52 protein-coding genes (2 of these 52 only partly in view) are annotated in these 57,671 nt (G+C 69.0%); 15 read left to right on the plus strand and 37 right to left on the minus strand.

The window, feature by feature from the left end:
• Positions 1–1,198: the 3' portion of an O-antigen ligase family protein gene (locus tag HD599_RS12760; protein ID WP_184238149.1), read on the plus strand. It extends 113 nt beyond the left edge of the window; 1,198 of the gene's 1,311 nt are visible here — the last part of the coding sequence; its start codon lies off the left edge, out of view; its stop codon occupies positions 1,196–1,198.
• A 24-nt stretch (positions 1,199–1,222) separates the two neighbouring features.
• On the opposite strand, the gene HD599_RS12765 is transcribed toward HD599_RS12760, so the two are convergent.
• The 5 genes from HD599_RS12765 to HD599_RS12785 all read right to left on the minus strand — a co-directional run bounded on the left by HD599_RS12765 (position 1,223) and on the right by HD599_RS12785 (position 7,029).
• Positions 1,223–2,407 (minus strand): DegT/DnrJ/EryC1/StrS family aminotransferase, encoded by a 1,185-nt coding sequence (locus tag HD599_RS12765; RefSeq protein WP_184238151.1) that lies wholly within the window; start codon positions 2,405–2,407, stop codon positions 1,223–1,225.
• Entirely contained in the window at positions 2,404–3,348 is a 945-nt protein-coding gene (locus tag HD599_RS12770) for an NAD-dependent epimerase/dehydratase family protein (RefSeq protein ID WP_184238153.1), read from the minus strand. Before HD599_RS12770 ends, HD599_RS12765 begins: the two co-directional genes overlap by 4 nt.
• A gap of 1 nt (position 3,349) precedes the next feature.
• On the minus strand, positions 3,350–4,390 hold the full coding sequence (gmd, locus tag HD599_RS12775) for a GDP-mannose 4,6-dehydratase (RefSeq protein ID WP_221420504.1): 1,041 nt from the start codon (positions 4,388–4,390) through the stop codon (positions 3,350–3,352).
• A 75-nt stretch (positions 4,391–4,465) separates the two neighbouring features.
• Positions 4,466–5,749, minus strand: coding sequence for a hypothetical protein (locus tag HD599_RS12780; protein WP_184238155.1), 1,284 nt, complete (start codon positions 5,747–5,749; stop codon positions 4,466–4,468).
• A gap of 5 nt (positions 5,750–5,754) precedes the next feature.
• The gene (locus HD599_RS12785; RefSeq protein WP_184238157.1) at positions 5,755–7,029 is read right to left on the minus strand and encodes an acyltransferase family protein; all 1,275 of its coding nucleotides are present in this window, start codon (positions 7,027–7,029) and stop codon (positions 5,755–5,757) included.
• Positions 7,030–7,198: 169 nt separating this feature from the next.
• On the opposite strand from HD599_RS12785, the gene HD599_RS12790 reads away from it, so the two are divergent.
• Both HD599_RS12790 and HD599_RS12795 read left to right on the plus strand, forming a co-directional pair.
• Positions 7,199–8,362, plus strand: a complete 1,164-nt coding sequence (locus tag HD599_RS12790; RefSeq protein WP_343062057.1) for a glycosyltransferase family 2 protein — start codon at positions 7,199–7,201, stop codon at positions 8,360–8,362.
• Positions 8,363–8,369: 7 nt separating this feature from the next.
• A complete protein-coding gene (locus HD599_RS12795; RefSeq protein WP_184238159.1) occupies positions 8,370–9,503 on the plus strand; it encodes a glycosyltransferase family 4 protein in 1,134 nt (377 codons plus the stop codon).
• A gap of 41 nt (positions 9,504–9,544) precedes the next feature.
• On the opposite strand, the gene HD599_RS12800 is transcribed toward HD599_RS12795, so the two are convergent.
• The 14 genes from HD599_RS12800 to HD599_RS12865 form a co-directional block, all read right to left on the minus strand.
• Positions 9,545–10,438, minus strand: a complete 894-nt coding sequence (locus HD599_RS12800; protein ID WP_184238161.1) for a glycosyltransferase — start codon at positions 10,436–10,438, stop codon at positions 9,545–9,547.
• A 26-nt stretch (positions 10,439–10,464) separates the two neighbouring features.
• A complete protein-coding gene (locus HD599_RS12805; RefSeq protein WP_184238163.1) occupies positions 10,465–12,534 on the minus strand; it encodes a DUF7657 domain-containing protein in 2,070 nt (689 codons plus the stop codon).
• Positions 12,535–12,621: 87 nt separating this feature from the next.
• Positions 12,622–14,748 carry a hypothetical protein gene (locus HD599_RS12810; RefSeq protein ID WP_184238165.1) on the minus strand — a complete coding sequence of 709 codons (2,127 nt, stop codon included), beginning with the start codon at positions 14,746–14,748 and terminating at the stop codon, positions 12,622–12,624.
• Positions 14,749–14,879: 131 nt separating this feature from the next.
• Positions 14,880–15,860, minus strand: a complete 981-nt coding sequence (locus HD599_RS12815) for a glycosyltransferase family 2 protein (RefSeq protein ID WP_184238167.1) — start codon at positions 15,858–15,860, stop codon at positions 14,880–14,882.
• 8 nt (positions 15,861–15,868) lie between these two features.
• Complete coding sequence (locus tag HD599_RS12820) at positions 15,869–18,352, minus strand: glycosyltransferase (protein WP_184238169.1); 2,484 nt, start codon at positions 18,350–18,352, stop codon at positions 15,869–15,871.
• A gap of 34 nt (positions 18,353–18,386) precedes the next feature.
• On the minus strand, positions 18,387–19,376 hold the full coding sequence (locus HD599_RS12825; RefSeq protein ID WP_184238171.1) for a class I SAM-dependent methyltransferase: 990 nt from the start codon (positions 19,374–19,376) through the stop codon (positions 18,387–18,389).
• A gap of 70 nt (positions 19,377–19,446) precedes the next feature.
• The gene (locus HD599_RS12830) at positions 19,447–20,976 is read right to left on the minus strand and encodes a glycosyltransferase (RefSeq protein WP_184238173.1); all 1,530 of its coding nucleotides are present in this window, start codon (positions 20,974–20,976) and stop codon (positions 19,447–19,449) included.
• A complete protein-coding gene (locus HD599_RS12835; RefSeq protein ID WP_184238175.1) occupies positions 20,973–21,296 on the minus strand; it encodes a hypothetical protein in 324 nt (107 codons plus the stop codon). The genes HD599_RS12830 and HD599_RS12835 overlap by 4 nt, the downstream gene beginning before the upstream one ends.
• 188 nt (positions 21,297–21,484) lie before the next feature.
• Positions 21,485–22,348 (minus strand): glucose-1-phosphate thymidylyltransferase RfbA, encoded by an 864-nt coding sequence (gene rfbA, locus HD599_RS12840; RefSeq protein WP_184238177.1) that lies wholly within the window; start codon positions 22,346–22,348, stop codon positions 21,485–21,487.
• 1 nt (position 22,349) lies between these two features.
• On the minus strand, positions 22,350–22,958 hold the full coding sequence (locus tag HD599_RS12845; RefSeq protein WP_184238179.1) for a dTDP-4-dehydrorhamnose 3,5-epimerase family protein: 609 nt from the start codon (positions 22,956–22,958) through the stop codon (positions 22,350–22,352).
• 9 nt (positions 22,959–22,967) lie between these two features.
• Positions 22,968–24,512 (minus strand): glycosyltransferase, encoded by a 1,545-nt coding sequence (locus HD599_RS12850; RefSeq protein ID WP_184238181.1) that lies wholly within the window; start codon positions 24,510–24,512, stop codon positions 22,968–22,970.
• Entirely contained in the window at positions 24,512–24,760 is a 249-nt protein-coding gene (locus tag HD599_RS12855; RefSeq protein ID WP_184238183.1) for a hypothetical protein, read from the minus strand. Before HD599_RS12855 ends, HD599_RS12850 begins: the two co-directional genes overlap by 1 nt.
• Before the next feature lie 112 nt (positions 24,761–24,872).
• Entirely contained in the window at positions 24,873–25,604 is a 732-nt protein-coding gene (locus HD599_RS12860) for an ABC transporter ATP-binding protein (protein ID WP_343062058.1), read from the minus strand.
• Complete coding sequence (locus HD599_RS12865; RefSeq protein ID WP_184238187.1) at positions 25,601–26,440, minus strand: ABC transporter permease; 840 nt, start codon at positions 26,438–26,440, stop codon at positions 25,601–25,603. Before HD599_RS12865 ends, HD599_RS12860 begins: the two co-directional genes overlap by 4 nt.
• 130 nt (positions 26,441–26,570) lie before the next feature.
• Here HD599_RS12865 and HD599_RS12870 point away from each other — a divergent pair, with 130 nt between their 5' ends.
• From HD599_RS12870 to HD599_RS12885, 4 genes are all read left to right on the plus strand, one after another.
• Complete coding sequence (locus HD599_RS12870; protein WP_184238189.1) at positions 26,571–27,452, plus strand: glycosyltransferase family 2 protein; 882 nt, start codon at positions 26,571–26,573, stop codon at positions 27,450–27,452.
• An 88-nt stretch (positions 27,453–27,540) separates the two neighbouring features.
• Positions 27,541–28,527, plus strand: coding sequence for a dTDP-glucose 4,6-dehydratase (gene rfbB, locus HD599_RS12875; protein WP_184238191.1), 987 nt, complete (start codon positions 27,541–27,543; stop codon positions 28,525–28,527).
• 3 nt (positions 28,528–28,530) lie between these two features.
• Complete coding sequence (rfbD, locus tag HD599_RS12880; RefSeq protein WP_184238193.1) at positions 28,531–29,385, plus strand: dTDP-4-dehydrorhamnose reductase; 855 nt, start codon at positions 28,531–28,533, stop codon at positions 29,383–29,385.
• Entirely contained in the window at positions 29,382–30,521 is a 1,140-nt protein-coding gene (locus HD599_RS12885) for a glycosyltransferase (protein WP_184238195.1), read from the plus strand. The genes rfbD and HD599_RS12885 overlap by 4 nt, the downstream gene beginning before the upstream one ends.
• Before the next feature lie 80 nt (positions 30,522–30,601).
• Here HD599_RS12885 and HD599_RS12890 read toward each other — a convergent pair whose 3' ends face one another.
• From HD599_RS12890 to HD599_RS12900, 3 genes are read right to left on the minus strand one after another with little or no spacing between them, the layout of a single operon-like run.
• Complete coding sequence (locus HD599_RS12890; RefSeq protein WP_221420505.1) at positions 30,602–31,876, minus strand: LCP family protein; 1,275 nt, start codon at positions 31,874–31,876, stop codon at positions 30,602–30,604.
• Positions 31,877–31,923: 47 nt separating this feature from the next.
• On the minus strand, positions 31,924–32,391 hold the full coding sequence (purE, locus tag HD599_RS12895) for a 5-(carboxyamino)imidazole ribonucleotide mutase (RefSeq protein WP_184240611.1): 468 nt from the start codon (positions 32,389–32,391) through the stop codon (positions 31,924–31,926).
• 44 nt (positions 32,392–32,435) lie between these two features.
• The gene (locus HD599_RS12900) at positions 32,436–33,560 is read right to left on the minus strand and encodes a 5-(carboxyamino)imidazole ribonucleotide synthase (protein WP_184238199.1); all 1,125 of its coding nucleotides are present in this window, start codon (positions 33,558–33,560) and stop codon (positions 32,436–32,438) included.
• Positions 33,561–33,709: 149 nt separating this feature from the next.
• Between HD599_RS12900 and HD599_RS12905 the strand changes: the two genes are divergently transcribed.
• Entirely contained in the window at positions 33,710–34,210 is a 501-nt protein-coding gene (locus HD599_RS12905) for a GtrA family protein (protein ID WP_184238200.1), read from the plus strand.
• On the opposite strand, the gene HD599_RS12910 is transcribed toward HD599_RS12905, so the two are convergent.
• From HD599_RS12910 to HD599_RS12930, 5 genes are read right to left on the minus strand one after another with little or no spacing between them, the layout of a single operon-like run.
• Positions 34,207–34,746 carry a PH domain-containing protein gene (locus tag HD599_RS12910; protein ID WP_184238202.1) on the minus strand — a complete coding sequence of 180 codons (540 nt, stop codon included), beginning with the start codon at positions 34,744–34,746 and terminating at the stop codon, positions 34,207–34,209. The genes HD599_RS12905 and HD599_RS12910 overlap by 4 nt on opposite strands.
• A 3-nt stretch (positions 34,747–34,749) precedes the next feature.
• The gene (locus HD599_RS12915) at positions 34,750–35,553 is read right to left on the minus strand and encodes a biotin--[acetyl-CoA-carboxylase] ligase (protein ID WP_184238204.1); all 804 of its coding nucleotides are present in this window, start codon (positions 35,551–35,553) and stop codon (positions 34,750–34,752) included.
• The gene (locus HD599_RS12920) at positions 35,550–36,797 is read right to left on the minus strand and encodes a DUF6716 putative glycosyltransferase (protein ID WP_184238206.1); all 1,248 of its coding nucleotides are present in this window, start codon (positions 36,795–36,797) and stop codon (positions 35,550–35,552) included. The genes HD599_RS12915 and HD599_RS12920 overlap by 4 nt, the downstream gene beginning before the upstream one ends.
• Positions 36,797–37,669 carry an N-acetylneuraminate synthase family protein gene (locus HD599_RS12925; RefSeq protein WP_184238208.1) on the minus strand — a complete coding sequence of 291 codons (873 nt, stop codon included), beginning with the start codon at positions 37,667–37,669 and terminating at the stop codon, positions 36,797–36,799. The genes HD599_RS12920 and HD599_RS12925 overlap by 1 nt, the downstream gene beginning before the upstream one ends.
• Positions 37,666–38,847: a cytidylyltransferase domain-containing protein gene (locus HD599_RS12930; RefSeq protein WP_184238210.1), complete on the minus strand. Its 1,182-nt coding sequence runs from the start codon at positions 38,845–38,847 to the stop codon at positions 37,666–37,668. The genes HD599_RS12925 and HD599_RS12930 overlap by 4 nt, the downstream gene beginning before the upstream one ends.
• Before the next feature lie 188 nt (positions 38,848–39,035).
• On the opposite strand from HD599_RS12930, the gene HD599_RS12935 reads away from it, so the two are divergent.
• Both HD599_RS12935 and HD599_RS12940 read left to right on the plus strand, forming a co-directional pair.
• Complete coding sequence (locus HD599_RS12935) at positions 39,036–40,634, plus strand: carboxyl transferase domain-containing protein (protein ID WP_184238212.1); 1,599 nt, start codon at positions 39,036–39,038, stop codon at positions 40,632–40,634.
• A complete protein-coding gene (locus HD599_RS12940) occupies positions 40,631–40,846 on the plus strand; it encodes an acyl-CoA carboxylase epsilon subunit (RefSeq protein WP_184238214.1) in 216 nt (71 codons plus the stop codon). Before HD599_RS12935 ends, HD599_RS12940 begins: the two co-directional genes overlap by 4 nt.
• Positions 40,847–41,371: 525 nt before the next feature.
• Here the strand turns inward: HD599_RS12940 and HD599_RS12945 are convergent.
• From HD599_RS12945 to HD599_RS12960, 4 genes are all read right to left on the minus strand, one after another.
• Positions 41,372–42,412 carry a hypothetical protein gene (locus HD599_RS12945; RefSeq protein WP_184238216.1) on the minus strand — a complete coding sequence of 347 codons (1,041 nt, stop codon included), beginning with the start codon at positions 42,410–42,412 and terminating at the stop codon, positions 41,372–41,374.
• Positions 42,409–43,692: a sensor histidine kinase gene (locus HD599_RS12950; protein ID WP_184238218.1), complete on the minus strand. Its 1,284-nt coding sequence runs from the start codon at positions 43,690–43,692 to the stop codon at positions 42,409–42,411. The genes HD599_RS12945 and HD599_RS12950 overlap by 4 nt, the downstream gene beginning before the upstream one ends.
• Complete coding sequence (locus HD599_RS12955; protein ID WP_184238220.1) at positions 43,682–44,386, minus strand: response regulator transcription factor; 705 nt, start codon at positions 44,384–44,386, stop codon at positions 43,682–43,684. The genes HD599_RS12950 and HD599_RS12955 overlap by 11 nt, the downstream gene beginning before the upstream one ends.
• A gap of 105 nt (positions 44,387–44,491) precedes the next feature.
• Positions 44,492–45,730, minus strand: a complete 1,239-nt coding sequence (locus HD599_RS12960) for a class I SAM-dependent RNA methyltransferase (RefSeq protein WP_184238222.1) — start codon at positions 45,728–45,730, stop codon at positions 44,492–44,494.
• A 15-nt stretch (positions 45,731–45,745) separates the two neighbouring features.
• Here HD599_RS12960 and HD599_RS12965 point away from each other — a divergent pair, with 15 nt between their 5' ends.
• Positions 45,746–46,402: a Maf family protein gene (locus HD599_RS12965; protein WP_343062060.1), complete on the plus strand. Its 657-nt coding sequence runs from the start codon at positions 45,746–45,748 to the stop codon at positions 46,400–46,402.
• An 80-nt stretch (positions 46,403–46,482) separates the two neighbouring features.
• On the plus strand, positions 46,483–48,231 hold the full coding sequence (locus HD599_RS12970) for an acetyl/propionyl/methylcrotonyl-CoA carboxylase subunit alpha (protein ID WP_184238224.1): 1,749 nt from the start codon (positions 46,483–46,485) through the stop codon (positions 48,229–48,231).
• 146 nt (positions 48,232–48,377) lie between these two features.
• Here the strand turns inward: HD599_RS12970 and HD599_RS12975 are convergent, their stop codons facing one another.
• Entirely contained in the window at positions 48,378–49,343 is a 966-nt protein-coding gene (locus HD599_RS12975) for a hypothetical protein (RefSeq protein WP_184238226.1), read from the minus strand.
• Between the two features lie 272 nt (positions 49,344–49,615).
• On the minus strand, positions 49,616–51,052 hold the full coding sequence (locus tag HD599_RS12980) for an NAD(P)H-quinone dehydrogenase (protein WP_184238228.1): 1,437 nt from the start codon (positions 51,050–51,052) through the stop codon (positions 49,616–49,618).
• Positions 51,053–51,157: 105 nt separating this feature from the next.
• Between HD599_RS12980 and HD599_RS12985 the strand changes: the two genes are divergently transcribed.
• Genes HD599_RS12985 through HD599_RS12995 form a run of 3 tightly spaced genes read left to right on the plus strand, consistent with a single transcriptional unit; the run spans position 51,158 to position 54,851 of the window.
• A complete protein-coding gene (locus HD599_RS12985) occupies positions 51,158–51,982 on the plus strand; it encodes a purine-nucleoside phosphorylase (RefSeq protein WP_184238230.1) in 825 nt (274 codons plus the stop codon).
• The gene (locus HD599_RS12990; RefSeq protein ID WP_184238232.1) at positions 51,979–53,685 is read left to right on the plus strand and encodes a phosphohexomutase domain-containing protein; all 1,707 of its coding nucleotides are present in this window, start codon (positions 51,979–51,981) and stop codon (positions 53,683–53,685) included. The genes HD599_RS12985 and HD599_RS12990 overlap by 4 nt, the downstream gene beginning before the upstream one ends.
• Positions 53,686–53,690: 5 nt before the next feature.
• Positions 53,691–54,851, plus strand: coding sequence for a hypothetical protein (locus HD599_RS12995; RefSeq protein ID WP_184238234.1), 1,161 nt, complete (start codon positions 53,691–53,693; stop codon positions 54,849–54,851).
• Here HD599_RS12995 and HD599_RS18065 read toward each other — a convergent pair.
• From HD599_RS18065 to HD599_RS13015, 4 genes are all read right to left on the minus strand, one after another.
• Positions 54,817–55,089 carry a PTS sugar transporter subunit IIB gene (locus HD599_RS18065; RefSeq protein WP_184238236.1) on the minus strand — a complete coding sequence of 91 codons (273 nt, stop codon included), beginning with the start codon at positions 55,087–55,089 and terminating at the stop codon, positions 54,817–54,819. The genes HD599_RS12995 and HD599_RS18065 overlap by 35 nt on opposite strands.
• The gene (locus HD599_RS18070) at positions 55,086–55,532 is read right to left on the minus strand and encodes a PTS sugar transporter subunit IIA (protein WP_184238239.1); all 447 of its coding nucleotides are present in this window, start codon (positions 55,530–55,532) and stop codon (positions 55,086–55,088) included. The genes HD599_RS18065 and HD599_RS18070 overlap by 4 nt, the downstream gene beginning before the upstream one ends.
• Positions 55,533–55,534: 2 nt before the next feature.
• Positions 55,535–56,647 carry an adenosine deaminase gene (locus HD599_RS13010; protein WP_184238240.1) on the minus strand — a complete coding sequence of 371 codons (1,113 nt, stop codon included), beginning with the start codon at positions 56,645–56,647 and terminating at the stop codon, positions 55,535–55,537.
• A gap of 65 nt (positions 56,648–56,712) precedes the next feature.
• Positions 56,713–57,671: the 3' portion of a thymidine phosphorylase gene (locus HD599_RS13015; RefSeq protein ID WP_184238241.1), read on the minus strand. 337 nt of this gene lie beyond the right edge of the window; the window shows 959 of its 1,296 coding nt (coding positions 338–1,296); its start codon lies beyond the right edge, outside the window — the gene reads right to left on this strand; it ends in the stop codon at positions 56,713–56,715.

Below are 57,671 nucleotides of genomic sequence, written 5' to 3' on the forward strand. Positions count from 1 at the left end.
CACCGCCATCCGGTCGGTGATCGGCTGGCCCGGGCTCCTCGGCATCGTCGCGGCCCTCGTGGTGCTCGCCGCGCTGTCGCTCGTCGCGCGCCGCGAGGCGATCGAGTGGCAGGGTTTGCTGCCGATCTCGCTGCTGGTGTTCCTCGGCTGGGCCGGCATCACCGTGTTCTGGAGCCAGTACCAGTGGGTGACGGTGGGAGGCCTCGCCTACCTCGCCGCGTTCACGGCGCTCGGGCTGTACATCGCACTGATGCGCGACACCATCCAGATCGTGCGGGCGTTCGGCGACGTGCTCCGCTTCGTGCTGGTCGTGTCGCTCGCGTTCGAGGTGTTCTCGGGGCTGCTGATCGACGCGCCCATCCGGTTCCTCGGCATCCAGGGGCATCTCGCCGACGGCGGACCGATCCAGGGACTGATGGGTACGCGCAACCAGCTCGGCGTGATCTCGCTCATCGCCGCGACGACCTTCGGCACCGAGCTGCGTACGAAATCCATCAGCACCCCGCTCGGCGTCTTCTCGCTCGGCCTCGCCGCGGTCACCGCGTTCTTCTCCCGCTCGCCGCTCATCGGCGGCGTGGTGCTCGTGCTCGCCGTGGCGATCGTGGCCCTCTACGCGCTGCGCCGGGTGAAGCCCGCGCGCCGCACGATCGCGCAGCTCGCCCTCCTCGCCGGCGTCGCGATCGTCGTCGGGGTCGCCTGGCTGTTCCGCGACCGCATCGTCGGGCTGACCAACGCCGGCGGCGAGCTCGACTTCCGCCTCACGCTCTGGAAACAGATGATCAACCTCATCGGCTTCAACCCGCTCGAGGGCTGGGGCTGGGTGGGCTACTGGCGCCCCGAGATCTCGCCGTTCCCCGCGTTCGCGATCAGCGAGCGCGTTCCCGGCTCGGGGCTCAACGCCTACCTCGACGTGTGGTTCCAGCTCGGGTTCGTCGGCGCGCTCATCTTCGTCGGGCTCGCGACGCTCACCTTCGTGCGCTCGTGGCTGCTCGCCGGCCAGCGCCGCAGCGTCGTGTTCGCGTGGCCCGCGCTGGTACTCGTGGTGCTGCTCACCAGCGCGCTCTTCGAGAGCTCGCTGCTGGTCGAGTACGGCTGGCTCACCTTCGTGGTGTGCTGCGTGAAGGCCGCGCTCGAACTGAGCTGGCGGCGCGCCTTCACGGTGCCGCCGCTGCCCGAGCTCGAGCCCGACCGCGGCTAGCCGTTCTCCCGCGAACCCGCCGGGCTAGATCAGGCCGGTGATCGTCTCGTGCAGCAGGTCGATGCTCTCGTGCACGGCGAAGTGGTGGTTGCCCACGAACAGGCCGTCCTCGTGGATCTTGTCGGCGGCCGGCAGGCTCTCCGGCACGACGGCGTCGAGGTAGCGCATCACGGGGTTGCGGGTGAAGTTGCCCGCGACGATCGGCCGCGACTCGATCTTCGCGGCGGTGAGCGCCGCGACGACCTCGGAACGACGGCCCGCGAGAGCCCCCTCGAGCACGAGCGAGAACCCGAACCAGCTGCTCTCGCCCGTCTCCTTCTGGATACGGATGTCCGCGACATCCCGCATCTTCTCGACGAAGTAGGCGGCGTTCTCGCGACGTCCGGCGATGAGGGCGGGGATCTTCTTGGTCTGTTCGATGCCGAGCGCGCCGGACATCTCGAGCGGGCGCACGTTGTATCCGGGCAGCACGAAGCGGAACAGGTCGTCGAACACGTCGCCGGTCTTCGGGAAGACGAAGTTGTCGGCGGGCAGCTCGCGGGTCCAGCCGTGCGCGCGCAGCGAGACCAGGATCTGGCGCAGCTGCTCGTCGTCGGTGAGGATGAGACCGCCCTCCATCGTGGCGATGTGGTGCGAGAAGAAGGTGCTGAACGTGCCCATCTGGCCGAAGGTGCCGGCCGCCTTGCCCTCGAAAGTGGCGCCGAGCGACTCGCAGTTGTCCTCGAAGACGAGGAGGCCGTGCTGGTCGGCGATGGCCTGCAGGCGGCCGAAGTCGTTCGGGTTGCCGAGGAGGTTGACCGCGAAGATCGCCTTGGTCTTCGGGCCGATCGCGGCCTCGAGCTGGTCGAGGTCGAGGTTGAGGGTGTCGACGTCGATGTCGACGAACTTGAGCGTGAGGCCGTACTGCTGCAACGGGTAGTAGGTCGTGGCCCAGGAGACAGCGGGCACGATGACCTCGTCGCCGGCGTTGAGGTCGCTTCTCGGGTCGAGCACGGCGGCAGCGATCAGCAGCAGGTTGGCGCTGCTGCCGGAGTTGACCATCACGCCGAAGGCGGATCCGAACTGGGCGGCGAAGTCCTTCTCGAACTGGGCGACGAGCGGGCCCATGGTGAAACGGCCGCTGGCGATCACCGACTGCAGGGCGGCGTACTCGTTGTCGTCCCACGACGAGGTCGCGAGGGGGAAGCCGGCCGGGAGGGATTCGGTCATGACTGTGATGCCTTTCGTGACACTGCGGTGTCGTCGAACTGACGGTAGGCCTCTGCCATGCCGTCGAGGATGCTCGTCTGCGGGTTCCAGCCGAGGGCGCGGGCGGCGGAGGAATCGAGGATCCGCTCGTGCATGCCGGCCGGCTTGGAGGTGTCGTAGTCGAAGGTGCCGGCGAATCCGACGGTGGCGGCGGCTGCCTCGTAGTACTCGGTGATCGAGTGGTCGCGGCCCTGGCCGAGGTTGAGCAGCGCCGGCCACTCGGCGAGGTTGCCCGCCTGGGCGACGATCCACTCGGCGAGGTCGACGACGTAGGTGAACTCGCGGCGCGCGGTGCCGTCGCCCCAGATGTCGACGCTGTCTGCGCCGGACTGCTGGGCGGCGTGCACCTTGGCGAGCGCGGCGGCGATGAGGTGCCCGTGGCTGAGCGAGTAGTCGTCGTTGGGACCGTAGAGGTTCGACGGCACGGCGACGCGGTAGTTGTAGCCGTACTCGCGCGAGATGTACTCGCAGAGCTTGAGGCCGGCGATCTTGGCGAGCGCGTAGCCCTCGTTGGCGGGCTCGAGCGGCGCGGCGAGCACGTCCTGCTCGAGGAAGGGCTGGCGGTAGTGCTCGGGGTACACGGCGGCGCTCGCGATGTAGAGCACGTCGCGGATACCGAGCTCGCGCGCCGTGGAGAGCACGCTCGCGTCGAGCAGCAGGTTGTCGAGCAGGTAGGTGGTCGGGTGCTCGAGCTTCGCCACGATGCCGCCCACCTTGGCGGCCGCGTGGATGACCACATCGGGGCGCGCCTCCGCGAACACCGCGCGCGTGGCCTCGGGGTCGCGCAGGTCGGCCTCGGCCCGCGTGACGACCACGAGTTCGTCGTCGGGGCGGGCGAGGCGCCACTGCTCGGCGATGCTCCTGCCGAGCATCCCGTTGCCGCCGGTGAGTAGCGCTCTCACGTCAGGCGCTGTGCGTGGGGTCGACGCCGTCGACCGTGTCGACGAGGAAGGCGCCCTCGGTCTCGATGGCCTTCACGTCGTGGTCCACCATGATCGCCGCGAGCTGCGGGGTGAGCACCTTCGGCTCCCAGCCCAGCACGTCCTTGGCCTTCGACGGGTCGCCGATGAGCGAGTCGACCTCGGTCGGGCGCAGGTAGCGCTCGTCGAACTTCACGTACTTCTCCCACTCGAGACCGACGCGCTCGAACGAGAACTGCAGGAAGTCTTTGACCGTGTATGCGGCACCCGTGGCGAGCACGAAGTCCTGGGGCTCGTCGGCCTGCAGCATGCGCCACATTCCCTCGACGTACTCGGGGGCGTAGCCCCAGTCGCGCACGGAGTCGAGGTTGCCCATGAACAGCTCGCTCTGCTGGCCGGCGGCGATGCGGGCGACGGCGCGCGTGATCTTGCGGGTGACGAAGGTCGCGCCGCGACGGGGCGACTCGTGGTTGAACAGAATGCCGTTGGTGGCGAACATACCGTAGGCCTCGCGGTAGTTGCGCGTGATCCAGTACGAGTACACCTTGGCGACGCCGTAGGGCGAGCGCGGGTAGAACGGGGTCTCCTCGTTCTGCGGCGGCGGGGTGGCACCGAACATCTCGGAGCTCGACGCCTGGTAGAACTTGCAGTGCAGTCCGACCGAGCGGATCGCCTCGAGCAGGCGGATGGTGCCGAGGCCGGTGGTGTCGGCGGTGTACTCCGGCTCGTCGAAGCTGACGCGCACGTGCGACTGGGCGGCGAGGTTGTAGACCTCGTCGGGCTGGATCTGGCTGAGCAGGGTCACGAGGCGCGAACCGTCGGACAGGTCGGCGAAGTGCAGGAAGAGGCGCTGCTTCTCGTCGTGCGGGTCCTGGTAGATGTGGTCGATGCGGTCGGTGTTGAACGTCGACGAGCGGCGGATGAAGCCGTGGACCTCGTAGCCCTTCGACAGCAGGAGTTCCGCGAGGTAGCTGCCGTCCTGGCCAGTGATGCCGGTGATGACGGCGCGCTTGATCTCGGTCATGAAAAGGCTTCCTTACGTCTTACTGCGATTGGCCCCGTCGCCGCGGGATCAGGTTCAAGTTAGGCGGTAGACAGCTTACCCGAGCCGGTCCGGGTCGGTTTCGCGCGGCTTCGAGGCCCGCACGAGGGCCACGGTGTGCACCGCGAGACCGAGCACCGGTCCGACGAGGAGCGCCGACGCGACGCGCGTCTCGAGGTCGAACGGCAGGAACAGCGCGACGACCGTACCGACGGCGGCGACGACCCAGCCGGCGAGATAGGGCAGGTGTCGGGATGCCGCGATCAGCGCCGGTCCGCTCACACACAGTCCCGCGACGAGGGCCGACGACGCCACGATGATGGCGAGCATCCCGCGTTCGATGTCGTAGCTCGTCCAGATCAGCGCGATGACCTGCGGACCGAAGAAGTAGGCGAGCAGCGTCGCGGCCAGGGCGACCAGACCGACGCCCGCCTCGAGCAGCGCGAACCGGCGCAGGGTCGAGCTGGCGTTCGCCCGGAAGTGCACGATCAGGTAGCTCTGCAGCGCGAGCAGCGGGATCACGATCGGCGCACGGGTGAGCGTGAGGGCGAGCAGCAGCGGTGCGAGGGTCGCCGCGCTCGTGCCCGGCGAGCTGAAGCCGAGCAGCACGGGGAAGCCGCTGATGATCGACGCGGTAGCCGCGGAACCGACGACGGTGCGCGCGACGTTCCAGCCGAGCCGGCCGGCGCCCACGTCGACGACGATGTCGCGGCGCAGCCGCTTCGCTACCCACGGCGCCACGATCGCTATCGCCGCCGGGAAGGGCAGCACGACCGCCCAGGCGAGCAGGTCGAGCCCGCCGCCGAGCAGCAGGACCGCGCCGACGGCGACGAGACGGATGACGCCGTCGATCGCGATCATCACCGCGAGCGCCTTCCACGCGACGATGCCGTAGAGCGCGCCGCACAGGCTCGCGACGAGGATGTAGGCGGCGGCGCCGAGCGCGAGGGGGACGATCAGCCCGAAGCCGGCGTCGCCGAAGAGCCGGGTCGCCCAGAACGGGCCGGTCGCGGCGAGCACGACGAAGAGTCCGGCGGCGACGGCGAGCGCGAAGGCCAGGAGTCTCGCGGGTTTGCCGGCGCGTGCGGCATCCTCGGCACTGCTGCCCGGCGACGTCGCCCGGGTGATCTCCTGCTGCACGCCGCCGCTCGCCCCGATGACGAGGTAGAGGGCCGACCAGAAGTAGCTGAAGTTGGTGTAGTTGAAGGCCGCACCGGGCTGCTCGGCGAAGGCCGCGGCGAGGCCGAGCACGAGGTAGCCGCTGCCGCCCGAGATCGCCGTCGCGGCGAGAATGAGCACGACGGGCGACACGCGCGGACGGGCCGACGCGGTGCCGGTCACGGCGTTCAGGCCTGGTCCCCCGGCGCCACCCGCGGCACCACGGGGGCGGGCGGCGTCGGTGCCACCGTCGACGGCACGACCGGGGTCGGGGTCGACACCGGCGGCAGGGTCGGGGTCGGGTCGGCCACGACGGCGGCGGGACGCTCGCGCCGGCCGAAGCGCGACCGGGTCGCGTCGAACCAGAAACGGATGCCGCGGCCGGGGCCCCGGTCCTTGAGCTTCATCGCCTGCTTCTCGACGATGTGCCAGCTGAGCCAGGCGCAGCCGAAGGCGACGATCAGCGACAGGGCGACGTACGGGAAGTAGCCCCAGCGGTGCACGCCCAGGAACGCGAGCCCTTGCTCGGCGATCCAGCCGTAGAGGTAGACGCCGTAGGAGTAGTCGTTCTTCGCGCCGATCCACTGCACGCGCTTCGGCAGACGGGCGGCCAGGTAGAGCATGAAGTAGGCGAACGCGATGTAGCCGAGGGTGTTGAACCCGCCGAACGCGAGGGTGGCCGCGGAGAACACGCCGGCGAAGATTCCGAGGTAGTTGTCGAACGGGATCTTGTCGGAGTAGAGGCCGATGCAGGCGCCGACGAAGAAGATCAGGCCGAAGTTGACGCGCCACGGGTCGGCGAAGAACGGGATGAGGGTCGCGGTGGCGCCGGGTACGGCAAGGGTCAGCACCTGCATCACGAGGAAGAACGCCGTGATGAGCGGCACGACAAGCTTGGCGCGCTTGAGGATGCCGAAGGCGATCAACACGGCGAGCATGAGGTAGCAGGTCCACTCGTAGATGAGGGTCCAGATCGACCCGTTCATCGGGCCGCCGTTGCCGTCGAGGCCGTACGGGTTGGTGGTGAAGATGTCCCAGATGGCGAACTGCCCGATGGCGAGCGTGAAGTTGTTGTAGAGGTAGGCGAACGGCCCGCCCATGCCGAGGCCGAAGTAACCGGCGAGCGGACGGTCGAGGGACAGCCAGATGACGGGCCCGACGAGGAACCCGCCGACGACGAGTGCCAGCCAGAATCCCGGGAAGATGCGCAGGAAGCGGCGCCAGACGAACTGCACGACGTCGGTGGAGAGGCCGCTCTTAGTGACGAGGTAGCCGCTGATGGCGAAGAAGCCGAGCACCGCGAGACCGCCGAGGGATTGCTGGCCGCGGGTATAGGCGAGGAACGGCGCCGTGCCCCAGCCGCCGAGCGGGAACGCGTGGTCGAAGATGACGGCTGCCGCGAGTACCAGGCGGATGATCCCGAGAGAGTTTCGGTGACCGTTGAGGGCATCGCGCAGTGACAAAAGACAACCTTCTTATTGAGCGGACTCGTAAGTTCCGTCGTGGTGGAGTTTACTGCGCAGATTCGCAGAACTCGGGGCGGGCACGCGTCTAAAATGGTGCGCCGATAGGATAGCAATCCCGGCTCACCAGCGTACTCGCGCGCCCCGCGCATTTTTTAGGAGTGTTTCCGTGCCCACATCGACTATCGAGCTCTCGATCGTCATGCCGTGCCTGAACGAAGCGGAGACCCTCGCGGTCTGCATCCGTAAGGCACGGAAGTACTTCGAAGTCTCCGGCGTCCAGGGCGAGGTCGTCATCGCCGATAACGGAAGCACCGACGGCTCGCAGGCGATCGCCGTGGCCGAGGGCGCCCGCGTCGTCGCCATCGCGAACAAGGGGTACGGCAACGCGCTCATGGGCGGCATCGAGGCCGCCTACGGCACGTACGTCATCATGGGCGACGCCGACGACTCCTACGACTTCGAACACCTCGACAACTTCGTCGAGCGCCTGCGCGCCGGCGACCAGCTCGTCATGGGCAACCGGTTCTCCGGCGGCATCGAGCCCGGCGCCATGCCCCCGCTGCACAAGTACCTCGGCAACCCCGTGCTCTCCTGGATCGGACGCGTGCTCTTCCCCTCGCAGATCCGCGACTTCCACTGCGGTCTGCGCGGATTCTCGCGCGAGGCCATCCTCGGCCTCGGCCTGCGCACCACCGGCATGGAGTTCGCCAGCGAGCTCGTGGTCAAGTCGACCCTCGCCGGTCTCACCATGAGCGAGGTGCCGACGACGCTGAAGAAGGACGGCCGCAGCCGCCCGCCGCACCTGCGCAGCTGGCACGACGGCTGGCGCCACCTGCGATTCCTCCTGCTGTTCAGCCCCACCTGGCTGTTCCTCTACCCGGGCATCGTGGGCTTCGGCGTAGGCATCCTCGGGTCGATCGCACTGCTCTTCGGCCCGATCGAGATCGGCGACGTCGGGTTCGACATCTCCAGCCAGCTCTACCTGGCCGCGCTGACCCTCGTCGGCTACCAGGCGATACTGTTCTGGCTGCTCACCAAGCTCTACGGCCAACGCGAGGGCTTCTTCCTGCCCCGCGGCAGGATGTTCAGCTCCCTGGCCGAACGAGCGACGCTCGAGAACGCCGCCCTCGCCGGCCTCGCCTCCTTCGTCGTCGGTCTCGCGATCGCCGTCTGGCAGGTCGTCATCTGGGCCGGCAACGACTTCGGCAGCCTCGACCCCGTCGAGACGATGCGCTTCGCCGTCCCGTCCGCCCTGCTGATGATCCTCGGCGCGCAGACGATCATGTCCGGCCTCTTCGTCGGTATCCTGACGATCGACATCAAGAAGTAGTCGCCCCATGGCAAAGATCGTCGTCAACCTGCTCTCCTACACCGGCACCAAGGGTGGCATGGAGACGTACACCCGCGAGCTGTACCGCGAGTTCGGCCGCCTCGGCACCCCGCACGAGTACGTGGGCTACGCGAGCAAAGAGTTCATGACCCGCGACCACTCCTGGTTCCCGGGCGAGGTCGTCAACTCCGGCATCAGCGGCGAGAACCGCTTCGCCTGGGCGTTCGGCGAGCTGTTTATGGTGTCTCGCTTTGCCAAGAAGGTCGGCGCCGACCTCATCCACAACCCGGCGACGCTCGGCCCGTGGCGCTCGGCGATGCCCGCCGTGTACACGATGCACGACATGCTCTACTACCGGGCGCCCGAATACATGGCGACCCCGCTCTACACCGAGCCCTTCAAGTGGATGCAGCGCCGCATCTCCAACCACGCCTCGCGCATCCTCACCGACAGCGTCGCCTCGGCCGAGGACATCGAGAAGTATCTGGACTTCCCGGCCGACCGCATCGAGGTCGTGCAGCTCGCCGGTACTCCCCCGGTCACCCCGTCGACCGAGAAGGTCGAGCGTCAGCGCGACCTCATGCTCATGGTCGGGAACCGCCTGCCGCACAAGAACTTCATCGGTCTCGTGCGTGCCATGGACCGGATCCCCGCGGCGGAGCGACCGCGCCTCGTCATCACCGGCAGCCGCGGCGACGACCCGCTGCGCCCCATCGTCGACGAGCTGGACCTCGGCGACTCGGTGGAGCTCAAGGGCTGGGTCTCCGACGAGGAACTGCAGTGGCTCTACACCAACGCCAGCGCGCTCATGGTGCCGAACTTCTGCGACGGCTTCTGCCTGCCCGCGCTCGAGGCGATGCACGTCGGCCTTCCGGTGCTGATGAGCGACATCCCGGTCTACCACGAGGTCGGCGGCGACGCCGTCGGCTACTTCGAGCCCACCGACCTCGACTCCATCGCCGCCGCCATGGTCAAGGCGAAGGACAACCCCGAGTGGCTGGCCGGCCTGAGCGAGCGCGGGTACGACCGCACCGCGCTGTTCACCTGGAACCGCACCGCCCTCGAGACGCTCGCCGCGTTCGACCGCACGCTGGCCGACCCGAGCGGGGCCAAGAAGGCGCGGAAGCAGAAGCGCAATTAGGAAGGGGGTTGAGCTTGCGCGGTGGAGCAAGCTCGACCCGTCTACTGGATGTGCCCGCCGGCCGCGTGCGTCAGCAGTGCCTTGACGCCCTTGCCGTTGCCCTGGCGTACCGCGAGCGGGATGCGCGTCAACGCGTTGAGGCGCGAGAGCGTGTGCCAGCGTGCGGCCCGTGCCGCCCTGCGCCATCCGATCGCCTCGAATCTCTTCACCTCGGCGTCGAAGAGCTCGCGCTCCTGCTTGAACCTCGAGCCGTCGGTCGCCGTCGCGGACGACACGCTCTGCTGGTGCCGGCGGTAGCGGAAGACCACCTCGTCGTCGAGCACGAACTCGCCGCCGCCCTCGATGATGTCGAGCAGCATGATGAGGTCCTGTACGACGTCGAGCTTCTGGTTGAAGCCGTAGGTACGCAGCAGCTCCACCTTCCAGACCAGAGCCGGGAAGTAGGTCCAGTTGCCGCGCAGCAGGCTGTGCGCGAGCACCTCGCCGCTGTAGACGCGGGCTCCGGCGCCGGAGAGGCGCGACCGGTTCTTGACCCGGTCGACGAGGGGCTCGCTGACCACCCCGTCGCCGTCGATGACCTCGACCCCGGGCTGGATGACAGCGGCACCCGGATGACGCGTCAGCAGCTCTTTCACCCGTGCCAGGTAGCCGGGCAGCATCACGTCGTCGCAGCCGAACAGCATCGAGTACTCGCCCTGCATCAGCCCGACGCATTTCACGTAGTTGCGGCTGACGCCGAGGTTCACCTCGTTGCGGATGTACTCGATGCGCGGGTCGCCGAGCGCCTGGAGCCACTCGCCGGGCGCGAGGTCGGGATAGACGTCGTCGACCACGGTGAGCTTCCAGTCGGGGTCGGTCTGCGCGAGCACGCTCTCGACGGCCTCGCGGAAGTGCTCGAAGCTGCCCCAGAACGGCAGCATGATGTGAAACGTCACGGGATTCCTTTGATTGACGGACGCGCCTAGGGCGCGACGACCTCGTAGATCTGCATGTCGGTGTTGCCCTGCTCGACGTCGGCGAGCTCGACCAGGCAACGGTAGCGGTAGGGCTTTTCGTCGGCGATGATGTAGTCGACGTTCTCCTGGGCGAAGTCAGAGCAGGCGTCGAAGGTCGACTCGATCACGTCGTTCTGCGGGTTGGTGACGACGGGTTCGCCGTTGCCGAAGTCCCAGCGCACGTGGCCGAGGCGGTTCCACTTTTCCTCGTACTCGCCGTCGGGGTCGATCTCCGCCCACGTCTCGGCCGGCGGGTAGGCCTGCACGCCCGCGTACGCCCGGACGCCCGACTCCACGAGCACGGCCATGGTCTCGTACTGCCCGACACCGACCCAGGTACCCGGGTCAGCCTCGTCGATCTCGAGCACCTTCTGGCCGACCGCCGTGTCGTTGAGGTCGTAGGCGCCGCGGTAGAGCGGGTTGACGGCCGCGCCGATCACGAGGCTCGCGAGCAGCAGCAGGGCCGCCGACGTCGCGATTGTGCGCTTGAAGAACAGCAGCGCCATGGCGGCGATGATCGCGACGGCGGCGACGGGCCAGAGCGGAACGATGGTGAACGTCGTGGCATTGAGCGTCTGGAGCCGGTACAGCACGTACCCGGTGAGCGCGGCGGCGGAACCGGCGGCGATGACCGCGAGCGGCCAGTTGCGGCGGGGCGCTGTTCCCGCGGCGACCGCCCGGTCGGTCTCCCGGTCGACCTCGCGGGCGACCAGGGCGAAGAACACCGGCAGCATGACCGCGAAGCCCATGCGGAAGCGGCCGAGTGGCACCTTGTCGAGCAGCAGCAGGCGGGCGACGGCGTCCCAGCCGGGCACGAAATAGTAGGCGAGCACGACGCCCAGGCCGACGAGCGAGGCGATGGCGATCCAGTTGACGCGACGCTCGCGCTGCCAGGCACGGAGGACCAGCCAGATCAAACCGGGGGCGACGAATACCGCGAGCAGGATCGCGGTGGCCGACTCGGAGGGGTTCGGGCCGAGGAGGGTCCACTCGGGAGTCGATCGGAACGACTGGCCGAACGGCGCGCCTGCCCAGCCGGCGAGGAAGGGATCGGCGGCGAAGGCCTGGCCGGTGGGGTCCGACCGCGCTCCCGGGTACACGGTGCCGGTGATCGCCGCGATGGTCTCGGCGCGGGTTCGCACGTAGAGCAGCACCACGGCGCCGGCGGCGACTCCCGCGATGAGCAGGGGCGAGAGCTTTCGCAGCAGCGTGCGCCATCCACGGTTCTTCCAGGGCTGTTCCTGCAGCACGGAACCGACGAAGAAGAACAGGAACACCAGGATCGAGGGCACGATGAACGGCACGTAGACGCCGATCGCCATGGTGACCGCGAGCCAGCCGAGCACGACGGCCCAGACGATGCGCAGCCACAGCCGGCCGTCGCGCAGCATCCAGACGGTGCCGGCCATCGCGAGCAACGACCACGCAGCGGGCCACAGGGCGTTCGGGCCGTACCACCACTGGAAGATCGGCGAGAAGAAGACGACGCAGGCGATGACGGCGGCGGTGATCGCGCGGCGCGGGAGGAGGGTCACGACGAGCAGGTAGCTGGCGGTGACGAGTCCGAAAGCGGGGATCCACCACTGCCAGGCGGTGCCGGCGTCGAGGCCGAAGAGCAGGTAGCCCCACATGTGCGGGCGGAAGATCGTCGACCAGTCGGTGTTCGGCAGCTCGTTGAGCACCGTGGTGTCCATGCCGCCGGGGAGCGTCTCGTTGAAGACCGGGAAGCCCTGCTGGATCTGGGAGACGATCCAGCCCTGCTGCACGAGCCATTCGTCCGAGCGGATGGCGCGGGGATTGCCGATGAGCGAACGTGGATCTTCGCCCGTGCCGAAGTTCAGGAAGTGCGCGCCCGACGACGTGCCGCTGATGTTGAAGGCGATGAGCAGGATGGCCCCGATGGCGACGATCGCCGGGAACCACCAGACGACCCGCCAGTTGGGCAGGCCCGTCGCCAGGGGTTCGGTGAACCGTGCGTACGACTCAGCGATGCGTTCGCGGCGCGTTCTACCCGCGGCGCTCCAGGATGTGGCCACACTCGTTCCCTTGAATCTCGTCCTGCCCGGATGCGGGACCATCTACCGTAACAAAAGCCGGCTGTGAGAGCCCGGGCGTCTACCGCGTCACGCGGTGCGGCAGTAGAGCAGGGTGTGACCGCCCGCTCCCTGATTGATCGCATAGACGCACACCTTGTGGGTGCCCGCCGATGCCGGGATCGTCGCGCTGAAGCCGTGCGGCGAACCGTAGGTCGGGTACGCCTTGCCGACGTCGGGGCGGTCGGTCTGGGCCGGGATGGCGGTGCCGACGGAATCGACGTAGACGTGCACCGCGATCGGCGACGTCGTGTCGGGATCGATGGCCCAGCCGGCGACCTGGTAGCCGCCCGTCGTGCGCTTGATCACGTCGACGTTGCCGAACGGCACGCGCCCCTTGTCGGCGATCGGGGTCGGGGACGGGGTCACCGTGGCGCCCACCGTCACCGTACGGCAGCCGAGGGTGAGGTGGCCGCCAGTACCGGTATTGATGCCGTACGCGCAGATGTTGTGGGTGCCCTTGCTCGCCGGGAGCGTGGCGCTGAAGCCGTGCGCACCGCCGTTGGCCGGGTAGAGCGCCGCGATGTCGGAGCGCTGCTGGTCGGCGTTGATCGACGAGCCGACCTTGTCGATGTAGAAGTGCACCTGGATCGGGGCCGACGTGTCGGGGTCGAGGGTCCAGCCGCCGACCTGGATGCCGTTGGCCTGGCCCTTGACGATGTCGAGCGAGCCGACCGGCACGCGTCCCCCGTCGGCGACCGCCGCACGCACGGTCGTCGTCTTACAGCCGAGGAGTTTGTTGGAGCCCGCGCCGACGTTGATGGCGTAGGCGCACACGTTGTGCGTTCCAGCGGGGGCCTTCACCGTCGTGGCGAACCCATGCGCCGCGCCGTAGCCCGGGTACAGGGCCGCGACGTCGCTGCGGGCCGTGTTCGCGGGGAACGAGTAGCCGAGGGTCTTGCCGACGTAGAGGTCGATGCGCGTCGCGGCGGTGGTGTCGGGGTCGAGCGCCCAGCCGCCCACGGAAACCGTTCCGACGCCGCCGGTGGAGGTGTCGAACGAGCCGATGGGCGCGCCGGAACGCGTGGTGACGTTGACGCAGCCGATCTGCACGTTCGCGCCCGGACCGATATTGGTGGCGTAGACGCAGAGCGGTCCGGTGACCGCGCCCGTGATCGGGATGAAGGTGTCGAACCCGTGCAGGTTGCCGCGGTTGTACAGCGCGCCCACGTCGGGACGGTTGCCCTTCGCGACGATCGACGCGCGCTTCACTCCGGCGTAATGCACCGCGACGGTGATCGGGAAGGTCGAGACGGCGCTGCCGGTCATGTCGGGGTCGAGTGCCCAGCCGCCCACGCGGATGCCGCCCGGCACCGCGACGGCGACGTCGAGGCTGCCGATGGGGCTGATCTGGCCGGTGGTCGTACCGAACCAGTCGGTGAAGTAGCGCCAGAAGTTGCGGTTGCCGTACGAGGAGCACGAGTCGCCGACGCCGCCGAGGTTCGCGAGCGAGGCGCGGTTCGGCTGGTACGGCGTGTAGTTGTAGAGGTTCGCGGTGGCCTGGTTACGGATGTTCACCGTCGGGGCGCCACACGCGGCGTTCGGGTGGTACTGCACCGCGACCTGCCCGATCTTGTAGCGCCAGGTCTTGGGGCTGTAGGTGTACTGACGGAACTGCCACGCCGCCTTGTAGACCTGGTTGTAGAAGCCGTAGTACTGCGCGTCGCACGGGGCCGTGTCGGGGCAGCCGTACCCCATGGCGACGCGGTACTGGCGCTCGGTCGGCGACGTGGCCGTGATGAGGCCCTGCTCTTTCTGCAGCGTCGCGAGGAGCACCTGGGGGTTGATGTTGCAGGCCTTGGCGACCTTGAGGATGATGTGGGCCGCGGACTCGACGCCCTCGCTCTGGTAGGCGTAGCAGTGGCCGGGGGCGACCGACGCCCGCGAGAAGGTGGCGGCCGTGTAGTTCTTGAGACACGGGATGCCGTTGCCGGCGACACAGGTCGGGACCTGCGCGTTGAGGAAGGCCTGGATCTGGCCCTCGGTCATCGCCCCGGAGTCGAAGAACCGCGCGTCGGAGATGATGTACCCCGGATCGAAGGCGGCCGCGTTCGCTGCCTGCGCGGGCGCGGCGATGCCGAGAACCAGGCCGGTGGCGAACAGAACTCCGGTGACGGTCGATGCGACCGCTCGGCGGATAGATTTCCCCGTAATCATTGTGCAACTGCCTTCCGTATCGCCCTACCGCGAAACCGGTGACACATCTCTTCGCGAGTAGCCCGTCGCCGTCGCCAGAAGAAGTCGCGGTCAGTCTACCTCAGGGCATACTCACAGCCGAGGGACGTCGGTCAGGCGGGTTGCACCAGATCGCGGGCAATATCCGCGGTGCCGCGACCGTAGACCGAATAGCGGCCGCTGGCGAGTTCGGCGGCGACCGTGCGCAGGCGCCCCAGGCGATGCGGCGACAGGGACGCCCGCCGGGTCTCGTGCAGCAGTTTTCCCCGGGCCGAGTGAAGGATGTCGGCGGGCACGCCCTGCATATTCCCGAGCCGGTCCGCGAGCTCGAGAGCGCGTTGCGCGAGCTGGGTGTTGCGGTCGCCGCGGGGTTCGACGAGCTTGCCCCACTTCTGCGCGACGCTGAGCCGGCTGACGCCGATGACGTTGCCGCCGTGCTGGCGGTAGTCGACGAGCTGCCTCTCGAGAGAGTCGAGGCCGCCGGTCGCGGCGGAGACGGCGGCGAGCCACTCGTCGTGGATCCACGCCGGCGGGACGGGCAGCGCCACGTCGAGGAGCGAGCGACGCAGGGCGACAGTCGCCCCGGTCACGATGTTGCGGGTGAGCAGGACGGCGAAGCCGTTGCCCTCGTGCTCGGACGCGAGATCGTCGGCGGTCACGCCGAGCACCTCGAACAGGCCGCGCCCGGTGGGGGTGCCGTCGGCGTCGACGAGGGTCGCATCGCTGTGCAGCAGGGTCAACCGCGGACGCGCGGCGAACTCGGCGACGGTCAGCGACACCCGGGTGGGGTGCCACGAGTCGTCCTGGTCGCTGAGCAGCACGAGCTCGCCCGTGCAGGCGCGCAACGTGGCCTCGAAGTTCGCCGCGACGCCCAGTGCCACCTCGTTACGGATGACCACGAGGGTGGGAGCCTTCGCGCCGAGTCCGGCGACCGCCTTCTCGACGACCGACACCGTGGCATCCGTCGACGCATCGTCGCCCAGCACGATCTCGGTCACCGGCGTGGTCTGCGCCAAAATGCTGCGGATCTGTTCGGCGACGAACCGCTCGCCGTTGTGCGTGCACAGGGCGACCGAGATGGTGGGCGTGGTCATTGCGGCGGTCAACGTCCCAGGCGGCGGGCGACCTTGCGGATGACGACCATCGGGCCGCCGTTGCGCAGGTAGAACAGCGCGCGCGTCACGTTGTGGCGCGTGCCGGTCTTGCGGCTCGGCAGACGCTGCGGCTGCACCTGGCGGTTCGACTTGCCGCGCACAGTGGTGCGCACGAGGTCGGGCGCGTGGCGGGCGTCGGCGACGAACGAGACGAGCGGCTCGAGCACACGGTCCCAGTAGAAGTCCTCGCGCACACGCGCGATGTTCGCCTTCGCCTCGGCGATGAATTCCGCGTCGTAGAGGATGCGCTCGAGAGCGTCGGCGAGGGCATCGACGTCGTTCGCCGGGACGACGACACCGAGTCCCTCCTTCGCCACGAGCTCGGCGAACACGTCGCCGTCGGTGACGACCATCGGCAGGCCCGCCCACAGGTAGTCGAGGATGCGGGTGCGGAACGACATCGTGGTCTCGATGTGGTCGAAGTGCGTGCTGACGCCGGCGTCGGCCTCGTGCAGGTAGTTGTGGCGGTCGGAGTAGTCGACCCACGACCGGTTGAAGAACACGGCGCTGTCGAGCACACCGAGCGACTCGGCGAGGGCACGCGATTCGCCGACGATCTGCATCTCCGGCACGCCGGGGTGCGGGTGCTTGGTGCCCTGGAAGAACAGGCGCACCTCGGGGCGGCGCTCGGCGAGCTGGGCCACGGCGCGGATGAGCGACTTCGGGTCGAACCAGTTGTAGAGCCCGCCGCTCCAGAGCAGCACCTTGTCGTCGGCGCCGATGCCGTCGAGCGCGCCCTTGAGCACGTCGCGGTTGTGCTCGGGGAACTCGCGGGGCAGGCCGAACGGTACGACGGAGATGAGGCCGCGCAGGTCGGGGTCGCCGTCGTAGTTGGCCGGGTTGATGCGGCCGAGGGCGGCGAGCTGGCCGAGGAAGAACATGCGCTGGCGTTCCGAAGCGCAGACGAAGAAGTCGGCCTTGCCGAGCTGCTCGTTGAGCACGACGGTCGCGTCGCTGACGCGCTGGTCCCAGACCGCGCGCGGGAACTCCTTGGCCTGCTCGAGCTGCTCGAGGTGCATCGGGTCGTAGATGTCGGCGACGACGATCTTGCTCGTGGTGCGCAGCGACTCGAAGAACTCCATGGCGTGGCCCTGGAAGATGATGACGTCGGCCCACTGCTCGTAGACGTTGAACTCGCGGTCCTGGCCGGCGCTGACCTGTACGAGGTCGAACGGCGCCGCGACGTCCTCTTCGACGAGGGTGAGCGACATCAGGGTCACGTCGTTGTCGGCGGCGAGGGCGTTGGCGATGTTCCAGGCGCGGATCGCGGGCCCGGCCAGCTTCACGCCGATCGGGTCGCCCGTGATGACGAGCACTCTCGTGCGCTTCGCCGGCTCGAGAACGTCGAAGGTGCTCGCTATCTTCATGTATCCATCCAAGTAGTAGTCGTTCTCGTATGACGCGGCGTCGGTTTCGCCGAACAGTCGCCACACGCGGTTGTCGGAGACCACGCGGGACTCCTGGATCTCCCGGCGGCTGTCGCGCAGGGAGGGAAGGTTCTCGACGAACTGGTCGATGGCGAACAGGCCGGCCATCGTCTCTTTCGCAACGTCTATTGTCTCAACGTCGTCGCCGCCCGGTTTACGGATGTCGAACGACGTCGAGTCGAGGGCGCCCCGGGCGACGCCGCGGCGCACGGTGAGGGCCATCGCGGCGGGCAGGATCTCGGCGAGCGAGTCGGGGCCCAGGTTCTTGTAGAGCGTGAACAGCGCGTTGCGCTCGAGCAGGTAGGTCTCTTTGAAGTTGCCGAAGCTGCTCATCGAGGCGTGGTGCTTGTGGAAGGCGATCGATTCGGGGACGTACGCGTAGCGCCAACCACGGAGGTTGAGGCGCCATCCGAAATCGACGTCTTCGAAGAACATGAAGAAGCGCTCGTCGAAGCCCTCGAGGGCGTCGAATACCGAGCGCCGCACGAACATGGCGGAGCCGGTGCCGAAGAGCACGCTCGAGGCCTCCGGCATATTGGGGTCGAGCACCTCGCCGGTGAACGGCTTGTAGCCCATACCGAACCAGGTGAGGCCGGCGCCGATGAAGTCGACGCGTTCGCCCTCCCAGTCGAGCACCTTGCTGGCGACGGCGCCGACGAGCTCGGAGCCCTCGAAGACGGCGACCGCGGCGGAGACCCACGCGGCGTCGGGCTTGGCGTCGTTGTTGAGGAACGCGACGTATTCGCCGCTGGAGTGGCGGACGCCGAGGTTGCAGCCGCCGGCGAAGCCCAGGTTCTCGTCGGAGACGACGAGGGTGACGTGCGGGGCTGCCGCGGCGATCCGCGCGGCGCTGTCGTCGCCCGACGCGTTCTCGACGACGATGATCTCGAGCCGGGAGGACGGCCAGTCCAATTCGTCGAGGAGTCGGATCGCCTCGATCGTGTCCGACGCGCCTCGGAAGTTGACGAGCACGACGGACACCACTCCGGTACGGATCCCGGACATACTGACCTCTTTCACCACGAACGACTCGCGAAGTCTACCGGCGGAAAACCCGGAGAACCCGCCGAGCCCCCGCGCGGAGGGTGCGCCGGGCGGGCGCGGGCACGCGGGCGACCACGCGGCGCAGCGGCGAGGTGAGGCGCCACGAGTAGCTGCCGGCCATCTCTCCGAGCTGCGCGTTGACGTGCTGCACGGTGGCGTCGAGGCGGGTCTCGAGCTCGGCGGACTTCGCGTTCAACGCGTCGATCTCGGCCCGCAGGTTGGCGATCTCGAGGTACTTCAGGTAGCGCTCGGTGATGATCTGGCCCTGGTCCGAGTAGAACGCGCGGATGGCGTCGGCCTCCTCGTCGGTCGCGTCGAAGAGGGCGCGCAGCGGCTCCGGGATCACCGTTCCGACGCTGAGCACGCCGAGGCCGTGACCGTGGTGGAAGGTGAACGACGGGTATGTCGCGGTCAGCTCGTCCCAGAGCTGCCAGACCGCGAAACCGTTCTCGTGTTCCGCGATGTCGTGGAAGAGCACGATGCCGTGGTCCGCGACCTTGGGCAGCCAGCTCTCGAAGTCTTCTTTGACGTCCTCGTAGCCGTGGCGGCCGTCGATGTGCAGCAGGTCGACCGAGCCGTCGTCGAACTTGTCGACGGACTCCTCGAAGTAGCCGCGCAGCAGCACCGCCATGTCGGGGTACTGCTCGGCGCGCACGGCGTCGACGTCGGCGAAGATCTCCTCGCCGTAGAAGCCCGCGTGGTCGTCGCCCTGCCAGGTGTCGAGCGCGTACGCCCGCAACGGGAGGCGCAGGCGACGGGCCGCCTCGCAGAAGGTGTAGAAGGAGAAACCGTTGTGCGTGCCCAGTTCGACGAACGTGCTCGGCTTCAGCGCGTTGGTGATCCAGAACGCGAAGGGCGCGTGCTCGAGCCAGGCCGACAGCACGATGCGGCGCGGGTGCCAATAGGATTCCGCGCTTACCCACGGCGTCAGGTCGTCTCCGATGACGACCTCCTGAAGGCCGGGATAATCAGCTCGTGCGTTCATCGTCAACTCCCGTCGAATTCGTGTGGCGCGGTGCACCACGATAACCATGCCTCACTGGGCGCCCGCCCGTTCACACGTCGAAGCTCGGCCGGTCGGGCGACGACGACGCCCACCGCGCCCGCACCAGGTCGAGAGCCGCGCGCCGGGCCGCGGGAGCGCGCTCGGGCGGTGCGCGGTGTGCGAGGTGCACGCGGCTGATCCAGACGAGCCGCAGGCCGAGCATCCGGGTCTTGAACGACAGGTCGACATCGCTGAGCTTCGGCGGCAGGCTCTCGCTCAGGCCGCCCACGGCGATGTAGGTCTCGCGCCGCAGCGCGACACACTCGGTGTCGAGGCCGGAGACCTCCCGGTCGATCATCAGCGCGGAGAACGGTCCGGGGTCGCCGGGCCGGAAGCGCAGGAGGGCGTGGCCGAACTGGCGGTTCGCGTAATTGTGCCCCGCCCCGTAGACGAGTCCCTCGTGGTCGAACACCTGCGCGCCGACGAGGCCGACGTCCGGTTCGGCGAGGCACGCAGCGAGATCCGTGACGACGTCGCCGGCCACCACGTCGAGCCCGTCGTCGACGAGCACGATCACGTCGCCCGTGCTGGCGAGGAAGCCCTGGTTGCAGCGTTCGCTGAAGCCCGCCGCGTGGCCGCACTCGACGATCGTGACGTCGGGAGCCTGACCGAGCTCGCGCTCGAGCTCGCCGCGGTCGAAGGCGGAGACGATGATGTATTCGACGCGCGCATGCTCCGTCGACGCGGCGAGCGACCGGACGGTGCGGCCGATGCCGTCGACCGAGCCGTCGGCGGCGAGGATGACGCTGACGAGAACTCCCTCGTCCAGACGGCGGTACAGCGCGTAGGTGCCGAACCAGACGCCGTGGCGCACCTCGGTGTCGAGCCCCAGGCGGTCGACGTGAGCCTGTACGGCGCGCACGCCGGCGTCCCACGCGTAGGGCTTCGCGTCGCCCGACGAGGCCGTCGAGTCGGCGAGTGCGCGCCAGTGGTAGAGAACCTCGGGCAGGTGGTAGACCTGCCGCGCCCGCTCGGTGACCTTAAGCACGAGGTCGTGGTCCTGCGAGCCGTCGACGCCGCTGTCGAATCCGCCGACCTCGCGCACGATGCTCGTGCGCAGCACCGAGAGATGCCCGCAGTACATCTGGGAGCGCAGGCGCTCGGGCGACCAGTCCGGTTTGCGGAACTCCTCGTAGAGCACCCCGTCGCCGTCGATCTTGTCTTCGTCGGTGTACACGTAGTCGACGAGCGGATGCGCGGCCAAGGCGGAGGCGACTTTTTCGAGTGCCCCCTCGACCAGGAGGTCGTCGTGGTCGAGCAGCACGATGTACTCGCCCGTGGCGGCGGCGATCGCGTCGTTCGAGGCGGCCGAGATGCCGCCGTTGGTCTCGCGCAGCACCAGGGTGATCCGCGGTTCGGCCGCGGCAGCAGCTCGCAGGTAGTCGCGCACCGCCTCGCTCGGCGACAGGTCGTCGACGAGGATCAGCTGCCAAGCCCTGTAGCCCTGCCCGGTGACGGACCGCACCATCTCGTCCAGCACGTCCAGAGGGGTCTCGTAGACGGGCGTGACGATCGAGAAGGTGGGTGGCGCAGCGATCACCGGCGGCGTCCGCGCAGGCGCGTCAGCGGGGCGAGCACGGCCGAGCCGACGCGCCATGACTTCGACGCGAAGATGTTGTCGAGCTCCTGCTGCCGTCCGTAGCGTTCTGCGGCGAGTTCGTCGCGCAGGACGAGCACTTCCTCCTGCAGCTCGGAGATGCGTTCTTCGGCGATCGCGAGTTCGGCCTGGCTGGCCGGGAGAGCCTTCTCCTGGAGCGTGCGCAGTTCGCCGCGCAGGCCGAGGACGGTGTCGTTGGCGACGAGCGTCTCGTGGTCGACGGCCGTCTGTTGTGGGTGCGATGGTGCGGATTGCTGATTCACCTGTGCTCCTTTCGGCGGCACCCACTCCGTCGTGGGATGCCCGCGCCGTGGTCGGGTAGGGCCGGGGCGGACGCTGAGAGCCCCGGTGACGGGGTGCTCGCTGGAGTCAGACTAGCGACAATCTGTCATGGCGGGGAGTCGCCGCGACGGGCCCGTCCGACCCGGCGAGCGGGTCGGACGGAAGCCGGTCAGTCGGCGAGCAGGCTCGCCAGGTAGCGGCCGTAGCCGCTCTTGATCAGCGGCGCGGCGAGGACGCCGAGCTGCTTGTCGTTGATCCAGCCGGCACGCCAGGCGATCTCTTCGATGCAGCCGATCTTGAAGCCCTGGCGGTCTTCGATGACGCGCACGTACTCGGACGCCTGCATCATCGACTCGAACGTGCCGGTGTCGAGCCACGCGGTCCCGCGGTCGAGGACCTGCACGCGCAGCTTGCCGCGGTTCAGGTACACCTCGTTGACGGTCGAGATCTCGAGTTCGCCACGGGCGCTGGGCTCGATGGTCTTCGCGATCTCGATCACGTCGTTGTCGTAGAAGTAGAGGCCGGGAACCGCGTAGTTGCTCTTCGGGTTCGACGGCTTCTCCTCGATGGAGAGCGCGTTGAAGTCGTCGTCGAACTCGACGACGCCGTAGGCGCGGGGTTCCGCCACGTGGTACGCGAAGATGAGCGAGCCGTCGATGTCGACGTTCTTGCGCAGGTTCGAGCCGAGCCCGGCACCGTGGAAGATGTTGTCGCCGAGCACGAGCGCGACGCTCTCGTCGCCGATGAATTCCTCACCGATGATGAACGCCTGGGCGAGGCCGTCGGGCGAGGGCTGCGAGGCGTACTCGATCGAGATGCCCAGGTCGGAACCGTCGCCGAGCAGCGCACGGAACTGGTCGTTGTACTCGGGGGTCGTGATGATCAGGATCTCTTTGATGCCCGCCATCATGAGGGTCGAGAGGGGGTAGTAGATCATGGGCTTGTCGTAGATCGGCATGAGCTGCTTCGAGATGCCCTTGGTGATCGGCCAGAGACGCGTGCCCGATCCGCCGGCGAGGATGATACCGCGCATATCAGGCGTTTCCCTTCAGGGTGGCGTAGTACGCCTGGCAGGCGTCCCACGTCGGGAGCAGTCCGGAGTCGAGCGCCTCGGTCAGGCCGGGGGCGTCGGTGTCCTTGGGCGAGAGCAGCAGCGAGCCGGCTTCCTCGGGGAAGCGCAGGCCGATTTCCTTGTCGGTCGGGTCGATCCCGTGCTCGGCACCGGCGTTGAACGTCGAGGTGACGAGGTAGGTGACGACGGCGTCGTCGGTCAGCGCGACGAACGCGTGGCCGAGGCCCTCGGAGATGAAGATGGCGCGGCGGTCGACGGAATCGAGCAGCACGGCGTCCCATTCGCCGAACGTCGGCGATCCGACGCGGATGTCGATGACGAAGTCGAGCACGGCACCGTGCGGGGCCATCACGTACTTGGCCTGGCTCGGCGGCACGTCGGCGAAGTGGATGCCGCGGACGACGCCCTTCTTCGACACCGAGGTGTTGACCTGCTTGAGGTCGATCGAGCGGCCCGACGCCTTGGCGAGCTCGTCGAAGCGGTACGACTCAGAGAACACTCCACGGTCGTCCGGGAAGGCCCTCGGGGTGATCTCGTAGCTGTCTGGAATCTTGAGTTCGCGGATATTCACGGTGAAATCTTACAAGGATGCGTTCTCGTCCGAGGTCAACATCGATCCGTAGGGCCAATAGGTGGGGTCGTCGAGGCGCCATTCCCAGCGCCCCCACGCCGTTTCGACCTCGTAGCGCGCGACCCGGGAGACCCGCGTCTTCGACTCGTAGTGGTACAGCTCGGTGTTCGGCGTCCAGTAGATCGTGTGGCCCAGTTCGGTCACCTTCATGCACAAGTCGACGTCGTTGAAGTTGCCGGGGAGCAGCAGCGAGAAACCGCCGACCTCGTCGAAGACGTCGCGCGGCATCATCGAGCAGGCCGCGGTCACGCCGGAGATCTCGCGCTCCACGAGGAAGCTGTTGAGCGGACCGGAGGCGCCGCGACGGCCGACGGTGCCGATGTGGCCGGCGTCGCCGCGCTCGTAGATGTGGCCCGCGTGCTGGATCGAGTCGTCCTCGAAGTAGAGCATCGCGCCCGCCATACCCGCACCGGGGCGCTGGCAGAGCGAGAGCATGGGTTCGATCCATCCCGGGGTGATGACCTCGGTGTCGTCGTTGAGGAACAGAACGTACTCGCCGCGCGCGTGGAAGACGCCGAGGTTCATCTTCGCGGAGAAGTTGAACGGGCGGTCCCACCAGACGATGCGCATGCGGTCGCCGCCGATGTCGCGCAGGGTCTGCGTGACGGCGGGGTCGGCCACGCTGTCCATCACGACGACGAGCTCGTAGTTCTCGTAGGTGGTCTTCTCGATGATGGTGCGCACGGCCTCGATGACGAGGCAACGGGTCTCGCCGTGCACTTCTCCGAGGCTGCCGCGGGTCGGGATGACGATGGAGACGAGCGGGTCGCCGACGACGCTGCGGTGCGTGCGGTGGGCGCCGTTCTCGTGCACCGACTCGACGTAACCGCCGCCGGTCTCGGCGAGGTGCTCCTCGAGCACGGTGCGCGTGGCGTCGAGCGCGGCCTGGCCGGAAACCGCGCCCACGGGCGGGGTGCCGTCCGGGAGGGCGAACACGGTCGCGCGGAAGTGCTCGATGACGGCGCCGGAGCGCTGGGCGCGCAGAGCGAGGTCGTACAACTCGGCACCGGGGATGCCGGTGCGCACGCCGCCGAGGCGCTGGAGCAGCTCGCGGCGGTAGAACACGGCGTTGCCCCAGTAGAACTGGCAGCGCAGGCGCTCGGGTGACGAGTCCGGCTTGAACCGGAAGCGCGTCGGCTTCACGCCGAAGATGTACTCGTCGGTGTAGACGACGTCGGATTCGACCGGCCGTGCCTCGACCAGCACGCGGGTCTCCCCCGCGCTGAACTTGCCGTCGGCGTTGGCGATCAGCACGAAGTCGGTGCCGGCCATCTCGATTCCGGCGTTGACGGCGGCGGCCCAGTCCGTGGCATCCGTGCCGGCAAAGCGGACCCGCGGGTCGCCGGCGCCGACGGTGTAGCCCTCGACGCGGCCGGCGACGATGATCTCCCAGTCGCTCGTGTCGTCGGTCGAGAGCGACGCCAGCAGCAGCGGGTACGGGAACGACGTGGCCCCGGCGACGGGGAGGACGACGGCGATGGTCGAGTTGACCACTACTTGACCTTGCTGATCACGCGACGCAGCAGGCGCACGGGAGTCATAATCAGGCGGCCGACCCTCCACGTGGTCGAGTGGCGCAGCGCGAGGATTTCGGCTTCGAGTTCTTCGACGCGCTGACGGGAAGGGGCGTTGCGCACCGACTCCTGGGCCAGCGCCGCGCGCAGACCGATGATCTCGTCGGTGCGGGCCAGCTCGCGCTGGTACGCGTCGAAATCTGGGTTCTTTTCGGATGACTGGCTCACGAAAATTCGCTCCTTCGATGTGCCGTGTAGGTGTTCAGAGGGTAGCAAGCCAAAGCTGGGCGATCGTCGGCTTGACGAGGATGCCGCGTGGGCGACTCCCCGGCGGTGACAGCTAGGCCAGCGAGTCCATGTAGGCCGCGATGGTCGGTTCGGCCTCGCCGACCTTCACGAGCTTTCCGTGGTTGAGCCACGCGACGTTGTCGCACATGTTGGTGACCGTGCCCATGTCGTGGGTGACGAGGATGACCGTCTTGCCGGCCTTCTTGAAGTCGCGGAACTTCTGCATGCACTTGGCCTGGAAGTCGGCGTCGCCGACGGCGAGGACCTCGTCGACCACGAGGATGTCGGGGTCGACGTTGATCGCGACCGCGAAGCCGAGGCGCACGTACATGCCGGAGGAGTAGTTCTTCACCGGCTGGTCGATGAACGCCTCGACGCCGGAGAAGTCGACGATCTCGTCGTACTTGCGCGTGATCTCCTTCTTCGACATGCCGAGGATCGACCCGTTGAGGAAGATGTTGTCGCGCCCCGAGAGCTCGGAGTGGAACCCGGAACCGACCTCGAGCATCGCGGCGATGGAGCCGAAGTGCGAGATGTTGCCCTTGTTGGGGTAGTAGATGTTGGCGAGGCACTTGAGCAGCGTCGACTTGCCCGAGCCGTTGCTGCCGATCAGGCCGAAGGTCGAGCCGGTCGGCACGTCGAACGTGACGTCGTCGAGGGCCCAGAAGTCCTCGTGCACGCTCGTGCGGCCGCGCATGATCGCCGCCTTGATGGTCTGGTTGCGCTCGTGGTACATGCGGAAGCTCTTGCTGACATGGTCCACGCGAACCGCGATGTCGGTCACAGTGCCTCCGCCAATTTTCTCTCGTTGCGCTGGAATACGAAGATTCCGATGACGAGGCTCACTGCCGCCCAGAGCAGGCAGATGACCCATTCCTCGAGGCCGGGGAACCGCTGGTCGTACATGAGGTTCCGGAACACCTCGAGGAAGTGCACCATCGGGTTCAGGTTGTAGAAGAACTCGACGGTGAGCTCCGAGCCGAACAGGTAGCCGATCTTGTCGGACTGCGTCTTGACCAGCGACCCGGGGTAGATGATCGGGGTCAGGTACATCCAGATCTGCAGGATGATCGACAGGAAGTACTGGGTGTCGCGGAAGTAGACGTTGGCGATCGCGAGCATCAGGGCCACGCCCGAGGCGAAGACCGCGAGCAGGACCATGATCACCACGACGAGCGGCAGCCAGGGCAGAACACCGAGGCCGCCGATGATCAGCAGCAACACGACGAGCACGCCCATCTCGAACAGCCAGTTGTAGAACGACGAGCCGACGAGCGAGAGCGGCAGCACGATGCGCGAGAAGGAGACCTTCTGGATCAGCCCGGCGTTGGCCACGAGCGACCCGGCACCGGCCGAGACGACGTTGGCGAAGAACGTCCAGGGCAGGAGGCCGCAGAGCAGCCAGACGGCGAAGACGTTGAGGCCGCTGGGATCGCCGCGGTCGGGCTCCACCCGCAGGATGAAGGCGAAGACGATCGTGTAGATGACGACGAGCGCGAGCGGGTTGGCCAGAGACCAGAGCTGCCCGAAGATCGTCCTCTTGTACTTACCCCGGACTTCACGAAGCGTGAGGTTGGCAAGAAGTTCTCTCGACGAGAACACTTCTTTCAGATATCGCATTCACCCTCACACGGAAAAGGCCGAACGGCCGCAGATCAACATAGCCTACGACCTCCATGGCCCGCTCTCAGCCTGCCGTCAGCCTGCTGAGCCTCCGGCGACAGCCGCGCAAACTATGCTGGGGGGCGCTATGGCCTCCCCCTCCACCCCGGCTGTCGAACCCCGCGTCGCGATCGTGACGGTGAGCTTCGGCTCCTCCGACGTACTCTCCGGCTTCCTCGCATCGGTCGCGCAGAGCAGCACGAGCATGCCCGCGGTGGTCGTCGCGGACAACAAACCGGAGGGCGACGACATCGTCGCGGGCCTCGCCGCCGACCACGGGGTCACCTACCTTCCCCTCGGTGCGAACCTGGGCTACGGCGGCGCCGTGAACGCCGCGGTGGAGACACTGCCCGACTCGGTCGACTGGGTCCTGGTCAGCAACCCCGACGTCAGCCTCGGTGCCGGCGCACTCGACGCGCTCGTCGCGACCGGCGATTCCGACCCGGGCATCGGCTCCGTCGGACCGGCCGTCCTCACCGCCGAGGGCGACGTCTACCCCTCCGCCCGCTCGGTGCCGTCGCTGCGCACCGGTGTCGGCCACGCCCTCTTCGTCAATCTCTGGTCGGCGAACCCGTGGACCCGCTCGTACCGCAACGACACGGAGACCCCCGTGGAGCAGCGCGACGCCGGCTGGCTCAGCGGCTCGTGCGTGCTCGTGCGCCGCACCGCGTTCACCGAGCTCGACGGTTTCGACACCGGCTTCTTCATGTACTTCGAGGACGTCGACCTCGGCTACCGGCTGGGCAAGCTCGGCTACCGCAACGTCTACGACCCGTCCGCGCGCGTCGTACACACCGGTGCGCACTCCACCACCTCCGACTCGGCCCGCATGATCGCCGCTCACCACACGAGCGCCCGCCGCTTCCTCAACAAGAAGTACGCCGCCTGGTACCTCTGGCCCATCCGGGTCTCCCTGACGATCGGGCTCCGGGTGCGTTCCGCACTCGTGCGCCGGTCCCTCGACCGCTAGTCCCCTCCCCCGCCTCCGCGGTTCGTTAGAATCGCTGGGGCAGTGCCCGCCGACTCACACGTCCATGTCTCGCAAGGAATCTATCCCCATGAAAATTCTCGTCACCGGTGGAGCCGGCTTTATCGGCTCGAACTTCGTGCGCCGCACGCTCGAAGACGCCTATCCCGGCCTCGAGGGCGCCGAGGTCGTTGTGCTCGACGCACTCACCTACTCCGGCAACCTGGAGAACCTTGCTCCGATCGCCGACTCGCCGCGGTACAGCTTCGTCCACGGCGACATCCGCGATGCCGAGCTGCTCGACACCCTGTTCCCGACCGTCGACGCCGTCGTCCACTTCGCCGCGGAGAGCCACGTCGACCGTTCGGTGCGCGACGCCTCGATCTTCGTCGAGAGCAACGTGCTCGGCACGCAGAAGCTGCTCGACGCCGCGCTGCGCTCCGGCCTCAAGCGTTTCGTCCACGTCTCGACCGACGAGGTCTACGGCTCCATCGCCGAGGGCTCGTGGGACGAAGAGCGTCCGCTCGAGCCCAACTCCCCCTACTCCGCGTCGAAGGCCGGCAGCGACCTGCTCGCGCGCAGCTACTTCCGCACCCACGGCCTCAACGTCTCGATCACGCGCTGCTCGAACAACTACGGCCCGTACCACTTCCCCGAGAAGGTGATCCCGCTCTTCGTCACGAACCTGATCGACGACAAGCACGTCCCCCTCTACGGCGAGGGCAACAACATCCGCGACTGGCTGCACGTCGACGACCACACCCGTGGCATCGCGATGGTGCTCGTCGGCGGCCGTGCCGGCGAGATCTACAACATCGGCGGCGGCACCGAGCTCACCAACAAGGAGCTCACGCAGCTGCTGCTCGACTCGACCGGCAAGGACTGGTCGTACGTCGACCGCGTGCAGGACCGCCTCGGCCACGACCTCCGCTACTCCGTCGACATCTCGAAGATCCAGGCCGAGCTCGGCTACGAGCCGCAAGTACCGTTCGAGCAGGGCCTCGCCGACGTGGTGCAGTGGTACCGCGACAACCGCGAGTGGTGGGAGCCCCTCAAGGCCCGCGCCGAGCTCTCCTAGACGATGACCACCTACCTGATCGTCGGAGCGGGCGGCATGCTCGGCTCCGACCTGCAGACGGCCCTCGCCGGCCGTGACGTCACCGCGCTCACCCGCGCCGAACTCGACGTCACCGACGCCGAGGCCGTGCTCGCCGCGGTCGCCGGCCACGACGTCGTGATCAACGCCTCGGCGTACACCAAGGTCGACGACGCGGAGACCAACGAAGACCTCGCCTACGCGGTCAACGCGACGGGCGCGGGCAACCTCGCCACGGCAGCGAAGGCCGCCGGTGCGACGCTCGTGCAGGTCTCGACCGACTACGTCTTCGACGGTTCCGCGACGACCCCGTACCCCGAGAACACCCCGGTCGGACCGGTCTCGGCATACGGCCGCACCAAGGCCGCCGGCGAACGCCTCGCCCTCGAGGCCAACGCGGAGAACACGTACATCGTGCGCACCGCGTGGCTCTACGGCCAGCACGGCCCGAACTTCGCCAAGACGATGCTCACGCTCGCCGGTAAGCTCGACGAGGTCTCCGTGGTCACCGACCAGGTCGGCCAGCCCACCTGGACGCTCGACCTTGCCAAGCAGATCGTCGCCCTGCTCGACTCCGACGCTCCCGCCGGGGTCTACCACGGCACCGCGTCGGGCGAGGGCAGCTGGTTCGACTTCGCCGGCGCCGTGTTCGCCGGAGCGGGCCTCGACGCCGCGCGCGTGAAGCCGACCGACAGCTCGGCCTTCGTGCGCCCGGCCCCGCGGCCCGCGTACTCGGTTCTCGGCCACGACGCCTGGAGCGCCGCCGGCCTCTCGCCGATGCGCGACTGGCGCACCGCCCTCACCGAGGCCTTCGCGACGGGGGCTTTGACCGCTCCATGACCACGATGCGCGTGATCGTCGATGAAATGCTCGCACCGGTCCCCTCCGGCCTCGGGCGCTACACCGAAGAACTCACGCGTGCGCTCATCGAGTTCGCTCCTGCTGGGTGCGTCGTCGAGGGGATCGTCTCCGCCTCCACCGAGGCCGAGTACGCCCTCCTCGACGAACGCCTCCCCGGCCTCGGCACCCTCTACAAGACCAGCCTCGCCCGCCGTGAGCTGATCGCCGCCTGGCAGCACGGGTTCACCCGGCTGCCGGGCGGGGGCATGGTCCACGCGCCCAGCCTGCTCGCCCCGCTCGGACGCCACGACCGCCAGGACGGCTCCGGCCACCAGGTCGCGGTGACCATCCACGACGTGGCCGCCTGGATGCACCCCGAAACCCTGCCACCGAAACGCGCCGCGTGGCAGCGGGCGATGGCGAAGCGGGCGCACCGCTATGCCGACGCCGTCGTGGTGCCGAGCCACGCCGTGGGCGACGCTCTGCGCGACATCCACGACTTCGGCGACCGGGTCCGGGTCATCGGCAGTGCGGCCGGCTCACGACTCGCCGTGCCCGCCGACGCCGACGCCCGCGCCGACCGCCTCGGTCTGCCACCGCGCTACATCCTGACCACGGGCGGCCTCGAGACCCAGAGCGGCGTCGAATACCTGCTCGCGGCGCTCGCCCTGCCCGGCAGCACCGAGCTCCCCGTCGTCGTCATCGGACCCGACGACATCGGCGGCCTGCCGGTCTCCGAGGCGGCCGCCGCCGCCGGACTCCCCGAGGGTCGCGTGACGGTGCTCGGCGAGCTCTCCGACGGCGATCTCTCGGTCGTGCTCGACCGCGCCGCCGTGCTGGTCTACCCGAGCCTGACCGAGGGCTTCGGACTCGGCATCCTCGAGGCCTTTCATTTCGCCACACCGGTGGTGCACTCGGATACCGCGGCTCTCGCCGAGCTCGCGGCCGACGCCGGCCTGTCCGTGGCCGTGGGCGATCTCGACGGCTACCCGTCGCGCCTGGCCCAGGCAGTCGGCTCCGTGGTCGACGACCCCGAGTACGCGGCCCGCCTCGGCACCTACGGCCAGGACCGCGCCGGGCTGTTCAGCTGGCGCTCGTCGGCCGAGAACGTCTGGCAGTTGCACGCCGACCTGTAATCCCGGGCGGGTTGGGCTTGCGCGGTGGAGCTAGCGATCACGCGACCCCAGCGCCGAGGGAGCCTGCGACCGAGGTCAGGTTACTTCTCTGCCGTCGGCGCCAACGACTTCGCCACGAGGTCGTGGATGGCGTCGAAATCGGGCCGCTCGACCACCACGCCGTTCGCGGGGATCAGCTCGACCGACGCGATCGGCAGCGCCCGCGTTTTACTCGCGAGGTCGACGAAGTATCCGAGCGCCGCCTGGGGCAGGTCGCTCTTCACCACCTGCGATCCGGCCTTGGCGACCGCCTGGAACTTGGTGAGCACGTTCGAGGGCTCGAACTGCGCGAGCACCGCCTCCTGCACGGCCCGCTGGCGCACCATGCGGTCGTAGTCGGTCATGTTGTAGCGGGTGCGCGCGTACCAGAGGGCGGTGGTGCCGTCCATGTGCTGCTCGCCCGCCTCGATCGTGCCGACGACCGGGCCGCCGTTGATGCCGATGGGGAGCTCCTCGGCCACGTCGATCGTGATGCCGCCGAGGGCGTCGATGAGGTCGCTGAAGCCCTGCATGTCGATGAGCACGTAGTACTGCAGCGTGATGCCGAGTGTGCCCTCGACCGCGTCACGCATCGCCTCGACGCCGGCGTTGCTGCCCTCGGCCTCGGCGTCGGGGTACAGGTCGGGGTGCTCGGAACCGTAGGTGTACAGGTAGCTGATGAGGCACTGGTCGCCGCAGTCGTAACCGTCGGGGAACGGCTCGTAGAGCGGGGAGCCCTCGGAGAACGGCACGCGTTCGAGGTTGCGTGGGATGCCGATCATGGTCGCCTTGCCCGTCGACTCCTCGACGCTCACCACCGAGATGCTGTCGGGGCGCAGACCGAGGCGGTCGGCGCCCGCGTCGCCGCCGAGCAGCAGGATGTTGTAGCGGCCGTCGATCGCTCCCGCGGCCTGGCCGCCCGCGAAGATCGCGCTGATCGCGTCGCGGGTCGAACCGGCGACGACGACGCCGTAGTTCGCGGTCGAGCCGAGCACCACGAGCACGAGCGCGGCGAGGGCCGCGACCAGCCAGCGCGCGGTCGGCCCCACCCGCACGAGACGCGCGAGCCGCAGCGTGTCGACGGTGAGCACGAGCCAGAGCACGAAGTAGAAGACGAGAAGCACCTGCACGACGGTGAGCGCGACGATGTTCGTGGCGATCGAATAGACGAGGGTGCGGGCGACGAGGAACAGCACGAGGGTCACGAGCGCGAGGATCCAGAGCACGAACGTCGCGACGATGCCGACGCGGCCGAGCTTGCGGTTGCCGGCGAGCACCTGGGCGGAGCCGGGCAGCAGGATATTGAGCACCACGAGCCACCAGGCCCGGGTGGTCATGGTGGTGCGTGAACTGGTGTCCGGGAACCGGACAGGGTTGGCGATCGTCACAGCTTCGAAGCGAGCGCCGCGTTTTTATCGGCCACGAGTCGCTCGAGGCTCAGGGCGAACGCGGCGAGTCTGTCGGCGAGTTCGTCGTCGGACGCGGAGAGGATGCGGGCGGCCAGCAGTCCGGCGTTGCGCGCGCCGCCGATAGAGACCGTGGCGACGGGAACTCCGGCGGGCATCTGCACGATGGAGAGCAGGGAGTCGAGGCCGTCGAGTTTCGCGAGGGCGACGGGCACGCCGATGACGGGCAGCGTGGTGACGGCGGCCAGCATGCCGGGCAGATGGGCGGCGCCGCCGGCGCCGGCGATGATGACCTTGAGCCCGCGGTCACGCGCGGTGCGGCCGAACTCGATCATGCGCTCGGGCGTGCGGTGCGCCGACACGATCTCGACCTCGTGCTCGATGCCGAATTCGGCGAGGGCGGCAGCGGCGTCCGCCATGATGGTCCAGTCGGAATCTGAACCCATAACGACGGCTACGAGGGGAGTTGGCACGCGTTCAATCGTAAGGGTCAATTCTCGAAGAATGCCGCTGCGGCGCGCGCGCGGTAGACGACATCGTCGAGGTCGTCTCCGCCCGCGTTGACGTGTCCGACCTTGCGTCCCGGGCGGGGCTGCTTGTCGTAGAAGTGGAACTTCACCGTCGGCTGGTCGGCGAAGGCCGCGTCGTACCGGTCGGAGATGGCGTCGCTGGTCGGTCCGCCGAGCACGTTGACCATCACGCTCCACTCGTCGCGGCAGCCCGTCGCGCCCAGCGGCAGGTCGAGCACGGCCCGCAGGTGCTGCTCGAACTGGCTCGTGGTGGCCCCGTCGAGGGTCCAGTGGCCGGTGTTGTGCGGGCGCATCGCCAGCTCGTTCACCAGGAGGCGGTCGTCGGTGGTCTCGAACAGTTCGACGGCGAGCACGCCGGTCACCCCGAGCGACTCCGCCACGGTCGTGGCGATGTCGGCCGCGACATCCGCCAGCTTGCCTGCCGAATTGGGAGCCGGGGCGATGACTTCGGCGCAGACGCCGTCGCGCTGCACCGATTCGACGACGGGCCAGAGGGCGAGTTCGCCGCTCGGCCGGCGCGCGACCAGCTGGGCGAGTTCGCGGCGGAACTCGACGAGCTCCTCGACGAGCAGGGGTTTGCCGTCGGCCTCGGCGAACCAGTCGGCCGCCTCGGCGGCGTCGCGCACGACGCGCACGCCCTTGCCGTCGTAGCCGCCGGTCGGGGTCTTGAGCACGGCGCTGCCGCCGTGGTCGGCGAGGAAGGCCGCGAGCTCGTCGGTGTCCGAGACACGGGCCCAGTCGGGAACCGGGATGCCGAGGGCGGCGAGCCGCTCGCGCATGGCGAGCTTGTCCTGGGCTAACTGCAGCGGGTCGGGACCGGGCTGCACGTTGACGCCGCGGGCGACGAGCTCGCGCAGCACCGACTGCGGAACGTGCTCGTGGTCGAAGGTGACGACGTCGACGGTCTCGGCGAAGGCGGCGACAGCGTCGAGGTCGAGGTGGCTGCCGTACGCGGTCACGGCGAGCGCGGCCGGCTCGTTCTCGGTGACCGCGAGCACGCGCAGCGTGATTCCGAGGTTGACGGCTGCCGGGATCATCATTCTGGCGAGCTGTCCGCCGCCGATCACACCGACGATTTTCGACATGGGTTACGACTCCTGCGGTTCTCCAGCCCGACGACAGGCTTTCACTTCGGACGATGACGGGGCGGCTAGACTTCCAGCCCTACTGACTATCTTCGCCTACAAATGCGGCCCGTCCGCATCCCCGGCGAACCGGACCATCGGGTGGTGGCATGCGAGCTCTCATCGCACAGCTCGGCCGCTTCGGCGCCGTCGGGCTGGTGGGGGTCGGTATCGACGTCGGCGTGTTCAACCTGCTGCGCCTGACCGTGCTCAGCCCCGACGACCTGCACGAGGGCCCGGTGATCGCGAAGATCATCTCGACCTCGCTCGCCATCGTGGCGAACTGGCTCGGCAACCGCTACTGGACCTTCGGCAACGAGCGGCGACCGCACTGGGTGCGCGAGGCGGTGGAGTTCCTGCTGGTCAGCCTCGGCGGCATGCTCATCGCGCTCGGCTGCCTCTGGGTGTCGCACTACGTGCTCGGCTTCGACTCCGTGCTCGCCGACAACGTCTCGACGAACGTGGTCGGCCTCGCCCTCGGCACGGCGTTCCGCTTCACCTTCTACCGGCTCTGGGTCTTCGGCGCGCACCGCGAGGGGTCCGGCCTGCACACCCGGCAGCAGGCGCCCGAGCCCGCGGCTGCTCCCGAGCCCGCTCCGGCGCTCGACTAGCGGTAACCCCAGGCGGTCGTCTCGTCCGAGCCCGCCGACTGCTCCTGCTGCCGGCGCGCGGCGACGGGGTTCTGGCTGAGCTCCATCAGGTCGTGCAGGGCCTCCTGCACGAGGTCGGCGCCCGGCACGTCGCGCAGCACGATCGGCTTGTCGAGCCCGGTGTTGATGAGCACGTCGCCGCTGCGGAACACGCTCTGTATCGCGTTCTGCCGCACCGTCACGTCGTAGCCGCGGCTGTGCAGCAGCTCCTGCCGCACGCGCACGAAGAAGCCCGACCGCAGCACGATGCGCCGCGTGGTGATCGTGTAGTGGCGTCCGAGCCAGGCGAGCAGCGGCAGCAGCCAGAGCAGGATCCCGAGCACCAGCGCCGACCCGAGCACAACGAGGTTCTGCCACATCTCGGCGAAGCTGCCGTAGAAGTAGCCCGTGGCCGCCAGAATCAGGATGACGGCGAGGCTGGGCCAGATGAGGGCGCGACCGTGTGGTCGCAGCCGTGCGACGACGGCTTCTGGAACCCTGCTCTCGGTGGTGGACATGCCTTATTCATACCGCAGATGTGTCACGTCGCCCGCGGCGACAGCCGTAACCTGGCCATCCAGGCTCGCGCGCACCAGCAGGCGGCCCGCGTCGTCGATACCCACCGCGCTGCCGACCAGGTCGGGCGCGCCGGGAAGCTCGACCTTCACCCGTTGGCCGATCGTGGTGCAGAGGTCGGTCACCTGCTCGGCGACACCACTGCCCAGCGGGTCGGCCCCGAGCCGCACGAACCCGGTGTAGAGCTCACGGAGTGTCGTGAGGTAGACGCTCAGCGCGGCATCCGCCAGTTCGTCGCCCTCGAGAGCGGCACCCGAGAGGGCGAGCGACGTCGAGACAGGGGTGGGCAGCTGCTCGCGGGTCAGCGACAGGTTGAGCCCCGCGCCGACCACGACCGCGTCGCCGCCGGGGAGGAGTTCGGCCAGCAAGCCGGAAACCTTGAGGCCGTCGATCTGCACGTCGTTGGGCCACTTGAGGCCCACGCGCGACGGCTCGACGACCGACTGCACGGCGCGCGTCATCGCGACACCCGCGATGAGCGGCAACCAGCCGTAGTGCTGTGTGTCGAGTGGTTCGCCGGCGGGCAGTACGGGCCGCAGCAGCACGGAGATGGAGAGGCTCGCACCGGGCGGCGCGACCCAGACCCGGCCGAGGCGCCCGCGTCCCGCGGTCTGGCTGCCCGTGACCACGACCGCGAAGTCGTCGACCGGGCCGGCGGCGACGCGGGCGACCAGCGCGTCATTGGTCGAACCGACCTCGGGCAACACCGCCAGGTCGTCGACGACGGCGGCACTGCGGGGAAGTCTCATGCGTCAAGGCTAGTCGCCACCCAGCGGTGCTCCTCCCCCTCGTTGCGTCGGCGACGGCGCGCGAGCGCCATCGACCGGGCGGGCACGCCGATGAACAGCGCGACGAATCCGAGCGCCGTGCGGTCGTGCGATCCGAACGCCTGTTTGCGCTCCCACGCCCGGCGCAGCAGTCCCCCGGCGGAGCCCCGCAGAGAGGGCCGCGTGGCGAGCGCGTCGGCGGCGCGGGCCGCGAGCAGCCCGTCGAGCGCTGCGAGCCAGTCGTTGTCGGCGGGGTCGTGGAAGTAGTTGTCGTCGAGCCAGTCGGCGCGCGGGTGCTCGAAGCGCAGCTGGCGGATCGCCTCGCCGCTGCCGAACAGCCCGCTGCCGACGAACACGGTGTTGATCAGCTCGGGCGACACCCCGAACTCGTCGATGACGCGCACCGGGATGTGTCGGGCGACCGCCTCGATCACCGCGGTCGAGCTCACCGTGACGAGGGCGCGCGCGGTGTCGAGCGCCGCGGCCATGGGTCCCGCCGCGACGACGATGTTCGACGGCACGTCGCTCCGCGCCGCGAGCAGGTCGGGATAGCTGTGCGCCTCGGCGTGGGTCTGCTGCTCGGCACCGAGCGCGCGCACCTTGATCACGACCCGGTGGTCGGGGTTGTGCCGCGCCGTCGCGAGCAGGATGTCGAGCACCCGTTCGCGGTCGGCGAGCGCGTCGGGAACGATCGACTGCACCGCGAACACGATGTCGCGCCCGTCGGCCGCCGTGCGGTCGCTCATGAAGGGGAGCGTCGCGAGCCCGAGCGTGTGGTTCCAGCCGCGCTTGGCCCCGACGACCGTGAACTCGCGGATCTCCTGCTTGGAGTGCAGCACCATGAGGTCCGCCTGCCCGCGGTAGAACAGTGCCTTCCAGGTGGCGGGGATCGAGATTCCCGGCAGCCCGCTGACGAGGACCGGCCGGTGGGGCAGGTCGGCGAGGACCCGCATAACGACGGATGCCGCGGGCCCGCGCATCGCGACGATGACGACGTCGGGCAGCTGGGCGGCCACCCGCTCCGTCAGCGACCGCAGCTCGACGTGGAGCAGCCCGCCCACGTCGAACCCCGACCCGTCGAGCGCGGCCGCCAGCTGGGCCTCGCTCGGCTGCGCGGGCGTCGCCACCAGGGCGAGCTCGCGCTCCCACTCCGCGGGGAGCTGCGCGAGGAGCGCGGCCCCCCACTTCACGTAGGAGTCGGTGTCGACGAGGGCGAGCGCCCGCATCAGGCCTGCACGCGGCGGAGCTTGGCGAGCGGTGCCAGCTCGCCCGGGAAGACGCGCTTGACGCCGTCGCCGAGCGCCTCGGAGACCACGCGGATGTCTCTCACGAGTTGCGCGAAGTCCTGCGGTTCGAGCGACGCGGCGTGGTCGGAGCCCCACATCGCGCGGTCCAGCGTGAGGTGGCGCTCCACCACGGTGGCGCCGAGCGCGACCGCGGCGAGGCTGATCTGCAGCTCGCGCTCGTGTCCCGAGTAGCCGACCGGCACGCCGGCGAAGCGCTCGGCGAGCGTCGGGATCATGCGCAGGTTGGCCTCTTCGGTGGGCATCGGGTACGACGACGTGGCGTGCAGCACGATCAGCTGGTCGCGGTCGAACACCTCGACGGCCGCGTCGATCTGCTCCATCGTCGACATTCCGGTGGAGAGGATGACGGGCTTGCCGGTCGCGGCGAGCGCCTGCAGCATGCCGATGTCGGTGACCGACGCCGACGCGACCTTGTGCGCGACCACGTTGAGGTCTTCGAGGAACGCGACGGCCGGCTCGTCCCACGGGGAGGCGAACCAGTCGAGGCCGCGCAGCGTGGCGTGGTCGCCGACCTCGATGTACTGCTCGCGGTCGAACTCGACCCGGTAGCGGTAGTCGAGGTAGGTCATGGTGCCCCACGGCGTCTCGCGCATGACGCTCTTCATGTGCTCGGGCGTCGACACGTCGGGGGTGCGCTTCTGGAACTTGACGGCCTGCGCGCCCGCGTCGGCGGCGACGTCGATCATCTGCTTGGCGAGCTCGACGCTGCCGTTGTGATTGAGCCCGATTTCCGCGATGACATAGACGGGGTGACCGGCGCCGATGGAGTGAGATCCGATGCTGATTGTCATGCTGTTCCTTCTCTGTTGGGCAACGCGAGCTCAGCGAGTTCACGGACGGCGCCGTCGCCGCCACGACGGGTGAGGATCACCCGGGCGGCGGAGATGACGAGGGGGTGGGCGTCTGCCACGGCGACGGGCCAGCCGACGATCGCGAGGCAGCCGAGGTCGTTGACGTCGTTGCCGACGTAGGCGACGCGGTCGAGGGGGATGGCGTTCGCGGCGGCCCACTCGGTGAGCGCCGTCGCCTTGTCGTCGAGGCCCTGCAGCACCTCGACGCGGAGTTTGCGCCCGCGGGCAGCCACCACGGGGTTGACCTCGGTGGAGAGGATGAGCACGGTCACGCCCGCCTCGCGCAGCAGGCGCACGCCCATGCCGTCGGAGCGGTTGGCGGTGACGAACTCGCTGCCGTCCTCGCCGACCAGCACGCGGTCGTCGGTGTGCACCCCGTCGAAGTCGGTCACGACGGCGTCGACGTCGATCGAGCGGACGCCCCCCTGTGCCGGGTCGATGACCGAGGCGAGGGCGGATGCCGCGGCGAGCTGCTCCGGAGTGTCGATCTCCATCGCGTACCGCTCGTCAACGGCCGCGACCCCGACGCTGCCGAAGAACCGGTACCCGCGCTCCCGGAACCCCGCCGCACGCATCACGTAGAACGCGCCGGTCTCCTGCCACTGGGGTTCGCGGTCCTGACGGCGCGGGCGGAAGCTGTGGTCGTGGTTGATCCCCGTCGCGCCCTCGTCGCCGAGTCGCCAGAGGAACGCGTGCGTCTCCACGGCGGCGAACACCACGTCGGCCTCTCCGCCGTCGACCCGTGCGATCGCGCCCTCGAGCGCGTCGGTGTCGATGAACGGCGAGGTGGCCTGGATGAAGACGAGGATGCGGGTCGAGACGCCCCGGTCGTCGAGCGCGTCGAGCGCGTGCAGCAGCGCGGCCTCGGAGCTGGCCTCGTCGCCGGCGATGGTCTCGGGCCGGTCGACGACGTCCGCGCCCGCGGCGAGCGCGACGGCCCGTATCTCCGCGTCATCCGTCGTCACCACGACCCGGTCGACCGAATCGCTGGCGCGCGCGCTGCGGATGGCCCGCACGATGAGCGGCACACCGCCGACCTCGCGCAGGTTCTTGCGCGGAATGCCCTTGGATCCACCGCGCGCCGGGATGACGGCGACGATCTCGGCACTACCGCTCACTGTGTCTCCGTCCCAGGGCGACCCGGGCGGGTGCCAATGTGGTGACGTTACGGGCGGTGTGTGACGCGGGGACGGTCTAACGGTGAACAGAAAATGACCAGATCGCGACACCCGTTCAAGGACGGCGGCAGATTCTGTAGGGTTTCGCCAACGGTCTGGCCCAAAGACCGACCAGTAGAGTGAAACCCGTGACTCACGACGACAGCAAGCCCGACCTCTATACGACCGCGGGCAAGCTCGCCGACCTCAAGGTCCGGTACCACGAGGCGGTGACGGCGAGCGGCGAGGCCGCCATCGAGAAGCAGCATTCGCGCGGCAAGAAGACCGCCCGCGAGCGCATCGAAGAACTGCTCGACCACGGCTCGTTCGTCGAGCTCGACGAGTTCGTGCGCCACCGCACCCACGCGTTCGGCATGGAGAAGAAGCGCCCCTACGGCGACGCCGTCGTCACCGGGCTCGGCACCATCCACGGCCGCCAGGTCGCCGTCTACAGCCAGGACTTCACCATCTTCGGCGGTTCGCTCGGCGAGGTCGCCGGCGAGAAGATCATCAAGGTCATGGACCACGCCATCAAGACGGGCGTTCCGATCATCGGCATGCTCGACTCCGGCGGCGCCCGCATCCAGGAGGGCGTCGTCGCCCTCGGCAAGTACGGCGAGATCTTCCGTCGCAACACGCAGGCCTCCGGCGTCATCCCGCAGATCTCGATCATCATGGGACCGGCGGCCGGCGGCGCCGTCTACTCCCCCGCCCTCACCGACTTCGTCATCATGGTCGACAAGACCAGCCAGATGTTCGTCACCGGCCCCGACGTGATCAAGACAGTGACCGGCGAGGATGTCGGCATGGAAGAGCTCGGCGGCGCCCTGACGCACAACAAGGTCTCCGGAGTGGCGCACTACCTCGCGAGCGACGAGAGCGACGCCCTCGACTACGCGCGGTCGCTGATCAGCTTCCTCCCCGACAACAACCTCGCCGAGCTGCCCGTCTACGAGAACTCGGTCGAGCTCGAGATCACCGACGAGGACCGTCGCCTCAACACGCTCATCCCCGACAGCCCGAACCAGCCGTACGACGTGAAGACCGTCATCGAGCACATCGTCGACAACGGCGACTTCCTCGAGACGCAGCCGCTGTTCGCGCCGAACATCGTCGTCGGCTTCGGCCGCGTCGAGGGCCGCTCGGTCGGCATCGTCGCCAACCAGCCGAGCGCCATGGCCGGCACCCTGAACATCGAGGCCGGCGAGAAGGCCGCGCGCTTCGTCCGCTTCTGCGACGCGTTCTCGATCCCGATCATCACCCTCGTCGACGTGCCCGGCTACCTGCCCGGCACCGACCAGGAGTGGACCGGCGTCATCCGCCGCGGCGCGAAACTGCTGTACGCCTACGCCGAGGCCACCGTGCCGCTCGTCACCGTCATCACCCGCAAGGCTTACGGCGGCGCGTACATCGTGATGGGCTCGAAGCAGCTCGGCGCCGATCTCAACTACGCCTGGCCCACGGCCGAGATCGCGGTCATGGGCGGCCAGGGCGCCGTCAACATCCTCTACCGCAACGAGATCAAGGCGGCCGAGGCCGCGGGCGAGGACGTCGCCGCAGTGCGCACCAAGCTCGCCAACGAGTACACCTACAACGTGGCGAGCCCGTTCCTCGCGGCCGAGCGCGGCGAGCTCGACGGAATCATCGAACCGGCCGCCACCCGCGTGGTCGTGATCAAGGCGCTGCGCGCCCTCAAGACCAAGCGCGCGACCCTGCCGCCCAAGAAGCACGGGAACATCCCGCTGTGAGCGAGCCGTCCTCCTTCTCGATCGTGGCGGGAGACCCCACCCCTGCCGAGGTCGCGGCGGTCACCGCCGTGGTCACCGCGGCCCTCGAGGAATTCGCCGAGGCCCAGGAGCGCGACACCGCTCCCGTCACCTCGGCCTGGCAGCGGTCGCAGCGCCCCGTGCGCACCCCGATCGAGCGCGGCCGGGGTACATGGCGCGGCTTCTCGGGCTAGTTCCCGTCCGCCACTACTGAGAAACTACCGAGGTCCGGACCCCGCCCGATCGGTCACGTCGAAGCGTCTCGGCGGATTCCGCAAGATCGTGAGCGCTTATCAGCCGAAAACGCCCGCGATGACCGCTGAATAGCCCCGAAAATACCTAGTTGTACCCCGCTTTTCGTTGCGGATTACCGAGGGGTTCAGTAAATTACTGGCGGGGTGACAACAGGCGGAAAAAAATGTACCCCCGCTGTCCCCCTAAATGACGACTGTGCAACATATTGCGAACCGGCATTATTACTAGTGCTAGGTGTCTCTCATCGAGTTACACCACCATTTATTAGCCGACTAGGGTAAGCGGGCTAATTCATGGAGGCGAGTCAGGGCACTATTCGGGTTAGTGTCCTGACTCGGAGTTTGACGCAGGGTCGGAGATTTATCTCCGGCCCTGTTGTCGTTAACGCGCGAACACGCGATCGCGCGTGCGCTGGCGCTGAGGCGCGTGTGGCCCCGGCGCGTGTCTCGCCCTAAGGCTTGGCTCTAGGGCTTCGGGATCTCGAGCCAGAGGTCGACTTCGTCGTCCTCGTCGTCCTCGTCGTCCGACTCCTGCGGTCCGAGCGGGCCGTCCTCGCCGTCGCCGGTGCTGCGCAGCCCCACGACGGTCACCGCGGTCTCCGAACTCGACGCCGCGGTGCGCACGATGATCTTGTCGGCCTCGCTGCCGCGCAGGGCCCGGGCAAGCTCGTTCAACACCCGCTCGCGGGCGAGGCCCGTGACGGAGTCCATGCCTCCCTCGTCGAGCAGGGTGACGATCGCGCCACGCCGTCGGGCCATCATCACCTGCTCGCGTACCGCGTCGTTGAGCAGGTTGCGTCCACGGATCTCGTCGCGGATGGCGCCCTCGAGGTACAGGCACTCCTGGCGCTCCTCCTCGGTGAGCTCGCCGCCGCTGCGCTCGATGCGCCGCAGCATCGGCAGGGCCATCGAACTGGTCTGCCCGAGACGGAACTGGCGTTCGAAAACGTGCGCCTCCTGCGCGGCCTGCCAGTCGGCGGCCTCACGCTCGGCGTAGGCGAAACGTCTGGCGTCCTTTGTGGCCTTGGCGATGGACCGGCTGAGCACGTGCGAGATGACCACCCAGGAGACGCTGCCGACGACGCCGAGGGTGATGAGGGACGCGGGCCCCGACCAGACCACCGTCTGGATGACGAGGAAGCCGACGCCGACCCAGGCGAAGAAGTGCCGACGCCGGGTCGAGGTGATCGCCATGAGCGTGCCCACCGCGGCGACGTACCAGGTGGCGTAGCCGTTGCCGCCCGCGCGTTCGGGGTCGAGCTCGCGGGTGACGAGAAGCGGGATCACGACGACGACGCCGACGTTGAACGCGGCCATCCAGGCCGGCATCCTCGCGGGCCCTTTGCGCACGAGGCTCAGGGCCGTGGCGAGCAGGTAGATTCCCATCGCGGCCAGTACCGGCGCGTCATCCCGGGGTATATCGAGCGTGATCGACCCGAGCACCACGTGGTACAGCGAGAAGGCGAGGGCGATGCCGACGATGACGAAGCGGGGAATGGCGATCACGCTGCTCCCCCGTTCGCGAACGGACCGCGCGGGCGGTCGCTCAGCACGGACCGCGCCGTCGTTTCGGCCTTCGGCCAGCGGATGGAGATCACGGTGCCCTCGTTGACTGCCGAGTCGATCTCGACCGAGCCGCCCGCGTTGGTCACGCGCTCGACGATCGAGACGCGGAGGCCCATCCGCTCCGACGGCAGGTCGACGAACGAGAAGCCGACGCCGGTGTCGCCGACCTCGACCTCGATGCCGTCGGGGTCGACCCCGCGGATGGTGAGCCAGCGGGTCACCCGCGGGTCCTGGCCGGCGTGCTGGAGGCTGTTGACCATCGCCTGCACCGCGGCCGAGTAGACCGCCTCGGCGGACTGCAGCGGCATCGACTGGGAGGAGACCTCGCGCGTGCGCACCTCGAAGGGGGCGCTCATGCTCGCGGCCGCCTCGGACACGCGTCGCAGCACGGAGGAGAGCTTGACCGTCCCGCCGTCGTCGGGGTTCACGAGGGCGGCGTCGCGCAGGTGGCCAATGGCGTTCGCGGCCATGGTCGAGGCGATGCGCTTGGCCTCGGGCGTGTAGGCACGCGCCGCGGAGAGGAAGGTGGTGAGGACGCTGTCGTGCACGATGGCGTCGACCTGGACGCGCTCGATCTCGGTCGCGTGCGCGTGCACGGCGAGCGAGTAGCGGTCGAGCGCGGCGGACTGTGCGACATCCACCGCCGCAGCAGCCTGCCGCAGCAGGGCGATGATCAGCACGACCGCTCCGCCGATGAGGATCGCGTAGACCGTCTCGAGCGTCGCGTCGAGCGGACGCACGCCGCCGCCGGCCGGGGTGAGCCGGATCAGGCCGTAGATCGTCGGAACGGTGACGAGGTAGATCGTGGCGACCGGGAGCGAGAACCCGACCGTCGCCGTCGCCGTGGCGAGCGTGAGCAGGAACGACGTCCAGTAGATGCTGCCGTCGCTGCTGCCGGGATCGGTGACGGCGAGCGGCCAGGTCGCCAGCACCACGAGGAAGAGCACACTCGACACGAGGTTGCTCACCACGACCCAGCGCTGGGCGAGCGCCGAGATCAGGATCACCACGTAGCTCGCGTACAGGGCGGGCACCACGATGGCGCCCCACACGGGGTTCGAGTCGCCGATCTGGCTGAACAGCACCGGCAGCGTCTGCAGGCCGAAGACGAGGGCGAAGGCCGCGACGAGTCGCGAGATCAACCCGTCGATCTGCAGACGGCTGATCGGGCTGCGTTTGCCGGCCGGGACGGTGCGGACGGGCGGACCGCTAGTGGCCATCGCCGCCATCCGAGTCGAGACCGGGAAGGATGCCGTCTTCCACGGCCCGGCGAAGCAGGTCGACCTTGGTCGGCGCGGGACGGCCGACCTCGACGTACTTGACTCGGATTCGATCGAGGTATTCGCGCGCCGTCGAGTAGCTGATGCCCAACTGCTGCGCGGCGAGTTTGAGCGGGAGGCCGGAGGCGTAGAGGTGCAGGATCTCGCGCTCGCGTCTGCCGAGTTCGGCGCGGGCGAAGTCGCCGTCGGCGTCGATGGCCGTGGCCCACTCGAGGTTGTTGAGCACCTCGCCGCGCGCGACGCTGGCGGCGGCGGCGATGACGGTGCGGGTGGCGGAGGACTTGGGGATGACGCCGGCGGCTCCCGCGGCGAGCGCCTCGCGCACGAGCGCGACGCGGTCGGCGATCGAGTGCACCAGCACGGCCGAGCCGAGGGCCTGCACCTGCTTGACGTTCTCCGTGACGCTGGAACCGTCGCCGAGCGACAGGTCGAGCACAACGACATCGCACTCGCGGCCGTCGAGGCCGGACACCAGTTCGCGCACCGACGCCGCAGCGATCAGGAACTCGAAGCCCTCGCCGAGAAAGGCGGCCTTGAGCCCGAGACGAACCGACTCGTGGTCGTCGACGACGGCGACGCGCACCGGCGCGACAACCCCCGTTTCACCCGAAGAGTAAGGCCCTGACTGCACCATCAAAATCCTGTCTGCACCGAAAAAGCAACCGCCTGGACGCGAATTGCCAAGGTAATAGTCTCACGATGAGACAGGCTCCCGTGCGAGAGACGCGCGCACCAGTATTCAGCGTCTTGTCAGTGTGGCCACAGCTTCGACGTGGTGCGTGTGCGGGAACAGGTCGAACGCGCGCAGAGCCGTGAGATCGTAGCCGCGGTCGGCGAACAGGCCGATATCGCGGGCCAGCGCCACCGGGTCGCAGGCGACGTAGACGATCTGTGCGGGCTGCAGGCCGCCGATGCTCTGCACGACCTGCTTGCCGGCTCCCGAGCGGGGCGGGTCGAGCACGATCGTCGAGGCCCGCAGGCGGGCACGGTCGTGGGAGTTGGCGGATGACGCGAGCTGGGCGATCCACTTCTCCACGCGTCCGGTCGCCGCTTCGGCGCCGATCCATTCCGAGAGGTTGTGCGAGGCGAAACCGGTCGCGGCCTTGTCGCTCTCGACGCTGGTGATGCGCGTCGACGAGCCGAACCGGTCGGCGACGGCCGCGGCGAGCAGTCCGACGCCGCCGTAGAGGTCGAGGTTGTGGGCGCGCGGGTCGAAGAGCTCGCCGTCGATCGCCTCCTGCACCGCGCTGGTGAGGGTCTGGGCGGCGTGCGTGTGCACCTGCCAGAAACCGGTGTCGGCGAGGCGGAACTCGCGCTCGCCCACGTACTCGGTGATCGTGGTCGGCTTCTGCTGGCCGACGATGAGTCGGGCGCCTCCCGTTCCGGCCTGCACGATGTCGACGTGCTCCTCGCCGACGAAGCGGGCGGCGAGCGGGGCCGCCTCCTGGATCGCGGCGGTCGCGAGCGGCAGCTCGGTGACCGGGATCACCCGGTGCGAGCGCGCGGCGTACGGGCCGGGGCGGCCGGACGCGTCGACGTGCAGGCGTACCCGGGTGCGCCATCCGGTGCCGTCGGGGTCGCCCGGCAGTTCCTCGACGGTCACGCCGGTTGCGACATCCGATTCGAGTTTGGCAAATCTTTTCAGCGAGTCGACGACGACCTGGCGCTTGAGTTCGCGCTGGTGGGCGGGGACGATGTGCCCGAACTCGGCACCGCCCGCGCGGTCTTCCGGCTTGCGTGCCACGCTCGCGGACGACCAGACGTGCATCTGGCGGTGTTCGCTCGGCTCGATGACCGAGAGCGTGTCGGCGCGCCAGAACGAGCTCTTGGAGTCTTCGGTGACGCGGGCGAGCACGCGCTCCCCGGGGATGGCGTCGCCGACGAAAATGACGCGCCCCTCGTGCCGCGCGACGGAGATACCGCCGTGCGCGATGTTGGTAACGTCGAGCTCTAGTTGTTGTCCCTGCGATTCAGCCATCCCCCGAGTTTAGGAGTGACCGTGCGTCTCTACCTCGCGTCGACCTCTCCCGCCCGGCTCGCGACGCTGCGCGCGGTGGGTGTCGAGCCGATCCTGCTCCCCTCTTTCGTGGACGAGGATGCCGCAGTGGCCGCCGCCCCGCCGACCACGCCCGAGGAGACGGTGCTGTTGCTCGCACGGCTCAAGGCCGAGGCCGTGGTGGGCCGCATGCTCGAGTCGCCCGATTCGGAGATGAGCGCCCCGATCGACGGGTTCATCCTCGGCGGCGACTCGATGTTCGAGCTCGACGGGGTGGTCTACGGCAAGCCGCACCTGCCCGAGATCGCGATCAAACGCTGGAAGCTGCAGCGCGGCCGGGAGGGGCAGCTGCACTCGGGCCACTGGCTCATCGACCACCGCGGCGGACAGGTCGGCGGCGCGACCGGCGCCGTGTCGACGTCGACCGTTCGGTTCGCGTCCGACATCAGCGACGCCGAGATCGACGCGTACGTCGCCACCGGCGAGCCGCTGCAGGTGGCCGGCGCGTTCACGATCGACAGCCTCGGGGCACCGTTCATCGCCGAGGTGCGGGGCGATCCGCACTCCGTCGTCGGGCTGTCGGTGGCGCTCGTGCGGCAGCTGCTGCTGGAGTTCGACGTGCCGTGGCACAGCCTGTGGAACCGCCAGTTGTAGGCACTCTCCGTGACGACACGGTCATTCTTGTGGAGACCAACCAAATTGAAGGGGCCTCGCTCCCCCTAAGCTGGTGAACTATGGCTCGTATCTCCAAGGTTCTGATCGCTAACCGCGGAGAGATCGCTGTACGCGTGATCCGTGCCGCCAAAGACTCCGGCATCGCCTCGGTCGCCGTGTACGCCGACCAGGACAGGGACGCCCGGCACGTCAAGCTGGCCGACGAGGCCTACGCGCTCGACGGCACGACCTCGGCGGACACGTACCTGGTCATCGACAAGATCCTCTCGGTCGCCCGTCGCTCGGGCGCCGACGCGATCCATCCCGGCTACGGCTTCCTCGCCGAGAACGCCGACTTCGCCCGCGCGGTCATCGCCGCCGGCATCATCTGGATCGGCCCGTCCCCCGACGCGATCGAGAAGCTCGGCGACAAGGTATCCGCGCGCCACATCGCCGAGAAGGTCGGAGCGCCCCTGGCGCCCGGCACGCTCAACCCCGTCTCCGGCGCGCAGGAGGTGCTCGACTTCGTCGACGTGCACGGACTGCCGGTCGCCATCAAGGCGGCGTTCGGCGGCGGCGGCCGCGGCCTCAAGGTCGCCCGCACCCGCGAAGAAGTGCCCGAACTGTTCGAGTCGGCGACCCGCGAGGCGATCGCCGCCTTCGGCCGCGGCGAGTGCTTCGTCGAGAAATACCTCGACGAGCCGCGCCACGTCGAGACCCAGTGCCTCGCCGACGCCCACGGCAACGTCGTCGTGATCTCCACCCGCGACTGCTCGCTGCAGCGTCGCCACCAGAAGCTCGTCGAAGAGGCGCCGGCCCCGTTCCTCACGGTGGCGCAGAACGCCGAGCTGTACGCCTCGTCGAAGGCGATCCTCAAGGAGGTCGGCTACCTCGGTGCCGGCACCTGCGAGTTCCTCGTCGCCAAGGACGGCACGATCTCGTTCCTCGAGGTGAACACCCGCTTGCAGGTCGAACACCCCGTCTCCGAAGAGGTCACGGGCATCGACCTGGTGCGCGAGCAGTTCCGCATCGCCGAGGGCGGCGTGCTCGACTACGAGGACCCGATCCCGCAGGGCCACTCGTTCGAGTTCCGAATCAACGGCGAAGACCCCGGACTGAACTTCATGCCAGCACCGGGCCCGGTCAACGTGCTGCGCTTCCCCGGCGGTCCCGGCGTGCGCGTCGACTCCGGCGTCACCACGGGCGACGTCATCAGCGGCGCGTTCGACTCGCTGCTCGCCAAGCTCATCGTCACCGGCGCGACCCGCGAGGACGCCCTCGAGCGCTCGCGCCGTGCCCTCGACGAGTTCGAGGTCGCCGGTCTTCCGACCGTGCTGCCGTTCCACCGCAAGATCGTGCGCGACCCCGCCTTCACGTCCTCGCCGTTCTCGATCTACACCCGCTGGATCGAGACCGACTTCGACAACGACATCGAGCCGTGGAGCGGATCGCTGCAGGACACCGCAGCGGCCTCCACCCGCCACAACGTGGTCGTCGAGGTCGACGGCAAGCGCATCGAGGTATCGCTGCCCACCAAGCTCCTCCCCTCCACCGGCTCCGTCTCGGCCGCCGTCGCCCCCAAGCGCCGCGGCGCCGGATCGGTCTCCACCGTCACGGGCGACAGCGTCAAGGCGCCGATGCAGGCCACCATCGTCAAGCTCGCGGTCGCGGATGGCGACGTGGTCGTCAAGGGCGACCTCATCCTCGTGCTCGAGGCGATGAAGATGGAACAGCCCATCGTCGCGCACAAGGACGGCACCGTCTCGTCCCTGAACGCCGCGGTCGGCACCACGGTCTCCTCGGGCCACGTGCTGCTGGCCATCGGCTAGCGCGCCCGGCTGCGCTACCCCGCCGCCTCGCGCGGTGTTGTTCGACGACGCTGAGCGTCGTCGTGCCCGCTGAGGTTTGACGCGGGCGCGCTGCGCTTTGTCGCGCTCGCTGGTGTTCGTACCTCAGCGCTCGTGACAAACCTCAGCTAGCGGAGGCCGGCCGCCGCGAGGTGGTCGCGCAGGTGCGGGAGGGACTGCGCGACATCCCAGCCCCACCGTGTGACCGACGTGTCGAGTGCACGGAGCCTGTCCTCCCGACGTTTTTCCTCCATAACGACCTGCGCGGCAGATTTTCCGGCGGTGTACTCGTCGCGAAGGTACTTGCCCTGGCCGTCGAACTCGCCGATCAGCCGAAGGTGTGGCCACCAGAAGTCCACATAGCCGATGAGACCCAGCGCGTCGCGGAACGGTGTCTGCAACAGGGGCATCGGCAGCCCGAGAACGTGGAAACCAACCCTGCTGATCGATTCGCCCGCCGATCCGGATGCCCCGTTCGCGAACGCGCAGACACCGCGCGCGAGTGCAGCGCCCGGGACCGCGCCGAGCGCCGTCAGCTCGTCGGTGATCGCATCGAGGCCGATGGGCTGACGCGACCGGTATCGGCCGACCGCCCGTTGACCGTGGAGCGCGCTGTCGGCGAGCGCCACCGCCGGGCCGAAGTCGGCGTGGCGTGCGACATCCGCGACAGTCCGGGCGAGCGTGGTCACGCGCAGCCCGTCGACGATCTGCACGTCGGGCCTCTCGCCGACATACGAACGGGCTACCGTCGAGTTTGACCGCCCTCCGCGCGCCCGCACCGAACTGGTCGTGACGCGGTCCGGCCAGCCGCCGACCATCGGAAGCTGCCACACGGCCGCCGCGGCGAAGCTCGAGAAGATCGGAGGGGTGCGCGCCAGAAGGTGGATGGCGCGGATCTTTGCCAGGTACGCGTCGTCGGACGCGGCATCCGGGTCGGCGGTCACTGCGGCGCTGTAACGGAAGGCGCCGCGGGTGACCGGAACCAGGATGCCTGTGCGGACCTCCCGAAGCAGCTCGGATATCCGTCCGCGCGCTCGGACATCTCGCGAAAGCACGAATTCGTCGCGCCACTCGGGCGCCAGAGACTTTGTCATGCGTCGAGGGTGGATGCAGAAGCGGCCGTCAGACGCGTCATCCGCAATTCTGTGGACTTCGGCCCGCAACGCTAATTCTGTGGACAACGCTGAGCGCCGTCGCGCGCGCGCAGGTTTGCACAGCGCCTCACGCGGCGCCGGAGAGTCGGCGCGGAGGTTTGTCACCTACGCGCAGGTTCGTGCCACCGCGTGCGCGACAAAACCCCGCGCGCGCGACGACGCTGAGCGCCGCACTCCCGCGAACGACGACGGGCGCGAAAACGCAGCGGGCGCTAGTTGACGATGTGCATCGCCCTCGCGGCGTCGGTGATGCTGCCGGTGAGAGATGGGTAGACCGAGAAGGCAGAGGCGAGCTGGTCTACGGTGAGGCGGTGCTCGACGGCGAGCGAGAGGGAGGCGATGAGCTCCGAGGCGTGCGGCGCCACGATCACGCCGCCGATCACCGTGCCGGAACCGGTACGGGCGAACAGCTTCACGAAGCCGTCCTTGATGCCCATCATCTTCGCGCGCGGGTTCGAGGCCAGGGGCAGCTTGTAGATCTCGCCCTGGGCGATGCCGTCCTCGATCTGCTTCTGCGTCCAGCCGACGGTCGCGATCTCGGGCTGCGTGAAGATGTTCGACGCCACGTTGCGCAGCTCGGTCGGGTTCACCGCGTCGCCCATCGAGTGGAAGACCGCCGTGCGGCCCTGCATCGAGGCGACGGATGCCAGGGGCAGCGAGTTGCTGCAGTCCCCGGCCGCGTAGATGGAGGGCACCGAGGTGCGCGCCACCCGGTTCACCCGGATGTGGCCGCTCTCGGTGAGCTGCACCCCCGCCTCGGACAGGCCGAGGCCCGCCGTGTTCGGGATAGAGCCGACCGCCATCAGGCAGTGGCTGCCCTCGACGACGCGGCCGTCGGACAGGGTGGCGACGACGCCGGTCGCGGTCGCGACCACGGAGTCGGCGCGGCTCTTCGAGAGCACGGTCATGCCGTTGCGGGTGAAGACGTCCTCGATCACACGGGCGGCGTCGGCGTCCTCGCCGGGCAGCACCTGGTCGCGCGACGAGATGAGCGTGACCTTCGAGCCGAGCGCACGGTACGCGGAGGCGAACTCGGCCCCGGTCACGCCCGAGCCGACGACGATCAGGTGCTCGGGGATCTCGTCGAGCGAGTAGACCTGCGTCCAGGTGAAGATGCGCTTGCCGTCGGGCATCGCCGACTCGAGGAGGCGGGGCGACGCGCCCACCGAGACGACGAGGGTGTCGGCCTCGATCTCGTCGAAGTCGGTGCGGGTCTTGCCGCGGCCGTTCGAGACGACGACGCGGTTGGGGCCGTCGAGGCGGCCCTCGCCCTGGATCACGGTGACGCCGGCCTTGATCAGCTGGCTCTTCATGTCCTCGGACTGCTGACGCGCGAGCCGCAGCAGCCGTGCGTTGACGGCGGCGAGGTTCACCGCGATCTCGGGACGCACGGGGCGCCCGCTCTCGCCGCGGGTGAAGAACTGCACGCCCAGGTCGGCCGCTTCGCCGATGGCGTTGGTTGCCTCGGCCGTGGCGATGAGGGTCTTCGACGGCACGACGTCGGTCAGCACGGCCGATCCGCCGACACCGGTGCGCTCGACGAGCGTCACCTCCGCGCCGAGCTGCGCTCCCGCGAGGGCGGCTTCGTATCCGCCGGGCCCTCCGCCGAGTACTGCGATGCGCTGCTTGCGTTCGAATTCATAGGCCATGCCTGCAATTCTCCACTGCCGCCACCGCCCGTCCAAACCAATAGCCGCCACCGATAAGAACCATGAGACAGACGGATGCCGCGGCAGCCCCAATAGAGTGGTGCCATGTCGAACCACCCTCTGGATGATCCCGCCACCGACCCCTTCGCCGTCGCCGCCACGGCCGCCGCCGAGATCGCGCTCAAGACGGGGGTCGAGAAGCACGACATCGCCCTCACGCTCGGTTCCGGGTGGGGCAAGGCCGCCGACCTGATCGGCGAAACGACCGCCACGATCCCCGCCGAGGAGATCACCGGCTTCTCGAAGCCCGCGCTCGTCGGCCACTCCGGCACGCTGCGCTCGATCCTGCTGCCGAGCGGCAAGCGCGCGCTCGTCATCGGCGCCCGCACCCATTACTACGAGAACCACGGCGTGCGCCGCGTCGTGCACTCTGTGCGCACCGCCGCCGCCGCCGGCGCGACCACCATGATCCTCACGAACGGCGCTGGGGGTATCCGCGAGACCTGGACGCCCGGCACCCCCGTGCTGATCAGCGACCACATCAACCTCACCGCCGACTCCCCGCTCGAGGGGGCCACGTTCGTCGACCTCACCGACCTGTACAGCAAGCGGCTGCGCGACCTCGCCCGCCAGATCGAGCCGACGCTCGACGAGGGCGTCTACACGCAGTTCCGCGGCCCGCACTACGAGACCCCGGCCGAGGTGCAGATGGCGAAGGCGATCGGCGGCCACATCGTGGGCATGTCCACCGCCCTCGAGGCGATCGCCGCCCGGCAGGCCGGGATGGAGATACTCGGGATGTCGCTCATCACGAACCTCGCGGCCGGCATCTCGCCCACCCCGCTCAGCCACGCCGAGGTCATCGAGGCCGGCGCCGACGCCGAACCCGTGATCAGCGCGCTGCTCGCGCGGATCGTAGCGGCGCTGTGACCGACCTTCGACAGGCTCAGGGTCCGACGCTGATCGAAGCGGCGCAGGCCTGGCACGACCAGGACCCCGACAAGTCGACCCGCGCCGAGCTCGCGACGCTCATCCTCGCCGCCGAGACCGGCGACTCCGCGGGCACCACCGAGCTAGGCCGCCGCTTCGAGGCGCGGCTCGAGTTCGGCACTGCCGGCCTGCGCGGCGAGCTCGGCGCCGGCCCGAACCGGATGAACCGCGTGCTGGTCGCCCAGGCCGCCGCCGGATTCGCCGCCTACCTGCTCGAGAAGAACGCGGCATCCCCGATCCCGGACGAGCGCCCGAGCATCGTCGTCGGCTACGACGGCCGGCACAACTCCGACGTCTTCGCCCGCGATACCGCGGAGCTCATGGCCGGAGCTGGGGTGCGCGCCATCCTGCTCCCCCGCATGCTGCCGACCCCCGTGCTCGCGTTCGCCGTGCGTCACTTCGGCGTCAGCGCCGGCGTGATGGTCACCGCGAGCCACAACCCGGCCCGCGACAACGGGTACAAGGTCTACCTCGGCGGCGACGACCAGGGCAGCCAGATCGTGGCCCCCGCCGACGCCGAGATCGCGGCGCACATCGAGCGCGTCGCGGCCGAGGCCCGCGTGCAGGATCTGCCCCGCTCCGACGACTTCGAGACCGCGGACGAGGACGTCGTGGACGCGTACGTGTCCCGCACCGCGGCCTTGGCCGCGCCATCCGGAACCGACGTCACCGTCGTCTACACGGCGATGCACGGTGTCGGCTGGGAGGTGGCGAGCCGGGTGTTCGCCGCCGCCGGGTTCGCCGAGCCCGTCGTCGTCGCCGACCAGATCGTGCCGGATGCCGCGTTCCCGACGGTCGACTTCCCGAACCCCGAGGAGCCGGGCGCCCTCGACCTGTCCTACGCCACCGCGACCCTCGTGGGCGCGGACCTCGTGATCGCGAACGACCCGGATGCCGACCGGCTGGCGGTCGCCGTGCCGGACGCCGACGGCAGCTGGCGACGACTGAGCGGCAACGCGGTCGGCGCTCTGCTCGGCTGGCGCGCGGCCGAGCGGATCGTGGCGGCCGACGGCGACGGCACCCTCGCGGCGTCGATCGTCTCCTCCCCCGCGCTGCAGCGGGTCGCCGAGCTCTACCGGCTCGACTACGCGGACACGCTCACCGGTTTCAAGTGGGTCTCGCGCGTCGGCGGGCTCGTCTACGGCTACGAGGAAGCCCTCGGCTACCTCGTCGACCCGGACAAGGTGCGCGACAAAGACGGCATCTCCGCCGCGGTCGACTTCCTCTCCCTCGTCTCCGAGCTCGCCGCCCGTGGCGAGACCGTCGCCGACCGCGAGCTCGCCTTCGCCGAGAAGTTCGGCGCCTACGAGTCGTCGCAGATCTCGCTGCGGGTCACCGACCTCTCCGACATCGGTGCGCTGATGGCCCGCCTGCGCGACGCTCCCCCGTCGCACCTCGCCGGCATCCGCGTCGACCACATCGACGACTTCGCCGACGGGTTCGGCCCGTTCCCCCCGGGCGACATCCTGCGGTTCTGGCTCGATGACGACGCCCGCGTGATCGTGCGTCCGAGCGGCACCGAGCCGAAGCTCAAGGTGTACATCGACGCGTCGTCGACCGACGGCACGGGGGCCGAACGCCAGGCGGCCGCCGCCGCGACGGTCGCGGCACTCGACGCCGCACTGCGCGACCTGCTCGCCTGAGAGCCATGACCGATTCGGCCAGACTGCTCGTGAAAGACCGCGCCGCGCGACTCGGCGGCGGCGGGTTCCTGCTCGCGGTGGTCTGGCTGGTCGTGTCGGTCGCGGTCGATGCGCCCGTCGTGCGGGTCGTCGCGCAGGTGCTCGGCGGCGTCGGCGCCCCGGTGCTGACGGTGGCGGCGATGCTGCTGCTCGTCGTGCCGGCCGACGGATGGCGCCGGGGCAGGCGCGAGCTGATCCTCTGCACGGCCGCTTTCGCGTTCGCCGCCGACCTGCTGTTCGTGCTCTCCTTCGGCGTCGGCATGGACGAGGCCGACGCGGGCCGCGATCTCGGGCTCTTCGGCAATACGACCTGGCTGTACGGCGCGGCCACGGTCGTCGCACTCGCCGCCCTCGTGGCCCTGCTGGTGTGGACCCCGCTCGGCGGTCTGGCCGTGCGTCGCTGGATCACCGTGGCCGCGGCATCCGCCATCGGTCTCGCGGCGGCGCCGCTGATCGCCCTCTCGATGCTCTCCCCGGTCACCGTCGCCGTCGCCGCCCTCGCCGTGACGGTCGTCGCCCTCGCGCGTCCCCGCCGCGTGGCAGCAGCGGCGGCGGAGATACCCGTGGACTGGCCCCCGGTGTTGCGCCGGGTGCGCACGCTCGCGCTCGCGTCGCTGGCCTACACGCTCGCGGTCTGGGCCGGTTCGATCGGGGCGAGCGTCGCGGCCACCGGGACGGAGCGTGCGACATCCGCCCTCGGCTCTGCCATGGCCGTCGGTCAACTCGCCGTCGTGCCGCTGCTGCTGGCCGCCGTGCTCGTCGCCGTCACGCGCACGCCCGCGCACCCGACGGTGCTGTGGGCGGGGTTCGCCGTCGGTGCCGCGGGTGTCGCCGCGGGCAGCGCGCTGTTGTCCGGGGACGCATTCCTGGCGGGTGTCGCCCTGGTCAGCCTCGCGGTCGGCGTCGTCGCCGCTGCCGTGGTCTGGGCCTCGACGGACCGGCGTGCGACGGCGCTGCGGGTGTGCCTCGCGGCTCTCGCCCTCGTCGGGGTCGCGCTGCTCTACGCGGTGTTCGCGGCCATGACGGGCGGCATCTCGCTCGCGCTCGTCAGCGGTGGCGTCGCCCTCGGCGGCGCGAAGCTGGTCACCCGGCTCAGGAGCCCAGGGACGCTTCCAGCTTCTGCGTGAGCTCGTTGGTGTCGAACAAGTTCTCGATGACGATGATGTCGGCGAACGTCTTGCCGATCGCCTCGACGAACTCGGCCGACGTCAGGATCACCTGGGCGTCGCGCGCCATTTCGAGCGAGTCGAGGTGCACCGCGGTCACCTCCGCCTCGATGTCGAGCTTTTTCAGCACGCGTTCGGCGTTGACCTTGAGGATTCCCGAGCTGCCGATGCCGGCCCCGCAGATTGCGACGATTTTCACTCTGTACCACCCATGATTTCCTGGACTTCGGCGGCCGAGGTCGCCGCGGTGAGCGCCTCGATGGCGTTCGAGTCGTTGAACACGTTCGCGAGCTGGGCGATCGCCGCGAGGTGGGTGTCGGCCGACTTGATCGCGATGGCGAGCACGACGCTCACCGGATCGTTGTGCGGATGCCCGAAGTTGACCGGCTCGGCCAGCGTCACGATGGCGAGTCCGTCGGCGAGCACCGCCGGGCCCGGGCGTGCGTGGGCGAGGGCGAGTCCGGGGGCGATCACGACGTAGGGGCCGTGCTCCTCGATCATCCGCACCATCTCGTCGGCGTACTCGGGCTTCGCCGCCCCCGCGCGCGTCAGCACGAGACCGGCGAGCCGCACGGCCGAGCGCCAGTCCGGCGGCGTCGCGCCGATCTCGATCGCCTCGGCGGTCAGCGCCGGGAGGACCATCGTCAGGCCCGCTCGAAAGCGACGAGGATCTGCTCGATCAGGTCGTCACGGTCGTCGAGGGGTAGGAAGGATGCCGCGGCCGCGTTGAGTTGGAACTGGGCGAGGTCGTCGAGGCCGTAGCCGAACTCCTCGGCGAGCAGGAAGAGCTCGCGGCTGAGGCTCGTGGCGCTCATCAGGCGGTTGTCGACGTTCACCGTGACCCGGAAGCCCAGCTGGTAGAGCAGGTCGAACGGGTGGTCGGAGAGCTCGGTTCCCCAGGCGTTGGTCTGCAGGTTCGACGACGGCGCGAGTTCGAGCGCGATCTGGCGGTCCTTGATCCACTCGGCGACGGGCCCGAGGGTGACGTACATGCCCTCGTCGTCTTCGCTCTGCGTGTTGATGTCTTCGGCGACGCGCACGCCGTGGCCGATGCGAAGGGCGCGGCCGTCGAAGAGCGCGCTCTTGATGCTGTCGAGGCTGTCGGCCTCGCCGGCGTGCACCGTGACCGGCACGAAGTTGCGGGCGAGCAGGTCGAATGCGTCGGCGAGCCGGCTGGCCGGGAATCCGTCTTCGGCGCCGGCGATGTCGAATCCCGCGACGCCCTTGCCGTGGTGCCGCACCGCGAGCTCGGCGATCTCGACGCCGCGGTCGGCGTGACGCATGGCGCTGAGAAGCTGGGCGACCCGGATGACGCGGCCCTCGGCTGCGGCGTCCGCGACTCCCGCCTCGAGACCCTCCTGCACGGCCTCGACGACTTCGTCGAGGGTGAGGCCCGCGCTGAGGTGCTGCTCGGGAGCCCAGCGCACCTCGCCGTAGATGACGCCGTCGGCGGCGAGGTCGAGCACGAACTCGCGGGCCACGCGGTAGAGGCCGGAGCGCGTCTGCATCACGGCGATGGTGACGTCGAAGGTCTTGAGGTAGTCGACGAGCGTGCCGCTCTCGGCCTGCGTGGTGAACCAGGTGGCGAGTTCCGCGGCGTCGGTGGTCGGCAGTTCGAGGCCGATCTCTTCGGCCAGATCGATGATCGTCTGGGGGCGCAGACCGCCGTCGAGGTGATCGTGGAGGGAGATCTTGGGCAGCGCCGAGATAGAAGCGCCACCACCCGGGAGGATGTACTCGTCAGCGGCGTTGTTCATGGGTACAAATCTACCCGCTCTTGTCTGAGCAGAGGGCCGTTCGCACAGACGTGCAGCGCCCCTCGCTAGCCGATACGGTCGGCGATGAGCGGGCCGCCGGACTCGACCGGTTCGCCCGGGTCGCCGATGCGGTAGGCGCCGTCGAGCGCCTCGAGGGCGCGCTCGAATCGCTCCGGCTCGTCGGCGCTGAGCGTGAAGAGCGGCTGGCCGGCCGTAACCGTGTCACCCGGTTTCGCGTGCAGGTCGACGCCCGCGGAGTGCTGCACGGGGTCCTGTTTACGGGCGCGTCCGGCACCGAGCCGCCAGGCCGCGATACCGAAGGGCAGCGCCTCCTGAGCCACGAGCACGCCGGAGCGGGCGGCGGTGACCACGTGCGACTCGCGCGCCACGGGCAGCGCCGCCGTGGGGTCGCCGCCCTGAGCGCGGATCATCGCGTTCCAGGTGTCCATGGCGCGGCCGTCGGCGAGGGCCGCCTCGACGTCGGCGTCGGGCTGGCCGGCGAGGGCGAGCATCTCGCGGGCGAGTGCCACGGTGAGCGCGACGACGTCGGCGGGTCCGCCGCCCGCGAGCACCTCGACCGACTCGCGCACCTCGTTGGCGTTGCCGATAGCGAGGCCGAGCGGCACGTTCATGTTGGTGAGCAGCGCGGTCGTCGCGACGCCGGCGTCGGTGCCGAGGCGCACCATCGTTTCGGCGAGTTCACGGGACTGCTCGATGTCCTTGAGGAACGCACCGGAGCCGAACTTCACGTCGAGCACGAGGGCGCTGGTTCCCTCGGCGATCTTCTTGCTCATGATCGACGACGCGATCAGCGGGATCGACTCCACGGTCCCCGTGATGTCGCGCAGCGCGTACAGCTTGCCGTCGGCCGGGGCCAGGCCGGAACCCGCGGCACAGACGACCGCTCCGACCTCGGCGAGCTGACGGTGGAACTCGTCGTTCGACAGTGCGGCGCGCCATCCCGGAATCGACTCGAGCTTGTCGAGCGTGCCGCCGGTGTGGCCGAGGCCGCGGCCCGAGAGCT

It is taken from the genome of Conyzicola lurida (assembly GCF_014204935.1).
GTDB classification, from domain to species: domain Bacteria; phylum Actinomycetota; class Actinomycetes; order Actinomycetales; family Microbacteriaceae; genus Conyzicola; species Conyzicola lurida.

Excerpts from the sequence above, each read along its gene's own strand:
- HD599_RS12970 (WP_184238224.1), top strand. The coding sequence starts at position 46,483 with ATGGCTCGTATCTCCAAGGTTCTGATCGCTAACCGCGGAGAGATCGCT.
- purE (WP_184240611.1), bottom strand. The coding sequence starts at position 32,391 with ATGGGTTCAGATTCCGACTGGACCATCATGGCGGACGCCGCTGCCGCC.
- HD599_RS12825 (WP_184238171.1), bottom strand. The coding sequence starts at position 19,376 with ATGAACGCACGAGCTGATTATCCCGGCCTTCAGGAGGTCGTCATCGGA.
- rfbB (WP_184238191.1), top strand. The coding sequence starts at position 27,541 with ATGAAAATTCTCGTCACCGGTGGAGCCGGCTTTATCGGCTCGAACTTC.
- HD599_RS12870 (WP_184238189.1), top strand. The coding sequence starts at position 26,571 with ATGGCCTCCCCCTCCACCCCGGCTGTCGAACCCCGCGTCGCGATCGTG.
- HD599_RS12920 (WP_184238206.1), bottom strand. The coding sequence starts at position 36,797 with ATGCGGGCGCTCGCCCTCGTCGACACCGACTCCTACGTGAAGTGGGGG.
- HD599_RS12810 (WP_184238165.1), bottom strand. The coding sequence starts at position 14,748 with ATGATTACGGGGAAATCTATCCGCCGAGCGGTCGCATCGACCGTCACC.
- HD599_RS12915 (WP_184238204.1), bottom strand. The coding sequence starts at position 35,553 with ATGAGACTTCCCCGCAGTGCCGCCGTCGTCGACGACCTGGCGGTGTTG.
- rfbD (WP_184238193.1), top strand. The coding sequence starts at position 28,531 with ATGACCACCTACCTGATCGTCGGAGCGGGCGGCATGCTCGGCTCCGAC.
- HD599_RS12890 (WP_221420505.1), bottom strand. The coding sequence starts at position 31,876 with ATGACCACCCGGGCCTGGTGGCTCGTGGTGCTCAATATCCTGCTGCCC.
- HD599_RS12975 (WP_184238226.1), bottom strand. The coding sequence starts at position 49,343 with ATGACAAAGTCTCTGGCGCCCGAGTGGCGCGACGAATTCGTGCTTTCG.
- HD599_RS12815 (WP_184238167.1), bottom strand. The coding sequence starts at position 15,860 with ATGACCACGCCCACCATCTCGGTCGCCCTGTGCACGCACAACGGCGAG.
- HD599_RS12900 (WP_184238199.1), bottom strand. The coding sequence starts at position 33,560 with ATGTCGAAAATCGTCGGTGTGATCGGCGGCGGACAGCTCGCCAGAATG.
- rfbA (WP_184238177.1), bottom strand. The coding sequence starts at position 22,348 with ATGCGCGGTATCATCCTCGCCGGCGGATCGGGCACGCGTCTCTGGCCG.
- HD599_RS12765 (WP_184238151.1), bottom strand. The coding sequence starts at position 2,407 with ATGACCGAATCCCTCCCGGCCGGCTTCCCCCTCGCGACCTCGTCGTGG.
- HD599_RS12795 (WP_184238159.1), top strand. The coding sequence starts at position 8,370 with ATGGCAAAGATCGTCGTCAACCTGCTCTCCTACACCGGCACCAAGGGT.
- HD599_RS12985 (WP_184238230.1), top strand. The coding sequence starts at position 51,158 with ATGTCGAACCACCCTCTGGATGATCCCGCCACCGACCCCTTCGCCGTC.
- HD599_RS12980 (WP_184238228.1), bottom strand. The coding sequence starts at position 51,052 with ATGGCCTATGAATTCGAACGCAAGCAGCGCATCGCAGTACTCGGCGGA.
- HD599_RS12955 (WP_184238220.1), bottom strand. The coding sequence starts at position 44,386 with ATGGTGCAGTCAGGGCCTTACTCTTCGGGTGAAACGGGGGTTGTCGCG.
- HD599_RS12820 (WP_184238169.1), bottom strand. The coding sequence starts at position 18,352 with ATGTCCGGGATCCGTACCGGAGTGGTGTCCGTCGTGCTCGTCAACTTC.
- HD599_RS12950 (WP_184238218.1), bottom strand. The coding sequence starts at position 43,692 with ATGGCCACTAGCGGTCCGCCCGTCCGCACCGTCCCGGCCGGCAAACGC.
- HD599_RS12925 (WP_184238208.1), bottom strand. The coding sequence starts at position 37,669 with ATGACAATCAGCATCGGATCTCACTCCATCGGCGCCGGTCACCCCGTC.
- HD599_RS12905 (WP_184238200.1), top strand. The coding sequence starts at position 33,710 with ATGCGAGCTCTCATCGCACAGCTCGGCCGCTTCGGCGCCGTCGGGCTG.
- HD599_RS12960 (WP_184238222.1), bottom strand. The coding sequence starts at position 45,730 with ATGGCTGAATCGCAGGGACAACAACTAGAGCTCGACGTTACCAACATC.
- HD599_RS12885 (WP_184238195.1), top strand. The coding sequence starts at position 29,382 with ATGACCACGATGCGCGTGATCGTCGATGAAATGCTCGCACCGGTCCCC.
- HD599_RS12865 (WP_184238187.1), bottom strand. The coding sequence starts at position 26,440 with ATGCGATATCTGAAAGAAGTGTTCTCGTCGAGAGAACTTCTTGCCAAC.
- gmd (WP_221420504.1), bottom strand. The coding sequence starts at position 4,390 with ATGACCGAGATCAAGCGCGCCGTCATCACCGGCATCACTGGCCAGGAC.
- HD599_RS12910 (WP_184238202.1), bottom strand. The coding sequence starts at position 34,746 with ATGTCCACCACCGAGAGCAGGGTTCCAGAAGCCGTCGTCGCACGGCTG.
- HD599_RS13010 (WP_184238240.1), bottom strand. The coding sequence starts at position 56,647 with ATGAACAACGCCGCTGACGAGTACATCCTCCCGGGTGGTGGCGCTTCT.
- HD599_RS12995 (WP_184238234.1), top strand. The coding sequence starts at position 53,691 with ATGACCGATTCGGCCAGACTGCTCGTGAAAGACCGCGCCGCGCGACTC.
- HD599_RS18070 (WP_184238239.1), bottom strand. The coding sequence starts at position 55,532 with ATGGTCCTCCCGGCGCTGACCGCCGAGGCGATCGAGATCGGCGCGACG.